Genomic DNA, 57,671 nt, shown 5'->3' on the forward strand with positions numbered 1-57,671 from the left:
ACAATTCACGGGTATGACCAGACGTAGTAGAGACGTAGCATTGCTACGTCTCTACAATGATTTGGCATCGAGCTACAAAAATGTATGCAAACATAATTCATGACCAAATTCAGCAACACCTAATTTGGAGTAGAAATAATTGTTGTTCCTCCAGCTTGGACAAGTCAAACAGGCATCTCCAGGAATTTTCGAGCAGCAGCAACGCCAGCCTCAACATCCCAGCCCGGAATCACCCTTTGCAGCATCTTAGGAGTTATTTGTACATCTGCTGACACCAAGGCGCGAAGTGCCTCATCACTGGGTGGCATCCCCTGTTTAAGCAACACGTCTTTTTCATAATGATTGTACGGCGGCACTAGCATAGGCTGGCAATAAGGCGATCGCACTCAGACCTAAAAACAAAACAGCAGCGAGGGTTTCTAACACCGCTACATGCTTGATAACAGTTGTTTGATACCACTCTCGTCGCGAAAGAATGAACCCAAACTTTAGCAGCACGATCCCAAAAGCGATCGCCGCTAGGCTCGGTAGCCACCCGACAAAGCACAAAGCTGCAATTATCAACACTGCAACCCCATGGTAGGCAAGGCCAATGGCCAGTGAGGGAGGTTTGGGTTTGCGCAGTTTGACAGTAAAAATTGCACTACTGAAAAACAGGGTGTTCAGGAGCCACAGCCCAAACAGGGAGATTGTTGCTGTTCCTGTAGTGGCGATCGCTGCTAGGGGAGCAGCCAAACACACAGCCGCAAAAGTAAGGAATTCATTCCAAATCGATTTTTGTTTGCGGTAGAACACAGCAACCCCATTCATTAGAAAAGCGGCGATCGCCCCCAAGTATAGCCACAGCAGCATGGGTGTTTGCAGGGCTAGATAAGCCCCAATGCTGCCCCATACCAGCAACCGAGGCTTCCAACTGTGGCGCTGTTTGATTTGAAGCGTCAAAGGATACTCGGCTTGGAATCCAGCAAAGGCACAAATAAATGCCAGGGTGGTTGCTAGTGTCCACCCTTGAGCCGCTGCCGCCCCTGTTAGAAACGAGACAATAAGTATGACATACACTCCATGCTCTGGGGAGAACGTGGGGCGATACCAAGGGATCTTATGGGAAATCGCCTCGACCTGTTTGTGTGGCAGTGGAGACGGAGTGGCTGAGTTTGGGGTCGCTGTCATGACACACCTCCTTTCAGTTTCAACGGACGAGCACGCTGAAAAATGCTGAATCTTTTAGGAAAATCCACCCACGCGAATTCCAGCACCCAAAATCACAAATAAGACGGATAACATTGTTATACCGACAATGTGATACGCCAGGGAATAGAGCGTTTCTTTGGTTAGGTTTGGAATGATGAAAAACCGAGCGTGCACAGCTAGAACCAACGTTGCTAACAGCAACCCTAGTTTGATGCCAATGTAGCGAGACAAAAAGGAATCAAACGTCCAAAAATTCTGCAAACCAGGGAAGTAAATCCAGGTTAACCACAAGCCAGTCATGATCTGGAGGAGTAGTGCGACTAGTCCAAAGCCCTCGAAGTGTTTCTCAAACTGGTGGATGCGATCGGGATCGCGGTTGCGTAGGGCTTGAGGCAACACTGTGACAGCAAGCACCAGATGTCCACCCGTCCAGACAGTGGCTCCCAAGGTATGCAGAATCACCAAAATTTTGAACAGCATAGGGATGGATGAAAGCAATCAAGCTTTAGTATGTTCGAGGGCGATCGCCCGTGGAAACAGCACATTATTTTCTTTTGTGCGATAAAAGTTGTGTCCGTCTTGAGAAAGTTGTTTCAGTCGTTTACCCAGATACTTCCAAGTTTTAGCACCTTCTTCAGCAGGACAACAAGTATCTCCACTTTGGCGCAATCCAGTACACAACAAAATATGTCGTTCATAACCACCTTGCCCATTAACGGCAATACCTCGTGATTTAGCCTTCTTTTGCAAGGGTTTTATATCCATAATGAGAGTACTCTAACGATGGTTGGAAATTGCGGTATACAATCTTACCGAACCTTGGCGATCGCAAAAGCGTTGGGTAGTCGAAAGAACATTTGGGTGGTTTAACCAATATCATTGTCTCAGCAAGGATTATGAGCGCCTACCTGAAATCAGTGAAGCTGCTATATATGCGAAGTTGTGCGGCGCTAGACAACCTATACGGCTTAACCAGAGCTTTTATACCGTCCGCTGCGCTGAGGTGTTAGACCGTTTACGGCGACTTGGGTTTAACCTCAAACTCCATTTTGGAACGGTAAAAACATACGTAAAATTCCATAAAAAAGTTGGTTTGTCCCAGAATCAGCGGCACATTCAGGCTTTTAGTCCAGGCAAAGGCCAGTTGAACTGGAGCGATATCTCCAACTTGAACCATCGCAGAGAATGGTGCGGCTGGTTGGTTGCCCAAATTTCCTGCCAGTTGAATGATGGGTCTGCTGTCGTCCCAGGTAGCCCCAAGCTGTAGACCCATTAACTCGCGAATATACTCCGAAACATCCTTTCTCTCAAACGGGCGACCATAAATCGTCGTAGCCGGAAAATACTCAGCGTAGAGTTGTACATTGGCTGCAATTTCAGCACCAAATACATGCGCGATAAATGCAAGCATCATATCCATCCCAGCCGAGACTCCACCGGAAGACCAAATATTACCATCATGAACAAATTTAAAGGTATCTATAAATTAAGTTTGAGATTGAATTTGATTCAGTAATTCATAAAAAGGTTGCCAATTGTCTGCTTGAGTAATTGGTTCCCAGATTGATTCAATCACAGGTCTTAAAATCACAACTTGAGGATTATAACGAACCAGAGTCTGAGATACTTTTTCTATTTCATCTGGCGTCAAATTCGTTAAAATTCTATGGTATATCCCTGACCAATTTAAAAATAATTCGGATCTGCCTAAGGATTGTCCAATTTCTGAGTTGCTGAGAATCACACTTGCATCATCTCTCCATTTGCTAGAAAAGCAAGAAGCCATATCTGCAAAAAAGTGATGATAACTAACTGGATAATGCTTTAAAAATTCAATAGTTGCTTTTAAAATTTCTTTGGCTTCTGGCTCAGACAGTTTTTCAAAACCTAATTTTTTCAACATGAAACAACGATATTCAGCTAAATAATAATCATCAAATTGTGCTAACCCAGCTTCCATATCTGTTTGAGGAATCACAGCTTTTAATGCTTCCTGGAGTGCTTCAAGGTTCCATTTACAAATCTCTGGTTGATTAATGTAACAATAGCGTTTGTAATAGTCAAAGTATGCCGCAGTGAAAAAAGGGTCGTAATTAGGAATAAAAGCATAGGGACCGTAATCAAAACTCTCCCCTGTAATTGACATGTTGTCAGTATTTAGGACTGCATGACAGAAACCAACCGCCATCCACTGTGCTACTAATTCTGCTGTCCGTTGAACTAATTCTGCATAAAATAAAGCATACTTATCTTGTTTCTCGTCTAAATGTTGATAGTATTCTTTAATTACATGATCTAATAGCTTTTTGCTCAAATCTGGACGGCGGAAATAGTGTAACCGTTCAAAAGTACCAAAGCGAATGTGTGATTTGCTCATCCGTACCATTACGGAAGAACGAGTAGGAGAAGGTTCATCACCCCGCCACAAGGATAAACCTGTTTCAATCATGCTGAGACAGCGGGAAGTACGTACACCCATTCTGTGTAACATTTCCGCTGCCAAAACTTCACGAACACCCCCTTTTAATGTCAGCATTCCATCACCACCACGGGAATAGGGTGTTCTACCAGAACCTTTTGTACCGAAATCGTAAAGTTCACCATCAATACCACGCACTTGTCCGTAGAGAAAACCTCTACCATCCCCTAATTGGGGATTGTATTCACCAAATTGGTAACCGTGGTATCGCAATGCTAATAAAGGCTTGCGTCCTGCAAATTTGCCAAAAGCAATGATGAAGTCTTCGTCTGTGACTGCTTGTGGATTTAACCCCAGCTTTGGTAACAATGCGTCATTGCGCCACCTTAGAATGTGTTGAGGAAATTCCGCAGCTGCAACTTCGTCGTAATAATCATCGCCTAAGGATTCTAAGGCGGGTTCGTATTTAAGACTGAGAAAAGGATTTTTAGAATTAGTGTTATGGGGAGTTTCAGCCAGAGTCATTATGAGTACAAGTTAGTTTACCTTCTCTCGATCATAGTCGGAGATGGGGGAGTGTGAGACAAGAAAAGGGAAGGAGGACAAATGACGATTGATAATTGACATTATCTAGCTTGCCAATTAGGATTAGTCAAACTTGTCAAAATATGATCTTGCCATTGCCCATCAATCAATAAGTAATTACGGGCGTATCCTTCTACGACAAATCCTAATCTTTTTAATAAATTCCCACTACGCTGATTATGAGGCATATAATTTGCCATAACGCGGTGCATATTCAGTTCTTTAAATATATATGCGATCGCAGCTTGCAAGGCTTCTGTCATATAACCTTTACCTTGTTCAGCTTCTGCAAGACCGTAGCCAAGGTTGCAGTATTGCGCTACTCCTCGGACAAAGTTACTAAAATTAATAGTTCCAATGATTTTTCTAGGGTTATCTCTTAAAAAGAGAAATAATCTTAAAGACAAATCATTCCTAAATTCATGGAAATTTAATTCTAGCTGTAACTGCCAATACTCTTCTGTGAAAAAACTGTCAGCCCAACGAGGATAAAAAGGAGTAAAATAGGTTTTATTTTCAGTAAAATACTGGATAATTTCAGGTATATCCTCTTGGGTAGCCATACGTAATAAAAGGCGTTGAGTGATAATTAAAGGTAGTTCAATTTCCATAATTTTTATAATCAACGCGATCTAGCTGAAAAACATTCTCTGCTGTTTAATACTTCTTTCATCCCAGCTGTGATTGGTGCAAAACCTTGATTAAATAAGGTCAAGTTGTTGTAACAGGCGTGTTTTAAAATAGCATTTTCTAAATTAGCCCCTCTTAAATCAGTACCACGTAAATCTGCATCAGTTAAATCAGCACCTTGGAAATTGGCATATCTCAAATCTAAGTTTTGGAGTTTAGCATTTGTAAGAGATGCTCCAAAAAATAATGGTAATTGTTTTTTGGATGAGGTTTTCAGTAAATTGATATCATACAAAAACATGACCACATAATGCCTGCTTTTTGGGTCTAACTCTTGTAATGTTGCCTGAGTCATAGCTCGAATCATTGCTGATTTTTCTGGCTTTGTTTGCGAATTATCTGTTAAAACTATGTTCCTAATTGTTTTAATATAATCAGATAAAATAACATGATGTTGGTAATCAACTGTTGATTCAGTTTTTGTATAAAATTGTTTAATTAAAAATATTTGCTGATTTAAAGTATTGCTGAGATTGCCAAGAATCAGTAACAGCCGTAACACTAATAGAATTAATGTTGTCAGGATTGCCCCTGATATCTCTTTTGGAAATTTGATAGTAGAGACGTAGCATTGCTACGTCTCTACAAAAATGTATGCACACATAATTCATGACCAAATTCAGCAACGCCGATGCTAAATTTTAATGTTTCGACAGTTCTATCAATATAACTACTTAAGGTAGAAGATGTGGTGGCAGAAACTTCATGTACTTTAACAATTTTATTAGCTTCTTTACTCATTGACTTAGTTAGTAAAAAGAAAATGTGATCTAGTTTACAAAATTTGAAGTAGGAGTAGCTCTCTTGTTAATTTAGCAGTGAAAATGAAAAAGCAACTTCAAATTTCAGCTTTGATTATTTACCTAGAAACAAAGATTTAATGCCAAGAACAATCAAATTATTCACTAGTTGATATCAACATCAAATTTATTGTTACAATTCTCATGGGATGTAGCTCAATTCTTGATAACCTGATTTCTGAGACAAAATCACAGATGCGATCGCTTAACGCCAAAAACACAGTGTCTGACGTAACCTAAATAAATCAGCAAATTGATCAAGAAGGTAGGCAAAGCCGTGGGAATACGCTACGATTGGCAAAAAGAAGAAATCCGGGCAATATACGATACACCCTTTTTAGAGCTGATTTACCAAGCAGCTAGTGTGCATCGCCAATATCACAACCCCAAACAAATTCAAGTTTGTAAGTTAATCTCTATTAAAACAGGAGCTTGTCCTGAAGATTGTAGCTACTGCGCCCAATCTTCTCGTTACAAAACAGAAGTTAAGCCACAAGCACTTTTAGACAAAGAAACAGTGGTTAATATCGCCCAGCAAGCAAAAAATAGCGGCGTCAGTCGCGTTTGCATGGGCGCAGCTTGGCGGGAAGTGCGGGATAATTCCCAATTTGACCAAGTATTAGATATGGTCAAAGAAGTAACAGCATTAGGACTAGAAGTATGCTGCACTCTGGGAATGCTGACAGAGAACCAAGCCAAGCGATTAGAAGCAGCAGGACTTTACGCCTACAATCATAACCTAGATACATCGCCAGAATACTATAGCACTATTATCACAACTAGAACTTATAGCGATCGCCTCAATACAATTAACAATGTCCGCCAAACCAACGTCACTGTTTGCTCAGGTGGTATTCTTGGCTTGGGCGAAAATGTCGAAGACCGCGTTTCCATGCTACACACTCTGGCAAACTTACATCCCCATCCAGAATCTGTACCAATTAACATTCTTTCCAAAGTTCAAGGCACACCCCTAGAAAATCAACCAGATGTCCCCATCTGGGATGTTGTGCGGATGATAGCCACTGCACGTTTAATTATGCCAGCTTCTGACGTGCGCTTGAGTGCAGGCAGAGCAAAACTTTCTCAAGTTGAACAGGCTTTATGCTTTCTAGCAGGGGCAAATTCTATCTTTTCCAGCGATGACGGACATATGTTGACCGTTACCACTCCTTGTCCTGGCTATGACGCAGATCAAGAAATGCTAAATTTGCTTGGTTTAGAAATGCGTCCGCCGTTTGTGAGTCAACAGAAGGTCGCAGCTTTATAGAGAGATGGGGTGATGGGGTGATGGAGAGTAGGGGGAGTATGAGGAGTAGGGGGAGAATACAAGTGTTTTTCCATCCCTCACACTCCTCACACCCCTCACACTCCCCTATCTTTTAAAGAATCTTCGCGGCACGCAGACCAAAAAGTAAACCGACAGCAATGCCAAAAAAGATAGCCAAGAAGACGACATAAGATACTACAGCTAACATTACGTTTCTCCACAATTGTTTACTCTGTAAGTCTATTGAATCATTTGTTAGTGGTTAGTGGTTGAAAATAGGGCAAGGGAATAGTTAACAGTGATCAGTGATCAGTGATCAGCTATCAGCTATCTATGCCTGATCACTGTTTACCAGATCAATAAAAAGCTAACGGTGAAGCTGCGGATGCAGGCTGAGGAAGAATAGCATGTGGGATTATATCTTAAGGATTAATGATTTCGGTTTTAGTTATAATCGCCAGCTATACAGTGAAGCGGCTGCTGCATTGCGGTAGAATATCCGACACGCGCTTGCAAAGGGGTTGGTGATGGCTTCCGTAATTAAAGTAAATCTACCGCAGCAGTTTTATGATATTGCGATCGCACCAGGTAGCCTAGATCAATTAGGCGAATTCATGACTAATTTACACTTAGGTAAAAAAGTCCTGCTAGTTTCTAACCCGGTTATCTTTCAATTGTATGGAGAAAGAGCGATCGCATCGCTAAAAGCTGCCAGTTTTGAAGTAGCAAGCTACATCCTGCCTGATGGCGAACACTATAAAACTTTAGCTTCAATAGAAAATTTATACAACACAGCCCTGGAAAATCGCTTAGAACGCTCCGCCACTATGGTAGCTTTGGGAGGCGGTGTCATTGGTGATATGACAGGTTTTGCGGCGGCGACGTGGCTAAGAGGTATTAATTTTATACAAGTGCCTACAACCCTCTTGGCAATGGTAGATGCAGCCATCGGTGGGAAAACAGGCGTCAATCATCCCCAAGGTAAAAACTTGATAGGGGCATTCCATCAACCACGATTAGTTTTAATTGACCCCGATGTGTTACAAACACTACCTACACGTGAGTTTCGCGCAGGTATGGCAGAAGTCATCAAGTATGGTGTAATTTGGGACGCCCAACTGTTTGCCGAGTTAGAAGCGAGTCAGCGTTTGGATGAGATGGGATACATTCAGTCAGAATTAATAGACTCTATATTAACTCGCTCCTGTCAAGCCAAAGCCGATGTCGTCAGTAAAGATGAAAAAGAAGCCGGACTACGGGCGATCCTCAACTACGGACACACCATCGGTCATGCAGTAGAAAGCTTAACTGGTTATACACAAGTACTGCATGGTGAAGCAGTTGCCATTGGCATGGTAGCAGCAGGGCAAATAGCTGTAGAGTTAGGGATGTGGACGCAACAAGAGACACAACGGCAAGATGCCTTAATAGAAAAAGCAGGTTTACCAACTAAATTACCTGCTGGGTTGGATATTGAAGCGATTATTCAAGCATTGCAGATTGATAAAAAAGTGAAAGCGGGTAAAGTCAGGTTTGTATTACCAACCCAAATTGGTGCAGTGACTGTAACAGATCAAGTACCAGCAGATATTATCCGACAGGTATTGGTACAAATGTAGGGAGTATCCCAAAAAGGAGGACAAGGGGGACAAGGAAGACAAGGAAGACAAGGGAGAGAATTTGTATCAAAAATTTTGTGAAATGGTGTAATTATGGTATGGTTTTACTCTCATAATGCTAGCAAAAGCACCGTATAAATTCCTGCACCCAGGACAAAAGCCCAAAAACGGCTTTTTCGCTCTTCTGGAAGCTCTTCCTTGAGGATGTTAAGTATTACTCCACCTGCAAGAAAGGCAAATAAAAGTGCGATCACGGCTTTGGAAACTTCGCTTCTCAGCCCTATTGCTCATCCTATGCTAACTATAGCCAAATACTACAAGGGGTAACTTCCAGAAAGCGCAACTTACCTGAAAATATATGGACTAGTGCCAGAGCGATCGCGCAATTTCCAGTCAGAAACACTAAGGTAGGATTAGACGGCGATTCCACAATTGCCAGTCAGAAATTAACGTAGAATATTCATAGACAAAGGGAATAAAACTAGTTTTTTACTAGTTAATTTGACAAATGTTGCCCTACTGGCACGTCTCCCTACAAGTGGTTTTTAGCCAGAGACTCTATCTACTGCTTTTGTGACAAATAATTGCCAAAATATTTCTCTCCCCTATTCTCTAAAAATCAGGAATTTAACAATCCCAAAATCAAAAATAGGGATCGCTCTCTACAAATTCTTCCGGATGCATTCATTAAGAAGACGGATAAAGAAATGGTAGATGCACCCGAGTTTGTAGCCTTCAGCCTCTGGCTGGGGGCTTTATTATAGCATGGTTAAACATATCAAAACTTCTGCCTTGGTACGGATTGAAAATTTTGGAACTTTGTTCATTTTTACCGGATGCTGTTGTTAGCATTATGGATATAGAAGAGGTAGATGCAACCTAATTGCTGCCCTCAGTACAGGACTGAGGGTTTTTTGTAAAATTCCTAGTTTGCAATTAAAAAATCAATTACCGATTTTTTGGCGTTGCTGAATTTGGTCATAAATTATGTGTGCATACATTTTTGTAGTTCGATGCCAAATCATTGACCAGACGTAGAGACGTAGCATTGCTACGTCTCTACTACGTCTGGTCATACCCGTGAATTGTAAATTCATATCTTGATTCAGCAACGCCGATTTTTTAGCTGAGAAACTGTGGCAGTAGGCTTGGAGCTATAAAAAAGACATAACCAATAAAGGCAAACAATAAAGTAGTTAAAATAGTAAATACATATCCAATACACATCAGTAAACCATCAGATTCTATTGTTGCTACTGCTAATAGTAAAATACCTATAGTTGGGATAGGGTTAGTAAGAGGAACTGGTGATATTAGCAACACTGCTAACCAAGAAATGCAAAATCCATTAAACCGCCAAATATAAGGATTATCAGCTATTTTAGACAAGCGAGGGCGAGCAATTTTTTCTATAATCCTAGTAACGCGTCGTAAATTTTGCAGTAGTATATTGGCAAAAGAACGAGGAAATTTATACCTAGCTATTTTTCGAGGCAACCAAGGCGATCGCCTACCCAAAACCATCTGCATGGATAAAATCAAGCAAGCACCACCAAAGGGTCCTGTTAAGCCTGGTGGCATAGGAAATAAAAAGGGTAAAACTAACAGTGCAATCACCAAATTAAAACCTCGTTCAGAAGTTTCTGCCAGGATATCTCCAAGGGACAATGGCTTTTCAGCTAATCGTTGTAACAGTAACTTGATATCTTGAGAAAATTTCAGATGCATTTGGTGTGAGGCAATGTGAGTTTTCACAATACCGACTCTTAATAAATAAAATAAACTTCATTAGTTACCAATACAAATATTCTGACATTATTTCCGAAAATCGTAGATTGATGGTTGTTGATTGTTGATTGCTTACTACTCCCCACACTTCCCTATCTCCCCACCTAGCGGGGAACAAAAACAGCTACAGCTTTGGGAATCACACGGAAATAAGCAGGAGTATAGGTGGTGATTTCACCATCCGTATTAATGGGACGAGGTTTGCGAGTATATATTTCAATTTCCTGAGCTTGAAGAGCGCGGACATTTCGGGCATTTATGTGTCGTCCTTGTCGCATTCTTGGCAATAAGGGAATAATTTCCCACCAGTGCCTAATCTCTAGACTGTACAAGTCCAATCTTTGATCATCGATCATCGCATCAGGAGCTACTGCCATACCACCACCATAGTAACGACCATTACCGATCGCAATTTGCACGGTTTTCACTTTAATTGATTGATCAGGTAAACGAATCTCTGCACTAAAAGGGCGAGATTCCCAAATAACTTTCACGGCGGTAAAAGCATAAGCGAATATTCCCCAACGACGCTTGACTTCTTTAGTTAATCGCTGGGTAATCTTCACACTCATCCCTAAACTGGCAACATTGAAAAAATATTTGCCATTAACTTCTCCTAAGTCAATGCGTTGTACTTTCCCATTGGCAATCACCTTGGTGGCTTCGGGCAAAGAATTGGGAATTTTTAAAGTCCTTGCGAGGTCATTAGCAGTTCCTAAAGGTAAGATTCCCAAAGGTAAATTAGTTTCTACCAAAGTATCTACCGCAGCGTTAAGAGTACCATCACCGCCACCAACAATTACCAAATCCACTTGATGTTGGTATCTCCTGATTACGTCTGAAAAGTGCTGAGGATTTTCTGCGGATGCTGCAATCAACTCAAATCCCTGTTCTACAAGACAACTCATCACCTCTGACAAACGTTTTTGCCCTTGGCGAGATTGACGATTTACTAACAGCAGTGCGCGCCGATTCATGGGTAGTACTTTTTATAGCTTATACGTAAAAATATTCCTATACTGTCTACACCTTGTTGAAGTTTGCTCTCAGACTGTGCAGGTATTTTTATGAAAAATGCGAATAATTCAGTTTTTATACGCCTATTATATAAGTTCTCTTGTTACTTTTCAGGATTAGTTTTATTTAGCTTAATGTTACTAATTATCAGTGCATTTGTACCTAGAAAATGGGGTAATTACTCACAAGACAATTGTGAGATGCAAATTTGTGTTTCTAATACAGGTATTCACACCAATATTATATTGCCAACAAAAAATAATATTTTTGATTGGCATAAATTTATATCTATCGGCCAAGTTGGTATAGATACGGCACAAGATTACAATTATATAAGTTTTGGTTGGGGAGACAGAGATTTTTATATGTTAACTCCTGCTTTATCTGATTTAAAATTTTCTACTACTTTTAAAGCACTATTTCTTCCTACTCCCTCTGTAATGTATGTTAAAGGGTATCTATCAATACCAAATTATTTAGATGTTAAATGTATCCAAATTAGCAGAAATGACTATTTACAACTAGTGGAGTATATTCAAGCTAGTTTTCAGCTAGATGCAAAGGGTGAAAAAGTTCGCTTGGGAAACGGTCACACTATCAATGCAGGCTTTTATGCAGCAGTTGACAGTTACTCGATCTTGCAAAATTGTAATTCTTGGACAGCAGCAGCTCTGAGAAAAGCTGACATTAATACTCCTCTTTGGGATGCATTTTCATCTGCTATTATGTTGCACCTTAGAGATAGTTGTAATTAACAAAGCAGAGGATTTGAATTATGAACTAGACTTATTAAAAGCGCGATCGCTTATATTCAGATACTGAATATAAATCAAATATATTGATTTATATTACTCAAAAAATAAATAGTAAAGATGGAAAAATTATTGATTTGAAATGTATTATTTTTTAGTTTCACCATTACTGAGATTATATTCAGTAAAAATCAATCAATGTCTATTTTAATCCATGAAATAAAAAGGTAAAAGAAAGAAGTAATTCATTAGTTTTACTTGCTTTCCTTTCACCTTGAAGTTGAGGTTAACCCTGATTGTGTTGGCAAAGTAGTGGAAAAACTACTTACTGAGAATTGTAATCACAAGTATCAAAGATGTTGCATCACTTTTTATCTATGGAAATGATTATATTTAACGAAAATTTAGATAAATTTTAGAAATAGAAGCTAGTGGTAACAAACTATAAAGACTCGGTGATTCTAAGAACTAATTTAATTAGAATAGCTTTTGTCAAGATCGTTAATCAAGCGATCGCATATACTAGAGCAAACGGCGAGCCTAACGCAGAGATTGATAGCGTTCTAGCGATTCCAATGCTTAAGCGTGAATACACAATCATATGTAGCTTTAGCTAACAGAATCGGTACAACAACTAAATTTAATACGAATTCATCCATCAGTTATACGGGTTAATCAGTAGAGTACCCCCATTAGTTAGAGGAGTAAGAAATTTTAAAAGAATAAGCTGGAGTAGGGAACATCCAAAACAAAGGAGGGACAAACTGTCAATCACAACCAATCGTCATCAGTTCACTAGAAACTGTTCTGATTAGTGCCTTTTCATTAAAAAAAGATATCGCAGACTTAAATAATGGAAGTGAATCCTTAAGCCTGCGGCGGCGGCAAAGCCGTACATTCTTTTTCGGTCAGGAGAAAGTGAAAACTATGGTGTTCAAAGACCGAGCTGCGGCAGGACAACTGTTAGCCGCACAACTAGCAGCTTATGCTAACCGAAAAGATGTAATCGTATTAGCACTACCACGAGGTGGTGTACCTGTTGCTTTTGAAGTTGCCCGCAAAATCAATGCCCCACTAGACGTTTTTCTTGTCCGCAAACTGGGCGTGCCTGGACATGAGGAGTTAGCGATGGGGGCAATTGCTTCTGGCGGGGTGCAGGTACTCAATGAAGCAGTAGTACAAATGTTAGGCTTATCCCAAAAAGTAATTGAGCGGGTTGCAACTCAAGAGCAACAAGAATTGAATAGACGCGAGCGTCTTTATCGAGATGACCGACCTTTCCCAGTTTTACATGAACGCACAGTGATTTTAGTGGATGATGGTCTAGCCACAGGTACAACAATGCGGGCTGCGATCGTAGCATTACGGCAACAGCAACCTGCTCGGCTTTTGGTTGCTGTGCCAGTCTCATCACCAGAGGCTTATCAGGAGATGCAAAAGTTAGTAGACGAAATCGTGTGTCCACAAACGCCCGATCCTTTTTATAGCGTTGGTCTTTGGTATCAAGACTTTCCACAGGTCAGTGATGAAGAAGTTTGCAATTTGCTCAAACGAGCTACTAATAACAATCAACACTCAACAGTTAGTAACTAAAGCGAACAGCATCCTAACTTCATATGCTTAGCTCTCGGATCAATTTGATGCCGTAATTCACATTGATGATACCAGGGGAGTAGAACCGCTAGACCGGATGGCTAAACAAGAAACAGGGGAAGTGCCAGAAACATTTCCTTCTGGCTTTTAGTGGAAAAAACTAATTAGAAACTATTAAACTTATGCATCTTCACAGTCCTGCGTTTTTGACAGGGAACAGCATTCCGTCCCAATACACTTGCGATGGTGACAATCTCTCTCCTCCTCTGAGTTGGGATAGTCCACCAAATGGTACTGTCAGTTTTGCTCTCATTATGGAAGACCCTGATGCACCCAAGGAAACATTTACTCACTGGGTTGTATATAATTTACCAGATCATATTGAGTATTTGCCGGAAGGTGTTGTCAATCATGCCACATTGCCTGGTGGTGGTGTGCAAGGGAAAAATGATTTTGGTCAATTGGGATTTGGTGGTCCTTGTCCACCTAGCGGTACCCATCGCTACTTCTTCAAACTCTATGCGCTGGATCAAATACTAGATTTGCCACCGGGAGCTAGCAAGGCAGACGTGATCGCAGCTATGGAAGGTCACGTCTTGGAGGCTGCTGAATTAATGGGACGCTACGCTCGACAGAGCTAGTTTCACCTTTAGCCCTATTGAGTAGGAGAGTAATAATGGCTACCATTGAACAATTGCAAGCATGGCATGAGTTGGCACAACAGTTGCGGGTTGATAGTATTCGTGCCACCACAGCAGCTGGATCGGGTCATCCCACTTCCTCTATGTCCGCCGCAGACCTGATGACAGTGCTGCTTGCCAAGTATCTCCGTTATGACTTCAACAATCCGCACAATCCCAACAACGACCACCTGGTTTTCTCCAAAGGCCATGCATCACCGCTATTGTACGCGATGTATCGCGCAGCAGGGGTAATTGACGATCGCGAATTGATGTCCCTCCGCAAGTTTGGCAGCCGCCTAGAAGGACATCCTACAACTGTACTGCCTTGGGTAGAAGTAGCAACGGGTTCACTGGGGCAGGGTTTACCGATTGCTGTTGGTATTGCTTTGGCTGGCGAATATTTAGACCAGCTACCTTACCACACTTGGGTTTTGTTAGGGGATAGTGAAATGGCGGAAGGTTCAATATGGGAGGCTTTTGAACACGCAAGTCATTACAAACTGGCAAATTTGATTGCGATCATTGATGTCAACCGCTTGGGGCAGCGAGGGCAAACCATGTTAGGTTGGAACACTCAGGTGTACTGCGATCGCGCCAGAGCTTTTGGCTGGAAAGCTATTGAAATCGACGGTCACAATTTAGAAGAGATTGATCAAGCATACTCAGCAGCCATACATAACCTTGACTATCCTACAGTCATTGTGGCTCGGACAAAGAAGGGCAAGGGTGTTGCACATTTAGAAGACCTTGGCGGTTGGCATGGTCAGGCATTGAAACCCGATGATGCTAAGGCAGCGATCGCCCAATTGGGTGGTGAACGTCACATCACTATTGCCGTCGAGAAGCCTGAGGAGCAGCCTCTAACAGCTACAACTGGGCAGCAAGCTCAAACTCTTCAACTTCCCATCTACCAAGAAGGTGATTTAGTGGCAACTCGTAAAGCGTACGGAGATGCCTTGAAAGCTTTAGGAGGATCTCGACCAGATGTGGTTGCTCTTGATGCGGAGGTAAGTAACTCTACTTATGCTGAAGATTTTGCCAAAGCTTACCCTGACCATTACTTTGAAATGTATATTGCTGAGCAGCAAATGGTTGCGGCAGCAGTGGGTTTGCAAGTGCGGCAGTATAAACCCTTTGCTTCTACTTTTGCAGCGTTCTTAAGTCGGGCTTACGATTTTATCCGTATGGCTGCCATCTCTCGCGCCAATATCAAACTTGTTGGTTCTCACGCAGGAGTTTCGATTGGTCAAGATGGTCCTTCCCAAATGGCACTGGAAGATTTGGCTGCTTTGCGGGCAGTGTGGAGTAGTACTGTACTCTACCCCTGCGATGCCAATCAAACTGCTAAACTTGTCGCTGAAATGGTAGATCGTGATGGCATTGTCTATCTGCGGACAACTCGGGAAAAGACGCCTGTTCTCTATGAAGTTGATGAAGACTTTCCCATTGGTGGCAGCAAGGTCATCCGCAGTTCCGATGACGATCAAGTAGCAGTCATTGCAGCAGGCATTACGGTACATGAAGCACTCAAAGCTTATGATCGCCTCAAGCAAGAAGGAATTACAGTGCGTGTCATCGATGCTTACTCAGTCAAGCCAATTGATGCTGCAACCCTGCATCAGGCTGCCCGTGATACTGCTGGCAAACTTGTCGTAGTAGAAGACCACTGGAGTGAGGGTGGACTGGGTGCTGCTGTCCTTGATGCTTTTGTGGGTATAGGTACTGCTCCAGCTTATGGTGAGTTGGGGCTGAATCTAGTGAAACTGGCAGTACGAGATATGCCGGGATCAGGCACTCCAGAAGAACTACTTCATGCAGCACAAATTGACGCAGATGCTATTGTCAAGGCAGTGCGATCGCTAGTCAAACAAGCAGCTTGGATGCCAACAGAGTAATAACATCGTTCAAAGTTTGAAACCAGGTTCTGCCTGGTTTTATTTCTAGTAGTTCACTCGCCCGCAAGTAATACCATTTCACTTTAATGACGCTACATTTAAATCACATGCACAGACTTGTTATGGCACGTCTTTACTAATTTCAGCTTGAGCCATTAAAGTGCCTACTACGAACTATGAATGAAATATGACTGTGATTAAGGGCAGTAAGGCTAATAGAAAACTGTGCCAGGAGAGCAAGTGAGATTCTGATGTGGGTTCGCTTTGTTCTAGCAAAGCTTCTATTCTCTGTTCTAAACGAGCTACGCTACTAGAACCCAATGCTGCACAGCAGATTTCTGAGGTCACAGGCGGAGTACTGATTACTAATACTAGTGATTCCGCTAGTAGTAAGGGATCTACTTGGGAAGCAGCATGAGCATCAGCACGTAGTTCGCGTAATATTAGTAGTTCTTGCCATAAAGCATCAGTATTTGGCAACCAAGCAGTACAGGAACGTACCCAACCCAGCCAAAAAAACCAGAATGTGTCTCGGTAATGATAATGGCCTTGCTCGTGTGCTAGAACTGTCTCTAAGTGAGCAGGTGAAAGAGTTTCTAGTAATCCTTGGCTGAGAACGAGCTCGGGTTGCCAAAAACCAATTTGCCCTGCAAATAATGCTCCTGTATCCAGTAGTCGGACTTGTCTACCCGCAAGGTTGACAATTGGACACTCACGTACGGATTTTACTGATCGCCACCCTTGCCATGCTAGTTTGATCCATAATGCTGCAAAAAAAGCAAGTAAAATTAATGCTAATACATAGCCAAACCAGCCTGCTTGCAAACCACCCATTTTACCTTGGGGTCCCATACACAGCAGGGCGATCGCTGTCATGATGATCAATAAGGGGGGAAAGATAAAGAAAAATAGGGTTCTTTGCCACCGTTGCTTCCAGGTAGCTTGGCAATCACTCCAAGAGTGTCTGAGCCCCCAAGAAATTGCTAAAGCCATCAAAATCATCAGCAGATGCATCACTATTCCTCCCTTGCTTGCCGTGCAGCTTGAATGCGTTTGGCGATCGCTTGTATTTTCTCACTAGCTGCTTCATCAAGACTATCTGCAAAAGCAGCAACAACATCGGGGTTGCCTACCGCTAAAAATCGCTGTAATTGTTCATGGGCTTTGATGACTTCGGCTTGTTGTTTTGTAAGCAACGGTCGCCAGTAAAATGCTCGTCCTTTTTTGTCGCAGACAAGCCAACCTTTTTCAGTTAAACGGCGCAACACAGTAGTTACAGAAGTATAAGCTAGTTCTCGATTCGGATCAGCCAGAATGCGATCGTGTACATCTTTGACTGTAGCGGAACCAAGTTCCCAGATGATATTCAAAATTTCTGCTTCTAACGGACCTAGAGATAGCTGTTTTGGGTGATAGTCAGGTAAAGGTGTCATATTGATTTGGTTAGTAGCTTAGTAGTTAGTGGTTGGTAGGGGTACAAAACCTTATGCTCTACTAATTGAGTGGTTTAAACAACAAACTACTTAATTAACAAATTACTTATCACTCCTATAACTTTATTTAATAGGAAGAACAAATACACTTTATTGGTATTTGTTCTTTTTTTAGATTACCGTTGATTTCACAACTAAATTGGCTGCCATTCTAACAAGAAGATTTTTTATGTAATCACATTTGTTAAAACCAGTGGTGAGAAACTACTACTATGGTTGGTGACATCCAACTGGGTAGAATGTGATATCGGCAGTCTCAAATCAGGTGTAACCCAGCGCGTGAAGCTATTCATTTACCATACTCCGGAATTAACTCCAGTGGATAAAGTGCCAGAATGCGCGATCGCAGTTGATGTGCTGCGAGCCACTTCTACAATGGCAACAGTTTTGGCTGCTGGTGGTGAAGCAGTCCAAGTCTTCAGCGATTTAGAGCAACTTATACAAGTCAGTCAATCTTGGCCCGCTGAAAAACGGCTACTAGCTGGAGAACGCGGCGGGGCGAAAGTTCCTGGCTTCGATTTAGGTAATTCTCCTCTCGACTGTACCCCAGACAGAGTAGAAGGAAGGCGGTTGTTTATTAGTACTACCAATGGTACTCGGACTTTACAAAGAGTCCAAAATGCTCAAACTGTAATTGCAGCAGCTTTTATTAATCGTGGTGCAGTGGTGAGATACCTTTTGGAGATGCAACCACAAACAGTATGGATTGTAGGTTCTGGCTGGGAAGGTAGTTTTTCTCTAGAAGATACCGCCTGTGCAGGTGCGATCGCTCATGCTGTTGTAGAGCAAACTGGCTTACCAACTGATGAAATTGCTGGTAACGATGAAGTTATTAATGCGATCGCTCTTTATTCTCAATGGCAAGATAATTTATTAGGACTATTTCACCACGCCAGTCACGGTAAACGTTTGTTACGTCTGGAATGTTATGAAGACCTGAAATATTGTTCTCAAGCCGATACTTTAGATGTTTTGCCTGTGCAGAAAGAACCAGGCGTTTTAAAAAGGTATTAAATTATTCGGTGAACAGTTACCAGTTAGCAGTTGATAACTGATAACTGATAACTGAACCTGCCTTTAATTAAGATTTTGGTTGTAACAGCGGATACACACCAACAGCAAGGCTAATAAATCCAATCACTATCCACCATGTATCACTTTGCTCAACCTGCAAATATGACTGTTTGTTATTTCTGACGAAGTTATTGATTTGGGATGCGATCGCTCGCTGCTGATTTTCATCGCTATAGCTTGTGAAGGAAGAAAATGGTACCTCACTGTTACTAGTTTGGATCACAACTTTTGAGGATTCGTTATCCTTAGGACTATAAAATCTAGCTCCCTGTAATTTATTAACTGGCAATTCTTTTTCTTCAGACCAAAGAAAACCCGAACGTGCTAGTTTACAAGATGCTTGCTGCTCAGTTCGACTACAAGTCAGCTTATTTGATTGTGCAAACGAAATTAAAATAATCCCCAGTATGATAAAACCGAGTCTCAGTTTCAATTTGACCTCCCAACATTTAAGTCAGTGATACCTCTATGCACAGAGAACACGTTGTTTACCAGTGGTAAACTAAAATTCCATAGCAATTTTCTAGAGAAAAATAAGTAGTTTTTCTCCAAGCAAATACTGTTCAGTGGTTAGCAATAACCACCGATAAAAAGTTTAATGAGATAGCTTATTAGCTATATTTTATGTTTTCAAATCTTTGTTGTCAGCCCGAAATTATACCATTTTGATGATCAATTGTAAGGTATTGCTAATATCATTCATTCACAAAATATTACAAGAGGCAAAATCCAGAAACTAAAAACTGGAAAGAAAATAAACTTTTATTTTTTCTTGCCAGTCTTTAAAACAAATACTCAATTCTTATAAGATTTCTCAGTATTTTTCCTGATGATCAAGAAAATTATGTCAAGTTGTTAATTATTATTCATTTTTATTCATATTCTTACATTTTAAAAAAGAATTTATTTTTTAAAAAAATTTTTCACTTAACAAATATGCCTGCAAATTAGTTAAGAATACAATCATCAGACTTAATTTATGAAAAATATCAGAAAATGTTAGTTGTTAAATAGCTAAATATATGTATTTCTTGTTTGCTCTAGTCTAATTCCTATCTGACGCCATTGCTAAACCAGCTAGATAGGCTGTTGTCCAAGCACTTTGAAAATTAAAGCCACCAGTTACACCATCGATATCTAAAATTTCTCCTGCAAAGTAAAGACCCCCAACCAACTTACTCTCCATTGTCTTAAAGTTGATTTCTTTGAGGTTGACACCTCCACAAGTTACAAACTCTTCTTTAAACGCTCCTTTACCATTAATCGAAGATTGAGTTTGTGTAAGTTCTTGCACTAATTGATTTAATGTTTTGTTTGATAATTCTGCCCAACGACTTTCAGAAGAAATTCCTACACAAAAAACAATGTATTGCCAGAGGCGGTGAGGTAAGTCAACAACGCGATGAGATGCGATTAAACGCTTAGGTGAATCGTTCTTAGCAGTTAACAAGTGTTGACGTACTTGTTCTTGTTTGAGGTACGGTAGCCAATTAATAACTAAAGTGGCTTGATAATTACTTGAGTGCAGCATTCTTGCACCCCAAGCAGACAATTTCAACACCGCTGGACCACTTAAACCCCAATGGGTAATCAGTAATGGGCCTGTTTGTTCCAGAGGGGGATATTCTGGTACAACTAGCCGTAATTTCACAGGATTAACACTTACCCCAGCTAATTCTGTCAGCTTTTTATTTTTAATATTGAAGGTAAATAAAGATGGGACTGGTGGTTCAATAGTATGTCCTAGTTGTTGAGCTATTTTATAGCCTATGGGATTGCTACCTGTTGCCAATAGTAGGCGATCGCATTGTAATTTCTCGCCCGACCTCAGAGTAATCTCGAAGTGAGAAAGTGGGGAATTTGCCCCTCCTAGCCTGGCTCCCACCACCGCAGTTCCTGTGCGTAGTTCCACCCCAGATGCTTTGGCTGCACTCATGAGGCAGTTGACGATAGTTTCTGAACTATCTGTAGTGGGAAACATTCTGCCATCAGCCTCAGTTTTTAACTTAACACCATGAGCCTGAAACCAGGTGATCGTATCTTGGGGTTGAAAGCGGGTAAAAGCGCCCAATAAAGCTTTGCCACCTCTGGGATAATTTTTTACCAACTCTTGGGGTTCAAAACAAGCATGAGTAACATTGCAGCGTCCACCACCAGAAATACGAACCTTTGCCAATGGTTGATGACTGGCTTCTAGTAAAATCACATGGGCGCGAGGATGAGCTTTAGCAGCAGTGATCGCGCCAAAAAAGCCAGCCGCGCCACCACCTATAACTACTATTTGCAATTTGTCATTTGTCATTAGTCAATTATCAATTTTTATTAGCTAGTGGTTAGTAGTTAGTGGTTACTCTTCCATCCCTCATACCCCCACCTCACTACTCTGGTTCAAAACCGTCTTTTTCTGTGCCACATACTGGGCATACCCAGTCTTCAGGTAAATCTGCAAAAGCTGTGCCTGCTGGTATGCCAGCATCTACATCACCTTCCGCTGGGTCATATACGTAACCACAGACTGTGCATACATACTTTTCCATTTTTCTGTTTTCTCAATTACATTTTTTATATTGTTTTCATATTAATTCTATTTACTCAAAGTAGTGGCTGTTTGATTTTTACCATAATCAGAGATTAGTTTATTGAGCAATGTAAACGTTTGAAAAATTACAAAATACGATTAATGAAGCATTGATTTCCGCAGAGATTTTTATGAGAGTTTGTAAGTCTGTTTGCTTTGATGATGATAGTTTTGATTAGCTCATCTTATTCTGAATTTAGTTCAAAAATTACGCAAATATACCATTTGTTATACCAAGTGTTTAATCTTATTCTGAATATTTAAGAGAGAAAAGAGTACACAACAGTGACCGCAAGGCCAAAGTTTCCGAATCTCATTCGTGAGTTGAGAAAAAGGCTAGGAATCTCACAGGAGCAACTAGCTCGTCAGTTGGGGGTTTCGTTTCAGACGGTCAACCCTTGGGAAAACGGTCGTGCTAATCCCTCACCAATGGGGATAAAGTTAGTTGAGCAACTGCTGATGGAAATGCCTACTCAAGATCAAGAATTATGGGAGCAGTATTTTTCAGACCAAGACCCGAACAGATGAGAGTTTGAGGAAGGAGTCATGCCAGGAAATGAGCGGGAAAAAATACGCCACCTGTTAGTTCTCCGAGACTTGCAAGGACGGCGAACTATTCCCTTGAAAGAGGCTACATATTCTCTGGGACGGGATGTCAGAAATGCGATCGTTCTTCGTTCTCGATCTGTCTCTAGACAGCACGCCATTTTATTACGGGTAACTCTGCCAGAGATAGAGCAGTATGGCTTTCGGATTATTGATGGCAGTTTTAAAGGCAAAAGGAGTACAAACGGGCTATTTGTGAATGGTATGAAATGCTTCTCTCATGATCTCAAGCATGGAGATGTGATTGAATTTGGCAATAATCAAGTGAAAGCCAAATACTATGCGATCTCAAATTTATCAGAGCAAGCTTTTTCGGAATCTTGTGTTGCTGAAGATATATCTGGCTTCCTATCGGAACAAGCGAGTCCTGTTAATCCCTTTGAAACTCTCATTGTCCCTACAGATGGTGTCGACGGTGCTAGTGAAGTTGCCCTTGCTCGGTTGGCTTCTTTCCCTGAATTGATTCCTAATCCAATTATTGAAGTCGATATAGAAGGAACAGTAACTTATCTTAATCCTGCTGCGGCTTTGAAATTTCCCGACATTAGAAAATTAGGTGTACAGCACACAATTTTGGCAGGACTTGCTAGTGCTGTTCAAAATCGCCAAGGGAATTCTTTTATTCGAGAAGTAGAAATTGGGGAAGAAGTATTTGAACAATCGGTTCACTATCTTCCAGAAAGCGATTTAATTAGAACTTTTATTGTCAGGGATATTACAGAGCAAAAGCAGGCTGAGATTGAATTACGCCAGCGCGATCGCCTACTCCAAGCAGTAGCAGAAGCCACTAATTCTTTACTCACAGAAATGAACTATGAAAAAGCCATTGATAAAGCATTAGCAGTTCTGGGTGAAGCTGCTCAAGTAGATCGAGTTTATTTGTTTGAGAACCATCCTCACCCTGTCACCGCAGAAATGGTAATGACGCTCCGATTTGAATGGAGAAGCGATTCTGTTCTGCCCGAAGGTAGTAGGCAAAGTCAATCCTATCAAGTCTCTGGGTTAGGCCATTGGTATACTGCCCTCTCTCAAGGAAAATCTATTCAGAGTTTGACTCAAGAATTAAGCGCTATTGACCAAGAAATTCTCCATCGTGAGGGCATTTTATCCCTATTACTTGTGCCTTTGCGTCTAGACGAAAATTTCTGGGGTGTCCTTGGTTTAGCAGATTGTTGTAAGCAGCGCCAGTGGTCGAGGCACGAAGAATCTACTCTCTTGACAATGGCTGCTAGTATCAGTGGCGCTCGACGGCGACAACAGGTGGAGGAAATGATCCGTTACCAGGCTCTCCACGATTTGCTAACGGGATTACCTAATCGCCTGTTATTTAAAGAGCAATTGACGAGAACATTACCGAATGCGGCTCGTAGAGAAGAGAGTTTAGCTGTAATGTTTCTAGATTTAGATCGATTCAAAACGATTAATGATACTCTGGGACATACGCTTGGTGATCAATTGCTACAAAGTGTTGCCCAAAGATTACGGGAATCCCTTAGAGCTGGTGATGTTGTTGCCCGTTGGGGAGGCGATGAATTCATCATCCTCTTGCCCCAAGTTAATTATGTGGAAGAGGTCGCCCAGGTAGCCCAAAGAATCCTGCAAGAACTAGAAAAAGCTTTTCATATAGAGGGACATGAACTTTATGTCAGTGCTAGCCTTGGCATTGCTCTGTTTGACGAGCATAGTCCTGATGTTGAAACTCTGATCCAACATGCAGATGTGGCTTTGTATCATGCCAAAGACGAGGGTAGGAATAATTTTCAATTTTATACAACTTCTATCAGTTCCAAAACTCCTGAAATATTGACTTTAGAAAGGAGCTTGCGCCATGCCTTAGAACGAGGAGAGTTTATAGTTCACTACCAACCCCGGGTAAATATTGACACAGGAAAAATTACTGGTATGGAAGCACTGCTGCGTTGGGAACATCCAGATATGGGATTAGTAGCTCCCAGTAAATTTATTCCCTTGGCAGAGGAAAGCGGATTAATTATCCCTATTGGAGAATGGGTGTTGCGGACAGCTTGTAGGCAGAATAAGACTTGGCAGGATGAAGGATTACCTGCTATTACTATGGCTGTCAATCTTTCTCTCAAGCAATTCCGCCAACCAGGACTGGTGGAGACAGTGGCTAAGATTTTGGATGAGACGGGTTTAAAAGCACGTTTCTTGGAATTAGAAATTACAGAAACAACTGCTATTGAAGATTTGGAATTTACCAGAACTGTGTTGCAACAGTTAGAGGAGATGGGAGTTCACCTTTCTATTGATGATTTTGGCACGGGTCATTCTTCTCTATCACGTCTACAGCTATTACCACTCCACAATTTAAAAATAGATGGTTCCTTCGTTCGTGATTTGACGAAGGATGTGAAAGTGGCTCACATCGTCAAGGCGATTGTTGGCTTGGGGAGAAGTTTGGGGTTGAGGCTGACTGCTGAAGGAGTAGAAAAGCAAGAAGAACTGGAATTTTTAAAATCTATCAACTGCGAGGATGTTCAAGGCTTCCTCTTTTACCGTCCGCTTTCTGCTCAAAAAGCAACAGAAATTCTTTGGGACGAAGGAGTGAAGGAGGCTGTGGGGAATGATGCAGTTTTACTATGAGTTTTATATATCTGACGCAAAGACAAGGAGCAGGTTGTGTGGGATGGTGGACAAATAAATGCCCACACAACTACGATACAAGTACGACTAAGCCTACCCCAGATTCGCCAGGGATGCATCCAACCACCTGTCAAAGTTCTGTTTCTGTGTGGCAGAGGGATTAACTACAGGTTGCACGTGGTATTTGCTTGCAGGTGGAGAAGCCAAGGTGACAGGGTAAATGCGAAGTTCATCTTGATGGAAAACCGCAATTTGGATAATGTCTTGGGGTTGGTAATCTTTCAGGCGATCGCTTAATTGATTTGCTGTCACCTTGATCCCATCGATTGCCAACAGTTCATCACCAGGATCAATCCCAGCCAATTGGGCTGGGGAGTCGGCTTCGACGAATTTAATTATGTCCCGTCCATTTTCGCTACCTACTCTCACACCTAAGTAAGGTTCTGTTTCTGTCTGTGCTACCAATTGCAAGCCAAAAGGTTCTAGGTACTGATTGAAAGGTAATTCTTCAGTACCATCTATGTAGCGTTGAAAGAAATCAGATAAATCGACTCCTGCTACAGATGCTATTACTTCTTGCAACTGTTCTGAAGTATAACCAATTTCGTTTTTGCCAAATTTGTGCCACATTTGCAGCATGACATCATCAAGCGATCGCTTGTTGTTATGCCGAGAACGAATCAGCAAATCTAGCAATAACGATACCATTTCTCCTTTCAAATAATAGGATATTTGAGAATTACCACTGTTGGCATCCTGACGGTACAGTTTAATCCAAGCATCAAAACTAGATTCAGACAGGGGTTGCACTTTTCGCCCTGGAGTTGTCAGATACCTGGTAATTTCTTTACCCCAATTATTCAAAAATGATTTGACATCGTAAATGCCAGCCCGTAAAGGAATTAGTAAATCGTAGTAACTAGTTGTTCCCTCACAGAACCACAAACAAGAGGTATAGTTTTCTTGGTCGTAATCAAAAACTTCCAGTTCCTTAGGACGAATGCGCTTGACATTCCACAAATGGAAAAATTCATGGGCTACCAATTGCATGAAGCGATCATATTTTTCGCGATCGCGAAATCCAAACCGCTGATAAATCAACGAGCAACTGTTTTTATGCTCTAAACCCCCATAAGCTTGGGCGAATAAATGCACCAGAAACACATATCTTTCATAAGGCAAGCCACCAAACATTTGTGCTTCGACTTCAATAATTTTGCTGATATCAGCAATCATCTGCTGCACTTGGCAATTACCACGTCCCCAGATAGCTAGTTCGTGGGGTTTATCTAGTACCTGAAAGTGATAGAGCTGATGAGAACCAATCTCAAAAGGACTATCTACAAGGGTGTCGAAATCCAAAGCACAAAAAGTGTTGGCTTGTCCCGGGACAGGTGGTAGTGCTGTAGTTACCCGCCATTCTGACCGTGGTGTCACAATAGTCACAAAAATTGGTTGCTTGTCAAATTTTGGTAGTCTAAAAAACAGCGCCGCACCATTAAAATAACCGTGCGTAGAATCTAAATGATTTGTCCGTACGGTAAGTTCATTAGCAAAAATGCGGTATTTTATAGTAACTTCTGATACATCGTTTGTTTCTACCTGCCAATGATTTTTACTAATTTTTCGCCAATTTAAGGGTTTATTATTGCTGAAAGCAGTAAATCCCTGTAGATGCTTAGCATACTCCCGCACTAAGTAGGAACCAGGAGTCCAAACTGGTAATTTTAAATCAAGAATGGAAAAAGGGTAGCCCACAAGGTGTAAGGTCACCTCAAACAGATGGTTTTCTGGTTGAGGCATTGCCACTTGGTAATGAATGGTTGGTAATTTTTTTTGAAGGCGCGTATCGGTACAAGGTGCTATTGTTTCATTCATCTGAACTTAAGAGTAAACATTACGGAATAATGAGTCAAAAGATTAATTTAACTCATAACTCCTAACTCATAACTCTTGTATGAACAAACAGTCAGAATGATCTGAAAGTATTAAACTTTGCCAGCCAAGTTCATCAATTGGCGAAAGTTGACGAGATGAACCACTTGATTAGTATTGTCAATTTTTATCCAACCTTTTTCGTCTAATTTTTCCATAATTTTAGTGGTTTCTTCAACCCCAATTTCTGTAACATCTGCTAGATCTTTGAAAGAGATGTTAAAAATTTCTCTGCCTTTGCTTGATTCTTCACTATAGCTTTCGCCCAAGCTGACAAGAGTGTGAGCTAGTTTAACCGCTGGCGGAGCAGAGCGCATTTGCAAGCGTACGTTCGCGTGTCGCAGTCGCCGCACCATTAATTGCAGCATTCGGTGGTGTAACTGCGGGTCTTTAAATAATATATGAATAAATCTTTCTCTAGAGATACTCAGTAATTTTACTGTTGAAAGAGCAATTACATCGGTTGAGCGAGGAGATTCATCCAAAATTGCCATTTCTCCAAAAAAATCGCCTCTACCTAAAATTGCCAAAGCAACAGAATCTTCCCCTATAGTGCGTCGGACTTTTACCCAACCAGAAACTACAAAGTAAACTGCATTACCCCAGGCATCTTCCATCAAAACAGCTCGTCCGGCTGGGTATTCGTGTTCAACAGCAACCGAAAGCAACCATTCCAGAGTTTGTGGATTGGCTGTACTCATTAAAGGGAAAAGTTCACTAAAAACCTCTGTATGCATGAAATGCAAGAATAATTGTTGTTAGTATAAGGAGGCGGAAGGCAGAGGAGCCACTGCGGTGGACGGGTTTCCCGGCGTAAAGCACGTGGCGTGGCAGAAGGATTAAAATTAATACTTCATCTTTCACACCTCACACTTCACCCTTCACACTTCATAAGCTTTTCAACCGTAATTTTACTGTGTACAAAATAGATCTATAACCGCAACTATCTAGTTAATCGATCTAGAGTTTTATTACAGCACAAAGATTATGTGATCGAAATCAGCGGTTTTACCTAAAAGGAGAGGTGGGGGATGGGGCAATGGGGAACTCACCGGCTCCTGGTGGGGATTAGGGGCAGTGGGGAGATAGGGAGATGGGGAGTGTAGGAATAACCATTAACCACTAACTACTAACAAATAACCACTAATAAGCAACAACCAACAATCAACCACTAACCACTAACTACTAACAATTGACAATTGACCAAAATTCATTTTGTGGGTGGTTCAGAGGTTTCAATTGTAAGTCTTTTTATATGCTGATCTAAATTTTGTAACAGGTTGTTGAGGGCATTGAAAGTTTCTAGCTGACTAGAGTTAACGTTGCGGTTAACTAAAAGTCTCTCTTGTAATTCATGCAATTTATAGCTGAGTTGCTGGGAAATGCCTAAAGCATCACGACTAAGGCGTGTTAACTGTTGTTGTTGATAAAACTTTAACGCTGCTCCTCGCAGTACCTGAAGGGTTGCCTCTTCACCGTACATGCCTGGCATGACTCGCAAGCGCAATAACAAACGGTCTTGTTGATACAGGCATTCTCTTTCAACTTGTTTGGGTTCTGCAAGTGTGATTACAGGCAGAGAACCAAATCGTTTTAATTCATTCATTACTCCCTGAAACACCGATAAAGGTACTTTCTCTAATACAGATTGCAAAACTCCATTTTCACTCCATAGAATTCTGCCTGTGTAAGGGAGTCTTTCTAAGTACAGCCGACCGATTCCCCCTGCTAAAACCCTACCTAATAATTCTTCTAGTAATTTTTTTGGTGGTAAGGTTAACAGTATCTCTACAGGAGAGAATTCTGTTGCTACTGGAACTGATAATACAGGTAAGTTGCCTGTAGTTGCTAAGCTAACATTATGATTCCCTGGTTCTGTTTGTTTTGCTTCTGTGGTGTTGGGATTGGTAACAACCATGGGATGAGAGTGAGGAGTATTTTGACTTACAGTTTCTGGCTGTGGGTTAGCAGAAGCATCTAATTGGAGGACGGTGTTTTCAGTTTGATTCGGAGTTGAGTTTGTTGGTTGGTGATTAGAGTCTTGTTGAGTCGCTGAGGGGGATGTATTTTTGTAGTTTAGGTAGGCTGAAAGTATTTTACGGTGGATATCGCCTGTAATCGGTTCAGATACTAATGTACATTTTATGTAAGACAATATACGACGAACGTAATCTAACGCTGCACTATCTTCTTGATTGACCATGCCCAATAACAAGCTGTTGTCTTCCATTTTTAGTGGTACAACTTGATGATAAAGGCAGGCTTCAAAGGATAGAAAGCTTTCAATCAGCTGGAATACTTGCTCGCGTTCTATTCCTTGCTCCCATAATATGTGTGTGTCAGATGGCACTTCTTGCTGATTGCTAGCTTCGGTATCAATTGCTTTGTCCTTTGAAGACAACATAGACTTAGATTACTTGATATTTCTATATATCCTATTCTGCCCAGAATTTTTTTGGTAGTAAACAAATCATGACGTTTAGATAAATAAAAGTTAAATTAACTACAAAATAAGCAAATGCTTAATTTTGAATTTAACGTCGTAAATAGCTAGCAGTTGCTAGTTGTTTGTTACTTGTGTTAGGAGCAACTAACCCTCCTGTTTTGTAGTTGCTCATAGGAAATTTCGTTGTGGTGCAAGTAACAACCAAAAATACTGCATACCCTACTCCCCTACTCTTCGCTTCTCAAAGTCTGGGCGCTCAGGTAGACTTTAGTCCATTCACCCATTGCTTGCTGGGTTTTGAGTTTTAATTTTTGGGCTACTTCTTCTATACTGTTGCCTGCTCGTCGTAGTTCTAGAACTTGTCTTTGAGTTGGGGTCAATTTTTCATGCAATTGCTGAAGTTGACTTGGTGTCAGCCCCAGATTATGCTCTTTCAATGATGTTTGTAGCCAAGATTCAACCAGTTCTGGTTTGTCTTTGAGGGCGAAAACACGCACAGCATGGTAGCTAACTTTTTCTCGCAGTCTATAAATGACATTGATCGGCTTGCCTAATTTTTTGGCGATCGCATCTTGGGATTGACCTTGTAAGTACAACCGCAACCAATCTACTGCTTCTTGTCCGAGATTTTCTAGTAAGTAATTTTCAAATTCATCCTTGACTGATTGTCGCAGTGTCTGTTGTTCTTCTTGTTCTTGGGCTTGTTGATATTCGGCGATCGCTTGGGTGTCTACTAAGTTGACTCGATTATCGCTATCGTCGCTAAGGATCTCTTCTGAGACTAGCCTTACCATGTCGCTACCAGGTACTTGAGTTAAGCCACCACGTTGGGTACGACGTAAATAATTTACAAATCTGTAAACTAGCAGGGGTTGATTGCGTACTGGCCGTAAGCAATATTCTTCTACACTGGCAAACAGCAGCGCGTTCCGTAAACGGGGATCGGTGGTAAATTCCGAAATCAAAGCCATTTGTTGCTGCATATAGTTGTCGCTTTGCAACAATTCTTGAATGACTTCTTGTAAGACATCCAAAACTGAACGTTGGCGATCGCGACTTAGAGCAACCCATGTCTGAATTCTATTTCGTAATGTTACTAGACTGCCCAAGCGAGCCAGTAAATTTTTATAAGCAGCTTCTCTTGATTTGCCTAAGTAGCGTTGATTCAAAATCTTCCAGCGATATTCCATCGCTTGCTTAGCAATATCTAATTGTTTTGGATCTTCAAATCGCTCTTGATTGCTGCCTAGCAGCCAGCGAACGATACTTTCTTTATTCGCTATGGTTTGTCCTGGACACTCATTTTCTAGCCGCTTGTGCCAGAACTGTGCCACCTTATCCGCCTCAGAAGCCATAGTGAGATTGCGCTCCTCGAAACCCTGTTTTAAAGTTTGCTGCATCACAACCTCCATTTTTCACCTCACTCAAGTTTTTGACTGGCAGTTGCTCCCAATTGCATGATGTCCTGGTGGAACATCTACGTGATTCTACTTTTATTACGTTTTGACTCACGGGTTTTATGCAGTTACTTCTGCTTTCTCATGATATTTTCATGTTCATCTTCCCGAAAATCATGTTTTTTTGAGCAATTTCCCCAATTAAACCAAATATTTAATTTTGTAAACTAAATTAGTTCTTCTACTCAGACAGATAAAAAATTATCAAAGGTTGATATTTAGCCTTTTTTACCATTGTCAGACTATGAAATTGCTCTCAACTTCTAGACGTCGTTTCCACGCTTTTAGTTTCACTTCTGTGAAGTATGCCCTAGTGTTTCTGAGTATTAGAAATTTTACTTTACCAAAAACCCGTAAGTTAATGTATTTTTAGTAACCATAATTCAGTACAATTACACAGATATAGCCAAAGCAGCTTTTGTTAATCACTCAAGATACAAGATTATTCTGAAAAAGTGACAAAAAGTTTTACAGTACTCTCTAGGGTACTTTTAATTGAGGGGGCAAAACTTAAAATCACTGAATGTCTTTATAAAAACTTTGAACTTTTGTAGCGAAGATAGAGAAGGATATTCATAAACTATACATTTGGTCAACAGTAAAACCAAAATTTATAGAATCTTGAATTGTAGAGTCTTGATTCTAGGTGCTGAACTGTCAAACAATCTGTCATTTGTTGTAAAAATCAACAAACTGTCAAAATGGACAAAAAGTTGATGAACTAGCAAAGACCCTCAGAGCGGAGAACCGCTTTCTGAGGATAAATTATAGAAGTGCGAAGAAGTATTTGCCTTTGCGCTGACCTGTGATAAGCGCTTTGTATTTACTGCACTACTGGCTTCGGCACTGATTAACGATTATTAGGTCTAGATACAATTGGATTTTCCACAGCCTGCCTATACTGTTCGACTTCTTCTGTATAGCCAATTGGCAAAACAGCTTCCACGTTTTCGTGGGGGCGAGGAATAATGACCCAGGTTTCTAGGACACCACCGTAAACATTCTCTACAGCTTCTACACCTGCTGCAACAGCCGTTTTTACCTCTTGTATATCACCTCGCACGTTCACAGTGAAGCGAGCGCTACCAGCTCTTATATACCCTACGAGGGTGACTCGACCTGCTTTCACCATCGCATCTGCCGCAGCTAGTACGGCAGGAAAACCCTTAGTTTCAATTGATCCAACTGCCTGTAGTGGCATTGGTTGTCTCCTATATCAGTAAAAGTTATGTGGCGCTACCAATTAATTGTACGAAGGTTGCTACATATTTTATAGAGTTAAATCTATCATCTTTATTATTCCCGGAAGCAAGTACACAAGATGATTTGACAACCAAATTTAGAAAATGCGAAATGGCTCTGATTTTTTAGTGAAATGTATAGGTAGAACAGATTCTACATTCTCTGGTGGGTTGGGAACAATATAATGGGTGATCAGTTGACCGCCATCACCATGAGCTTGGTTGCAGGCTTCTATACCTGCCGCAACTGCTCTTTTGACTTCAGCAACCTGTCCTCGCACAGCGACTAAAAAACGAGCGCTTTCTGCTAAACCGTAGTATACAAGGGTAACTTCAGCAGTTTTGACCATTGCGTCTGCTGCTGCTAATACAGGGGGAAAACCTAAAGTTTCTATAACTCCAACTGCTAGTGGCATGGCTTGACTCTCCAAAAAGTTAGGGCAAATGTGATATTTATTCTACGATGCGCGGGGAGTGTGGGGAGGTGGGGAGAAAACAATTCAAAATTCACGTATTAGGAAGAGAGTAGAGGGGTGTGAGGAGTGTGAGGAGTGTGAGGAGTGTGTAGACGGGCTTTGGGCGGCTTTCCGTAAGGGTGGAGTAAACGACTAACCACTAACTACTAACTACCAACCATCGACAATCAACAACCAACTAACTACTAACTACCCCGAAACAGATAGGATCAATACTGTGAGAATCCAAACCTCTAAAAATTCACAGGGGAAAACGCTTTATGAATTTGCTTCAACTCCAAAATTGGCTAGACAATACTTCCTTTGCCGTCCTTTTTACCACAATGCTGATTTATTGGAGTGGGGCGGCTTTTCCCAACTTGCCCTACTTGCCAGCATTAGGAACCGCAGGAATGGCGATCGCGAATTTGTGTATTGCCACAATGTTAGGGGCGCGATGGCTAGAGGCTGGTTATTTCCCTCTCAGCAATTTGTATGAATCTCTGTTTTTCCTCGCTTGGGGAATCACTACCATCCATTTGATTGCAGAAAACAACAGCCGCAGTCGTTTGGTGGGAGTTGTTACCGCCCCTGTTGCCATGAGTATTACTGCTTTTGCTACCCTCACACTACCATCCCAAATGCAAGTAGCAGAACCTTTAGTACCTGCATTGAAATCAAATTGGTTGATGATGCACGTTAGCGTCATGATGTTAAGTTATGCCGCTTTAATGGTAGGTTCATTGTTGGCGATCACTTTTTTAATTGTCACTCGTGGGCAGGAGATTCAACTCCAGGGTAGTTCTGTCGGGACTGGTGGCTATCGCAGCAACGGCTACCGCTTGCAAAAAGCAGGTGAATTAATTTCTCAATCATCAGCAATGATTGCAGACAATAATGGTAATGGTGTTGCCCGTTATGAATCCACCAACAATGGTAAAATCGCCCTTTTGGATACCGTATTAGCACCTACAATTCAAAGTCCAAAATCCGACACCCAAGATTCTCAACCTCTTTCTCCCCAACGTCTTAGCCTGGCTGAAACCCTAGATAACATCAGCTATCGGATCATTGGACTCGGATTTCCTCTGCTGACAATTGGTATTATTGCTGGTGCAGTTTGGGCTAACGAAGCTTGGGGTTCTTACTGGAGTTGGGATCCCAAGGAAACTTGGGCGCTAATTACCTGGTTAGTATTTGCAGCATACCTCCACGCCCGTATTACTCGTGGTTGGCAAGGACGTCGCCCAGCTATTTTAGCTGCTAGTGGTTTTGTCGTTGTCTGGGTTTGCTATTTGGGTGTGAATTTGTTGGGTAAGGGTTTACACTCTTATGGCTGGTTCTTTTAGAAATCTCGCCCTTCACCCCCTCTTTATGAAGGTTGCGATATTAAATTTTTTCACTAACTGCAAAAGACGCACTGCTAGAAAATTAAAGAGTTCGTAAATCATCCTTGCTCAGGATGGATAATTTGAAATTAACTGCAATCTCCTGGGAACTATAAATTTAGTTCTAGGAGATTGATTATGAATGATAAGTGGGAAGCGTTAAATCCAGAAGATGATGTTTTGTATTTTCGTCAACCTCTGTTTGAAGATTCAAATCACACCCAGTTATTATTTGAACTAATAAATAAAATTAAGACTGCCTCATGTGAAGGTGTTTCACTAAGAGCATTTTTTGAAGAGGGATTAGATTGTCACGTTCTAATCCCTGGTAAAAAGTGGCGAGAAGGTAAAATTAGATTATGTGTAGAATTTTGTTCTGATGATTCGGAAAAATTAGATAAGAATCAGCAAGAATTAGACACAGACAACTATCGTCAATTTAAAGACTTTACGTATTATAAAGAGTTTAATAACTAATGTTTTATATTTTTGATTAAACGCACCAGGGGCCCAAAGTTAGTAATGAAGGGACACAGAGTTTTTTTGAGGATAATTCGTGCTGCAAAATTCAAAATATGATAATTTTTTTGATGGTACAAGCCCTCAAATAAATCTTGTGGAACCAATCCAAAATCCAAAATCTCAAATCCAAAATCGGGTGACATGGACTCCCCTACATGCAAAAATCCATCGCACTATCCGATCACGTCACCTGTTTGAACGTAAGGAGCATTTGCTAGTTGCAGTTTCTGGTGGACAAGATTCTCTTTGTTTAATTAAATTATTGTTAGATTTACAACCCAAATGGGAATGGAAGTTAGGTATTGCCCACTGTGATCATCGCTGGCGGAATGACTCACAGGCTAATGCCCAGCACATAGAAAATTTGGCTAAAAATTGGGGTATATCTTTTTACTTGCAAACTGTAGAGACGCGAGATCTCGCGTCTCTACAAAGTGAGGCTGCTGCACGGGAATGGCGGTATCAAGTTTTGAGTGCGATCGCCCAGGAGCATAATTATAAATATGTAGTTACAGGTCACACAGCAAGCGATCGGGCAGAAACATTACTTTATAACTTAATTCGTGGTGCTGGTGCTGATGGTCTGCAAGCTTTGACTTGGAAACGTTCACTTGTTGATGGCATTATACTGGTGCGTCCACTTTTAGAAATTACCCGTACAGAAACTGGACTATTTTGCCAAGATTTGCAACTGCCTATCTGGGAAGATTTTACAAATCAAGATTTAAAGTACGCCCGTAACCGGATTCGTCAAGAGATTATACCATATTTGTCAGAAAATTTCAACCCAAAAGTAGAATCAGCTTTAGCTCAAACAGCAGAACTACTGCAAGCGGAAGTGGAGTATTTAGAAAAAGCTGCCCAAGCTTTGCGAGAAGAGGCGATGGTAGGAAGAACAATTATCCCATCAGAAACTCCCGACCAACTTCTCAGACTCAATCGTCGTGTATTACAGAAAGCCCCAATTGCTCTACAAAGACGTGTAATGCGGCAAGTTTTACAACAAATCCTTCCTGTAGCTCCGACATTTGACCAAATCGAAAAACTCACAGCTTTAATTACAGCACCAAATAAATCGCAAACTGATCCATTTCCCAGTGGTGCGACAGCGATAGTAGAAAGTGATTGGATCACGATTAAATCTTAAACAATTGTGAATTTATAAAAGTCGATAATGCACAACGACGCGAGTGTTAAGTTATCCATTACAAACAGCTAACTATTGACTGATTCCCAATTACAGCCGCCAACGGATAATCCATCTGTGTCTATCTGTGTTTATCTGTGTGGGGAGGTGGTCGATTTCCAAAACATGATTTTGGTCAAGGCTTAACTCACATTAGCCATAATTCATAATTTTTCATATTGCTGACAATTGTGGTTGAGAAATTAAACTCAAGATAACCTGACGCATCTGGTTAATAGCCTGGAGTTGAGAATCACCAATTTGTTGAACTTCCGCTAAAGATTCAGAAACACCTTGTAGTTTTTGTCGCAACCCATCCAAGGAATCTTGAATTGGTTGTAAAGCTTGTTGATATAAATTTAGCTGACCTTGGGATTGGGCAGTTGTTGTTCGCAAAGACAGCAAACTTTGCTCCATTGTTTGCAGTTCCTCGCGTTTCATCACCTGTTCTTGAGTTTGGTGCTCAATATCTGCTTGTATCTGATTAATACTAGCTTGTACCTGCTCAATCTCTGTTTCTAGATTTTGTAGGGTTTCTGACAGTTGTTGTCGTTGTTTTTGGATTTGTTCGAGTACCGGATTTAAATCCAATTTTTCATCTTCATTCGCGACGGTTTGTCCTTGTCGCCGCAGTAGTACTATTTTGTGCTGCTTGAGCAGTGCTTGACGCTCAAGTAAATGGCGACGTTGTCCTACCAAAGTTTCATTTAGCATTTGGTAGTGGTCTTTTTCATCAGCTAGTTCAGCTTCTAATTGACTCCGTTCACTTGCCGATGCTTGATTTATTTTTTGTTGGATTTCTTCTATAGCTTCTTGTTTATATTTCAGTTCTTGTTCTTGATCGTTGACAAAGCTAGAGTCTATGTTTAATTTTTCTTGCAAGTCTTGTACTATTTTTTGCAGTTCTTCTAGAGGCATTTTTTCCAAAGTTTCCAAATCAAACTCTGGAGAGGAAATAACATCACTAGAATTTGTAGCTAAAGAGTAAATTTGTTGGTATAACTGTTCCTGATATTGCAGTTGCTCTTTCAGTATCCGAACATACTCCTGTTTGCTATGGAGAGTAGTTGTGTTCACCTGCAACTGAGCTATTTGTTCTTCTAGAGAATTTTGAGTTTGCTGCCATTCATTTTGGCGTTCCGAGAAAAGTTGCGACAAACGTTCAATTTCAGCCTGTTGTTCCTCAGTTAATATTCTTTGTTGTTCTAGTTGTTGCCAGTGGGGATTGAGCAAAGCTTGCTGTTTTTCCACCATTTCAAATGCTAGATGCAGATTTTCCCGCACTATTTCTGTCGGAGCAACACTACTAGAAAGCTGATCCAGTAACTCTTGTAATACCCGACTTTGTTCTTCATCCATCACAGTCGGTGGCTGCAACTGTGCTTGATGTTCTTCTAGGCGACGCTGTTCACCCCGTAAATGCTCCCAAGCCCCTTCCAGTTCTTGGCGGTTACGCTCTATTTCTTGTTGCAACCTTTCGATATCAGCACGAGAAGTTTCAACTTCTTGTTTTTCTGCATCTAAGCGTTGAAACTCATCCTCCATTTGTTGCAGTTGTTCTAAGCGCGTTTCCATTTCTATTTCGCGGCGGTTAAGTTCCTGTGCTTGAAATGTCAGCGACTCTTTCCACTGATCAATTTCTTCTTCTTTCAGTTTAAATTTTTCTAATTGGCGAGAAAAATTCTGCAAAATGTTTACCAGCGGTCGTCCCGCTTCTTGAATTCGCTGTACTTGACGCTGAGGATTCAATTCTACGAGTACGAGCGCACCATCATTTAATTTACTGGCTTCTTCAACTGCAATGACTTCTTCTGACCCAGTACTCCAACTCTGGTCTGTCCGTTGACAAGCCAGAAGTTTCAGTTCCGTTTTGCCACCACCACCAAGTAAACCGCCTTTTTGTTTTTGTACTTCTGCTAAATACAGCACACCTTTAATCCTTTTGATGCACTTAATAAATTTGTTTTTGGTTATACATGAGATAATTACGTTAACCTGCCTTGTTTAACCCAAGTCGGAGGTAAACAAGACAGGCAAAATTTATGTATACACAAGAAATATCACGTCTGGTTATTCAGACAACCAAATTGTTGTTTCTTCAATATTTTGTACTGTTGTGAGTTATGATGACTACCGTGTTATCACTCACTTAATCTAGGTATATTAAAAAATATTAAACTTTATTGGTTAGTAGTTGGTGGTTGTTGGTTGATGGTTAGTAGTTATTTTTCTTCCTTGTTTCCCATGTCTTTCTTGTCTCCCCCTTTCCAGTTGCCAAAAAAGGAGTGCCTTTTCACTAAATGCAGGGAAATTTATATGAGATAGATATCCGCAGTATCCTGCAATTAATAGAGTTGGGGCAGCGTACTGGACAACTATTTGTAGAAGCCCATAGCTTTCACAAAAGTCCCCAACTTGGGAGAAATCACACTGGCAAGAATTTATCTTGGTTCGTATTTTTTCTGAACGGTGAGATTGTTTATGCAACCGATAGTGATAATAGTTTGTTGCGCCTGAGTGATTATTTACGTCATTATCAAGTCAAGGTACAGGTGACAGAAAAAGAACGAGCCTGCTTAGAAGCCTTGAATGCACCGGAATACGCGTATTTGTGGACACTATTAGAGCAGAACATCATTGATCCAATCCAGGCTCGCAGTATTATTCATAACTTAGTACAGGAGACTCTCTTTGACCTGCTGAATTTACAGCAGGGTAGCTTCGTTTTTGCAGTGGGTTCTGCACTGACACCACAATTAACAACTTTAGAAATCACACCTTTACTGAGCAAAATCGTGAAGCAGGTGCAACAGTGGAAACAACTGTACCCTTACATTCAATCTCCCGAACAGTTTCCCATACTCACTGATATAGTCAATCTACGCTCTTCACTACCAGCAGTGACAGTTAATAAACTACAGCATTGGGCTAGTGGTCAAACATCCCTACGCCAATTAGCTCGTTATCTCAATCGCAATATTGTAACTGTCGCTAAAGCTATATACCCGTATGTTCAACAGGGCTGGGTGCATTTAGTAGACTCAGACACAACTGAATTATTAACAAATCAACAAGATAAAACACTTAGCTTACAAGAAAACCACAAGCAACGCATATTGTGTATTGATGATACACTCAGCATCTGTACACATATAGAGACGATTTTGCAAACCCAAGGTTATGAAGCGATCGCCATAACTAATCCCCTAGAAGCACTCACTCGGGTTTTTCAATTCCAACCCGATTTAATTTTTTGTGATATTGCCATGCCAGAGTTGACTGGATACGAGATTTGTGAAATGCTGCGACACTCCCAAGCGTTTCGGAATATACCTGTTATTATGCTTACCGCTAAGGAAGGCTTTTTTGATCGAGTCAGAGCCACAATGGTGGGAGCTACCGATTATTTAACCAAGCCATTTGGGCATACTGAATTAGTAATACTCGTAGAGAGATATTTAAACTACAGTAGAGGTGAAGTAATAAAACAAACACAACACTTGTTGATTTGATAAAAGATAGAGTAAAAAATAATATCTACAGAACCAGCCAGCCAAAGAAAAACCTCATTACCTAGTAAAAGTGAAAAACAGATTTATTTTATACAGTAAATGCTTACGGGGAAGTCAGGGCATGTTCCCAGTAGGGACGTCTACATCAGGAGGTAGATAGGGGCATTTATGAGTACAGTTCTGATTGTGGAAGACAGTATCGCACAAAGGGAGATGATCACAGACCTCCTGAAAGCAAGTGGCTTAACAGTAACCCATGCCACTGATGGAGTAGAAGCGTTGGAAGCAATTCAAATAGCTCCTCCTGATTTAGTGGTATTAGATATTGTCATGCCCCGAATGAATGGCTACGAAGTTTGCCGCCGACTAAAGTCCGACCCCAAAACCCAAAATGTCCCCGTCGTCATGTGTTCTTCCAAAGGAGAAGAATTTGATCGTTATTGGGGGATGAAACAAGGTGCAGACGCCTACATAGCCAAACCATTCCAACCAACTGAGTTGGTGGGAACAGTCAAACAACTACTGCGAGGATAAGGATGAGCAGAACATGGTTAACAAACCGGACTTTTTAGGAGGCAGTGGACAAGATCACTTTCGTCCTGAATTACAAGTAGAAAGTCCTGAAGGTGAGTTACATTTGCGGTTTTTTATTCCTTCGCGTCAGGAGTTTGCACTACCAGCAACTGGTATTCGCGAAGTCATCGAACTGAGTCCTGATCGAATCACCCCAATCCCTAATGCTTCTCCTTTACTTTTGGGTACTCTAAATTTACGAGGTCGAGTCATCTGGGTGGCTGATTTGGGTCAATTTCTGGGAGAAGCAACAGCATTAAACACAGACCGCGCCGAAATTTCGGTGATCGCCATAGAAGAGCAAGACACAATTGTGGGCTTAGCAGTAGAAGAAATTGGCGGTATGCATTGGCTAGACACACAGCATCTTATGGCACCAACAAATGTACCGGATACTATGGCTCCTTTTTTGCGGGGAGAGTGGTTACTAGATACTCAAAACAAACAGTATCTCCGACTACTAGATCAAACAGCAATTTTACGTAGTGCGCGTTGGGCAGGATGAAATAGGGAGGCAATACATGGCAGCGAGTATAGAAAATTACGTGCAGACATACCAACAGGCTCTAACAGCCTACGCGCAACAAGACTACCAAGGAGCAGCCACCCTGATTGACGAGGTGGTGCAAAATCTACCCAATGACCCCAATACCCATTTGTTGCGTGGTCATGTCTACTATGTTTTACAGCAGTATGATGTGGCGAAAGCAGAATATCAAAAAGTATTAGAATTAACTCAAGACCCAGAAATCACTGTTTTTGCCGAAAGTGGTCTGGATAACATCAATCAATATCAACAGGAATTAAATGCTTTTGTTGATGAGGATGATAACTCTCAGCAATCTTCACAAGAAGCTTCTATTTTTGCAGCAGCAAAACCAGCAGAACAAGAATTAGAAAAGTTAGAAATTTTAGGAGACTTAGATAGTAATAGCTTTGACTTCAATGCGATCGCAAGTCACGAAGAATCACCAAAAGATATAGACAACCCATTTGGACTATCTACAGATAGTAGCTTTGATTCAGGTGTAGACTCATGTGAAACTTTCTACGATAATCCTTTTGCCTCATCTCAAGCAGAAGCGGGGCCAACTTCACAAGCCAATATCTGGGAAGGAGCAGAGTTAGAATTACCTGCTTTTTTACAAGATGATCTTTCATCCTCTACGGAAAAAACAGAAATTAATGGCAATTTAGAAAGAAGTGATTCAAGTAATACTCACCAAAATTTAGAGAAAAATCAGCCAAACATTCGTGATCCAGATTTTGCCAAAATTACTTTAACACCTAATCATAGATTTAATAGTCAGGAAAATGATTCTGCTGAGCAAATCTCACAAAAATATAGTGACGATAGTTTACAGAACATCAACACAAGGAATTTTGACCAAGAAACTTTACTGGTAGAAGAAACAGGAACAGATATTGAAATCACAGAAATTAATAGTGTGGAATACAAAAGTAAAGAAAAATTTTCCTCAACAGCTTCTTTCAACAGCACTTTTACCATAGAAGACAAACAACTAAACTCTAATTTCCCTATAAACCAAAACCAGAACTTTGATGAGGACAGTTTTGATCTAGAGGCATTTGAATCAGCTTTTGGTTCGCAGTCATTCTCGGAAAACGAACATGAGAATACTAACGGTAAATTAAATGGCCAGGTTTCTCAAGGTAGCAACATTGAGTTTTTAGATGACTTTGATGAATTTGACGATCTGGGAAATATTCAAGCAGAATTTGATTTTGTGACTAATTCTGGTTTCGGTGACTCGCAACTAAATTCTGGCTCACTGACATCAAACAGCAGGAGTTTTAGTCAAGCCTTTGAAAATTCTGGGATTGCTGAAAAAAGCAAGGAAACTGCGGATAACTCCACACAAAGCGATCGCGATGATGAATTGTTTAGTATCACTGGTTCCCAAGAAGCAGTCCCAGTCTTTACCCAAACAGACGTTACTAACATCGAACCCCAAGTCAGCGTTGAACAAGGGATTCTCGCACCCCTAGAAAATGCCCCACTAGCCAAAAAGCAATGGATAGTTGCTGGCTGCGTGGGTGTAGTTTCCGCAGTGGTTGTAGCTGTAGTTAGTTTCGCTGCGACGACAGTTTCTCCACCCCAACAACGGGAGTCTGTACGCAATACTGGCTGGGCAATGTCATTAGCAGCAGGGCTTGTCAGTTTTGTAACTACGGGTATCATGGGCAATCTCACTCTCAAGCAAATCCGTCGCACAACCAAAGATTTGCAAAACCAATTTGATGCAGTACGCAAAGGTAATCTCAGCGTCCAAGCTACCGTCTACTCAGAAGATGAGCTAGGACAGTTAGCTGCTGGCTTCAATGAAATGACACGGGTAATATTTACAACTACTCACGAAGCCACACGTAAAGCCCAGGAACAGGAAGAAGCCAAAGAGAACTTGCAACGGCAAGTGATTCGTCTCTTGGACGACGTGGAAGGAGCCGCTAGGGGAGATTTGACTGTCCAAGCCGAGGTGACAGCCGACGTTTTAGGAGCAGTTGCTGATGCTTTTAACTTAACAATTCAAAACCTGCGGGATATCGTCCAACAGGTAAAAGTCGCAGCGCGGGAAGTAACCAAAGGTGCAACTAACTCAGAAACCTTTGCCAGAGCATTATCTAGCGATGCTTTACGCCAAGCCGAAGAGTTAGCAGTCACCCTCAATTCGGTACAAGTAATGACCGATTCTATCCAAAGGGTAGCAGAAGCAGCAAGGGAAGCAGAAACAGTTGCCCGAGAAGCCAGTGCGATCGCTCTCAAAGGAGGGGAAGCGGTTGAAAATACCGTAGCGGGGATTTTAGAAATTCGGGAAACCGTCGCTGAAACCACCCGCAAAGTGAAGCGGCTAGCAGAATCATCCCAAGAAATTTCTAAAATTGTGGCGTTGATTTCGCAAATTGCTTCTAGAACCAACTTGCTAGCTCTCAACGCCAGTATTGAAGCAGCCAGAGCCGGAGAAGCAGGACGGGGTTTTGCGATCGTTGCGGATGAGGTACGCCAGCTAGCTGATAAATCAGCCAAGTCTCTGAAAGAAATTGAACAAATAGTCATGCAAATTCAGAGCGAAACAGGCTCAGTGATGACAGCGATGGAAGAAGGTACGCAGCAGGTAATTCAAGGTACAAAACTGGCAGAAGAAGCCAAGCGATCGCTAGAAAATATTATTCAAGTAGCAAATCGCATTGATATTCTCGTACGTTCCATCACTTCCGATACCGTCGAACAAACAGAAACTTCGCGCGCTGTCGCTCAAGTTATGCAATCTGTAGAACTCACAGCCCAAGAAACATCCCAGGAAGCACAACGGGTTTCCGGCGCACTGCAAAACTTGGTAGGCGTTTCCCGTGATTTAATCGCCTCCGTAGAAAGATTCCGAGTAGAAACAACTGAAACTAGATAAAAAGGATGAAGTATGAAGTATGAAGTATGAAGTATGAAGTGTTAATCATCCTTCATCATCCATCCTTAATATTCTATGTTTTTCATTCTTTATCCTTTATCCTTCATCCTTGACTATGCTGCCAGAACAACAACAGCGCATTCTCGGTTACTTTATTGAAGAAGCAAAAGAACATCTGACCACAATCGAGCAGGGGTTGCTGAATCTGCAAAGTACGATTAAAGACCCAGAAATGCTCAATGAAGTCTTCCGGGCGGCTCACTCCATCAAAGGAGGAGCGGCGATGCTTGGTCTGAGTAGCATTCAGCGCACTGCTCACCGCTTGGAAGACTGTTTTAAAGTCTTAAAAGAGTACCCGGTGCAGGTTGATCAAAAACTGGAGTCTTTGTTTCTGGGTGTATCTGATACCCTGAAAGCGCTGTTAGAAAATTTAACTGGGCCATTTGGTCTGACAGAAGAAACTGCCAGTCATATCATGTCAGAAGCAGAACCCGTGTTTGGGTGGCTCAACGAACATCTGGATTTGCTGGTCAAACAAGGAAATACGGGAGTAACAGCCGCAGATACCGATCGCTGGCAACAACGTCAAAACTTCGTATTACAAAAACTCCGGGAAATGTTGCAACTATTTAAGCAATCAGCAACACCCGAAACGCGACAGAGTTTGCAAGCATGCTGTCGGCAATTAGTCGAACTTGGGGAACAATTAAATTGTGCGTCTTGGTGTAATTTGTGTCAAGCCGCAGGTCAAGCGATCGCTAATCAAGAAAATAGCTATTTGACATTAGCAAAAATCGTTATTACAGATATCAAGCAAGCTTTAGAATTAGTCCTAACAGGTAGAGAAGCTGAAATCATTGTCAGTCAGCAACTAGGAGCATTAATTCCACCTCAAATAGAACTATTAGAGATCACAACTGATTTGCAGGAAGAGGCTGACATAGAAACAGTTCCATCAACAGCAGCAGAGGAAACTGTGTTCGCCACACCTGTTGAAAATGCCAGTACTGAAGACAGTGACACATCAACTACAGATAATTTAACTGAGTTAAAAACTTCATCAGAATCAATAGAAATTAAACAAGAAGATAGTATCAAAAGCCTATCAGAAGTTTCTGAACCACTGGGTATTAATATAGATAATTTAGTTGAATTTACAACACAATCAGAATCATTAGAATTTGCCCAAAATAGTATCAGTAGTCTATTAGATTTATCTGAACAAATTCAGGAACACAAAGATGATTTTGATGAATTTGTCATCCAACCTCCAGCACAAGATTTAGAATTAGAAAATACTATTACTAGTCTATCTGAACTATCAAATGCTTTTGAGACAGAGAATGAAGAAAACGAAGATTTAGATATTGATAGTTTAGAAATCAATGGGCCAGAAGTGGGAATAGCAGAGTTGAATACTCTTGCCCAATTATTTGAAAGTGAAACTCCTGACTTTAATGAAACTTGGGATATTCAAGAAGAAATTATCGAGCCAGATACCGCAAATGATGAAATTGCAGCCCAGAGCAATGATAGCCGAACTAAGGATACTAGCAAAGATTTAGCAGAATTATTATCTTTGCAAGGAAACACAAATATTTATGATAGCCATACAAGTAACGCCAAAGAAGAATTAACTCTCGTACAACTGTTTGGCGATAAATTTTTAGAAGAAAATTTAGAATCAAATATAGATAGCTCAGCAAAGCCTACACTTAATGAAAATATTCAAAATCAACAAACACTATCTATAATTCAACCGATTGGGATAGAATCATCTCAGACTTTGGACAATAAACCTGAGGATTTATTTGCAGAATCTGAAAATCAGAATTTAGTTGAAGAAGCTAGTTTAGAAATTACACAACCAACAGAAGAAAACTGGAATTTAGATAGTCTATTTACTGAAACACAAGAAGATCATAGTCCGACTATTAGCATTGATGCACCAGGATTTGATGATTTATTTGATCACCTCAGCACTACAAAGGCAGAGTTTTCTCCAGCTACAGAAGATGTAGGTTTATGGACACAGATAGAGACAGAAAAAGCAGGGTTAGATTTAGAATTTTCTGGTGAACAAGACGCAGCCAAAGCTTTAGAAGAAATTTTGTTTGCAGCCGCAGCTGATGATATTTTTAGCGATCATCAACAGCTAATACCAGAGTCTGTGACAAATTTTGAACTGCAAGATTTAGATTTAGGTTTTCCACAGGAATTAATTCTCTCAACAGATGCTAGCGATGATGATTTCTTTGCGGAATTAATGGCAAATGAATCTCAGAATTCACATCCTGTTGATAAAAAGTTGTCTCCTCAAGAAATTCGTAATATTTCGCAATCACCAGAAGCTCTAGAATTCACTCCGGAATTTACTAATTTTCCCGCAGAAATACAAACTTTAGATTTACCTAATCTAAGTAATGAGCAAGAAAATGACTGGTTAGATGCAATCAACCTAGGAGAGGGTAGCAACGAAAATCTGGAAGTTTTATTTAATGATTTGCAAATTGATAGTATAGATAATCCTTTTGTCTTCCCACAACAAAATATAGCGGATGATGGATCATCTACAACAGATTCAGCAGATGTAAGCATTGTCAATATAAGTACATCTACCGTATTACAGGCATATTCAGAAATGAATTTGCTAAATAATTTGGTAGATGAAAATCAAGACACTATAGCAAAATCTAGTGAATCACCGTTAAATTTCCACCCCGAAGAAATTAACCAGAAAGATGACCAAAATTACTCGCAACAGGGAATCACAGATTCTGAATTACTAATACAAGATCCCAGCATTGAGCATGAGGAAATAATTGCAGATTCTGGAGACACGGGGCAACATCAAGAGGCATTTTTGGTTGCTAATTCAATTGAAGAAACAGAATTAGAAGTAGATGCTTTTGCAGAAGATGAATTTGCTGATTTGGATGATTTACTTAAACAAGAAATATCATCAGAGGCTCATACTTCCAAAATTCCAGATAGCGAATTTGCTGCCTTAGAAGAAATGCTAGCTTGGGATCAAGATGAAGAGGTGGTAGTGGCTGAACAATCTACTCCAGTTTATTCTACAAAAGATAGCAGAAACCAAACTTTATCCCCAGAGATTGAGAATGAATTTAAAGAATTAGAAGGGATGGTAGGGGGAGCAGTCACACCCAGTACAGTCAATTTATCGGGTGGACGCAACTCTGGTTGGAATGCTTCCAGATTTGAGCAGTTAATGAAAGTACCTGTCAAACATCTGGATGATCTGAGTAATTTGGTTGGGGAGTTGGTAGTTAACCGCAATACCCTAGAGCAGGATCAGGAACGTTTGCGCCAGTCATTAGATAATCTACTGCATCAGGTACAACAACTCTCGGATGTGGGAGCAAGAATGCAGGAATTGTATGAGCGATCGCTATTAGAAGCATCTTTGTTAGCTAGTCGCAAAAACAGCAATTTTAGTCATTCGGATACAGATAGGGGTTTTAGCGAACTAGAAATGGATCGCTTTACACCTTTCCACACCCTATCCCAAGAAATGATTGAACTGATCGTGCGAGTGCGGGAGTCTGCGAGTGATATTGATTTTGTCACCGAAGAAACCGAACGTGTCGCACGACAATTTCGCCAGGTAACAGGACAACTACAAGAAGGACTGACAAGAGCGCGAATGGAGCCTTTTTCCCAGGCTACCGATTTATTACCGCGAGGTGTGCGCGACAACTCAATCAAGTATGGTAAGCAAGTAGAGTTAGTCATTCAAGGTCGAGACACCTTGATTGACAAAATGATTTTAGAACACCTCAAAACACCCTTAACGCATTTGCTCAACAATGCGATCGCTCACGGAATTGAAACGCCAGAGGAACGCCAAGCAAAAGGCAAATCTGCTGTGGGAACCATTACCGTTTGTGCTTTTCATCAAGGTAATCAAACTGTCATTTCCGTTAGTGATGACGGCGCTGGGATTAATTCAAATGGGGTGAAAGCAAAGGCGATCAAAGTCGGTTTAATCACTCCCACCGAAGCCCAAACAATCTCCCGCGCTGAGGTTTATGATCTATTGTTTCAACCAGGTTTTAGCACCAAAGACCAAGCTGATGATTTAGCTGGTCGTGGTGTCGGTTTAGACGTAGTTCGGACAAAAATAAGTGAAATCCGAGGCGTAATTTCTGTTGATTCTGAGATTGACAAAGGTACTACCTTCACTATTCGTCTACCATTAACCCTCAGTATTTGCAAGGCTTTGTGCTGTGTTTCTGATAAAGCCAGAATTGCCTTTCCCATGGATGGTGTAGAAGATACCCTAGATATACCCGTAAAAAATATTCAAGAGGGTGATGCAGGTGAACAACTCATTCCTTGGCGGGATAGAACGCTGCCATTCAAACCTTTAAAAGAACTTTTAACTTTCAATCGTCAACTCAGCCGGGGTAATGTTTATGGCGGTAATCGAGACGATGATATGATTTCCGTAGTTGTAGTGCGATCAGCAAATACCCTAGTCGCCTTACAGGTTGACCAGGTGCTGAGCGAACAAGAAATAGTGATTAAACAATTTGAAGGTCCCGCCCCCAAACCAATTGGCGTAGCTGGTGCTACCGTCTTGGGTGATGGTCGAATTATGCCGATTGCTGATGTCCTAGAAATTATCGATATCTTCCAAGGAAGAACTTCTAAACAAAATACAGTCAGCATTTTGAGTCAAAAAGCAGTTCCGCATCAGCCAGATACAACTGCAACTACTGTTGATCCAACAGTACTAATTGTCGATGACTCAATTACGGTTCGAGAGTTACTTTCTTTAACCTTTAATAAAGCGGGTTATCGAGTAGAACAGGCACGTGATGGACAAGAAGCGTGGGATAAACTTCGTTCCGGTTTGCCTTGTGACCTCGTATTCTGTGACATTGAAATGCCGCGTTGCGATGGTCTAGAATTACTTTCTCGCATTCAAAAAGACCCAAGCCTCAATCATTTGCCGATTGCTATGCTCACCTCCCGAGGTGCAGACAAGCATCGACAGATGGCTATCAGCTTGGGAGCAAGTGGTTACTTCACCAAACCCTATCTGGAAGAAGCGCTACTAGAAGCAGCATCGCGGATGCTTAAAGGTGAGAAACTAGTGGCTAGTTAGCTTGAAAAAGTAGATATTTTTCTTCCTAGCGGCGGAAACTTGATTGCTGCATTGTCTAACACCAGTATCCAATCATTACCTCGTCCTTTAGTTGGCGGTTGGACGCTGGAAAGATGTTACAGTCGTGGCAATGAGGAAGAGATATCCTAAGATTGCCAAAGGTTCAAATTTAGGGTAAGCACCAGTAAGTAACAAACCATAAACCAGTCCAAGCGATCGCATGATAAGTATGGGAAACCGCAAAAGATAATCCTAAATAACGACGATTTTGCAACAGCCATATTCAGCTTGATTTTTTGAGGAGTATGTTGATAAGCTGAGTTCAGAAATGGTTGAAAAATATACTCAAGAAGCAATTAATTTAATTTTGGCAGGAGTGAGAGTTGAGATGGAAGATGAGGGAGTGCGGGGAGAATAATTTAATGACAATTGACTGTTGACCAATGAGCAAAACCATCGTTGTTAAAATCGGCACTTCTAGTCTGACTCAACCAGAAACTGGACAATTAGCAATTTCCACCATTGCAATCTTGGCGGAAACTCTGTCACATCTGCGGCGACAGGGACATCAGGTAATTTTGGTTTCTTCTGGTGCTGTGGGAGTGGGTTGTGCGCGCTTGGGTTTAACAGAAAGACCGAAAGCGATCGCCCTCAAACAAGCAGTAGCAGCAGTTGGACAAGGGCGGTTGATCCGCGTCTATGATGATTTATTTACCACTCTGCAACAACCAATTGCTCAAGTATTACTGACTCGCAGTGACTTGGTACAACGCAGCCGCTATCTTAATATTTATAACACTTTCAAGGAATTGCTGGAACTAGGTGTGATTCCTGTGGTGAACGAAAATGATACTGTAGCAGTGGAGGAACTAAAATTTGGTGACAATGACACTCTTTCGGCTTTAGTTGCTAGCTTAGTACATGCAGATTGGCTATTTTTGCTCACTGATGTAGATCGACTTTATTCTGCCGATCCTCGTTTTGTACCTGATGCCCAACCAATTGCTTTAGTAAGTAGTATCAAAGAATTAGAAGAACTACAAGTGCAAACAGGTACTCAAGGTTCCCAATGGGGTACAGGTGGCATGGTAACAAAAATTTCGGCAGCGCGAATTGCCACTGCTGCTGGTGTTCGTACCGTAATTACCGAAGGTAAGTGCCCTCAAAATATTGAAAAAATTTTACAAGGAGAGCCAATTGGGACTCATTTTGAACCCCATTTAGAACCAACATCTGCCCGTAAACGCTGGATCGCCTATGGTCTAGTTCCTTCTGGAAAATTGTATTTAGACGAAGGTGCTGTAGTTGCAATTTCCCAAGCTGGCAAATCTCTATTAGCTGCTGGTATTACTGCTTTAGCAGGTGAATTTGATGCTCAAGATGCTGTTCTTTTGTGTGACTCTAAAGGTAATGAAATTGCAAGAGGAATTGTCAATTACAGCAAAGCAGAATTACAACAGATTTGCGGGCGTCACTCCAGCGAAATTCCGGTAATTTTAGGATATGAAGGTGCAGAAACTGTAGTTCACCGGGATAATTTGGTTTTGACTTAGTAACAACCTGGAACTCTGCTATCTGGTGCGCCAAATCTTGCGTACCTAAAAAATATCATAGCTTTTTCAACTTTCAACGCAGAGGTACGCAGAGTTAGCGCTAAGGTACGCAGAGTGTAACGGGATTTTTTCGCTGGGAATTTATGAAATTTTGTACTTGGATTATGCTTAACCTATGCAACTCTTATAATTAATACCACGGTATTTAAGTTGAAAACATTGTTGATTTGTGGTATTTTTAACTTGGTGAATTTTGTAAGGAATTCCTCGGTAATTACCTTTTTGACTATCGTCTAATACTGGTAATTGAGTAGCCTGAGATTGATAACGAATGCCACGATAAGATAAATGCATATTTCCTCTAGAAATTAGCGAATTTTTGAATAGTTGCTATATAACTAATCAAGCTCTTCTGAGGCTTTTACGAAAAAAAATTATGAATTTATGTAAACTAATAGAGGAGTTCATTTATCAACTGATAGCTATCTTACCTTGTCAGCAACTTCCGTCGCAGTTGATCCAAAGCACTGCAAGCGCTGAGGTGACGAATTAAAGACCTACTCCGTCCTGTACCCCAACGATATTCAAAACTCTCCACTTCGCCGTTTGGTTTTGCCAGACCAATGTAAACTAAACCTACTGGCTTAGTCTCAGTCCCACCAGTCGGCCCAGCAATACCAGTAATACTCAGTCCCCAACTAGTGCCAAGACGCGATCGCACTCCCAATGCCATTTGCTCTGCAACTGTAGCACTAACCGCCCCACATTTTGCTAAATCTTCGGCGTTGACACCTAAGAGATTGATTTTGACTGAGTTATCATAAGAAATTACTCCACCCCAAAAGTAATCAGAACTACCAGAAGTTTCTGTTAACATCTGTCCTAGTCCGCCGCCAGTGCAGGATTCTGCTACAGAGAGGGTTTCTTTATCTGTACGCAATAACTCACCAACTACGGAAGCAAGGGTGTCGTCATCAGCACCGTAATAATCCAGTCCTGCAATATCTTGGAGTTGCTTGTGTACAGGCGCAATCAATTCCTGTGCTGCGGCTTCGGTAGCAGCTTTTGCTGAAATCCGTAATTTGACTTCTCCCTTGCTAGCGTAAGGGGCTACGGTGGGATTGGTTAAATTAAGATAAGCAGCGACTTTTTCTGCTAAAGCAGATTCAGGAATACCCCAAAACTTTAACATGCGGCTGTAAATAGTTTCTTTACCCCAACCAAGGTTGCGCAAGTATGGTACTGCGGTTTCTTCCCACATCCGTTGCATTTCGCTTGGTACACCAGGGAAGGTAAATATTGTTAATCCCGGTTGGGGTTGCCAGATGATACCTGGTGCTGTACCAGTAGGATTAGGTAATATTTCTGCGCCTTTAGGTATCAAAGCTTGTTTGCGGTTGCTGGGTGTCATTTGCCGACCGCGCTGAGCGTATTTACGGGCAATATCTTCGATAATTTCAGGACGTTCTACTAAAGGAGTGTTAAAAAAATCGGCTATAGTTTCACAGGTAAGGTCATCTGGTGTCGGGCCAAGACCGCCTGTAAAAATTAATATTTCTGCCCTTTGACTAGCTATTTCAATAACATGCTTGAGTCTTTCGGGGTTATCTCCTACGACTGTTTGGTAGTAGTGAGGAATCCCTAATTTTGCTAATTGAATTGCCAAATATTGAGCATTGCTGTTAAGGATATTTCCCAACAGCATTTCAGTACCAACACAAATAATTTCTGCACTCATGAGAGGGATTAGGGATTGAGAACTAGGGATTGGGGATTAGGAGGACAAGGGGGACAAGGAAGACAGGGAAGAATTTCTCCCTTTTCCCCATCCCGATCCCCGATCCCCTATTTTAGGCTAATGCTGGTACGGGAATTACCAAGTGCGGGTACAAGGGGAAGCGCTCGCACAGTGCTACTACCCGTCGCCGACAATCAACAGCAACACTTTCGGAATCTGGATTTAACAAGCGATCGGCAATAATATTACCAATGTCTGTAAAGTCTGCTACTTCTAGACCTCGTGTGGTCATGGCTGGAGAACCCAATCTCAAGCCACTGGTAACAAATGGTGACTCTGGATCGAAGGGAACTGTATTTTTATTAGTGGTGACATTTACATTACTTAGATACTGTTCCGCTTGTTTTCCAGTCATGCTTATACTACGTAAATCTATGAGCATGACATGATTATCTGTACCATTAGATACTAGTTTCAAGCCACGATTTTGGAGTTGCGTTGCCAATGCGCGGGCGTTGTCAATCACTTGAGCAGAATAAGTTTTAAATTCTGGTTTTAGCGCTTCTCCAAAAGCCACCGCCTTAGCAGCAATTACGTGTTCTAATGGTCCACCTTGAGTACCAGGGAAAACAGCTTTATCTAGTTTTTTACCCAATTCTGGGTCACGGGTCATAATTAAACCACCTCTGGGTCCCCGCAAGGTTTTGTGGGTTGTTGTTGTTACTACATCACAATAAGGGATGGGGTTGGGGTGTAAGCCCGTAGCAACCAAACCAGCGATATGGGCAATATCTGCTAGTAAGTATGCACCAACTTCATCAGCAATACTGCGGAACTTTTCAAAATCGATGACACGGGGATAGGCAGAATAACCACAAATCAAGAGCTTAGGACGCTCCCTTAGCGCCAGCTCTCGAACTTGGTCATAGTCTAGTTGTTCTGTTTCTTGACTAACACCGTAATGAACAACCTTAAACCATTTGCCCGACACATTCACCGGTGAACCATGGGTGAGGTGTCCGCCGTGAGACAAGTCCATCCCCATGATTGTGTCTCCTGGTTCTAGGAGACTCAGAAACACAGCAAAATTTGCCTGTGCGCCAGAGTGGGGTTGTACGTTTGCATGAGCAGCACTAAACAGTTGTTTAGCACGATCAATTGCAATTTGCTCTATTTGATCTATGAATTCACAACCGCCATAGTAACGTTTACCAGGCAAACCTTCAGCATATTTATTTGTCAGTACTGAACCCTGCGCAGCTAGTACAGCCGCAGAGGTAAAGTTTTCGCTTGCAATCAACTCCAAATGATCACGTTGACGCTGTAGTTCTTTGTTGATCAAATCCGCAACAGCAGGATCACAGGAGGTCAAAAAATCTGAATTGGTCAGAGTCACTTTTAGCTATCCTTAATGGCAATTTGTATCTAAGTTGGTTGTTGGTTGTTGGTTGTTGGTTGTTAGTTGTTGACCACTAACTACTATCTACTAACCACTCACCACGAGTAACATGTTTATTTACGCCAACCTATTTATCAAGTATGAACCATTGCTGGTATTTATTGGTTCTCATGAATTTATGTATTAGTTTTTACTACAAAAAAGATTATCCAACATACAATAAACTTAAAACCTACTAAAACTAGTTTTCTTGGATTGTTATCAACTGCATATTTTCAAATTGGTTTGGAAACTGAGCAATAGATTTCTGAGCGATTTAACAGATAAGTTAGCTCGCAAGTGTAGGAGATCGATTGTTAAGTACAACTGCTACTAAACTTAGAATCTACAATCCGAAATATCAACCTTAGAGGAAATACAGGGAACTATTGAGGAGTTACAGGAGGGATTGGATGCTAGTAATTTTAATGGAAGATCAGATCCTTGCCCCTCAGCAAGTTTGTCAGTCTTGTTTGCTCGCTGATAGTAGTGGTCAACCTCGTTGGCGCCAAGGTCAGCTACACTGTGGTCATACAGTTAGTAAAATGTCTGAGCGTCAACCAGTTCAGTATGAGTGTATGATGGGTTTCCGCATAGTTAATATTGAATAAAGCTAATTTAGTGGAAATAATCAACAGATCAACTGCGTTATTCTAGGTTCATGTGACTATTGAATTTTAACCATAGGAGAGCGCAGTATGACTTGGCGTGGGTCTACAACAGTTAAAGACAGGATTTTTGCTTGCTTGCCTTATTTGCTTCCTGTTGTTGAAGTTTTTGCATTTGGTCAATTTTTTCTGACCCAGTTTCCACCCGTGCAATATTTATTTTTGCCCTTGCTGCCATTATTGAGAATTTACTATGGCGTTCGCTATGCTGGATTGATTATTTTCTTTGCTTTATTTATCTTTGTGGTGCGAAACGAAAAAATCAGTCATTTTATTCGTTTCAACACTATGCAGGCAATTCTACTGGACATTGTAGTTTTCTTGTTTGGTATCCTAACTGATGTTGTTGGACTGCTTCCAGCTGGAGGTTTTGCTGTCCAGACCTTATACACTACTGTTTTTCTAGGCATAGTGGCAGCATGTGTATATTCTATGATCCAGTCGCTGTTAGGGCGTTACGCAGAAATTCCCGCCATTTCTGATGCAGTATACATGCAACTGCCACGCTAGGTATCAACTACCGCTACTGTGTTTTCCAGGCGACCAATGCCTTCGATTTCTATACGGACGCGATCGCCTACATTCAGAGGACCAACTCCCACAGGTGTACCTGTTAGTACAATATCCCCCGGTAATAGTGTCATGATCTGACTGATGTAGGACACAAGGTAGTCTGGAGGAAAAACCATTTGATCTATAGTGGCAGATTGTACAGGAGTCGGCTCTTCATTTAAGAAAGTCTGTAATCTGGCTCCTGGGCTTAATTCCCGGACAATCCATGGGCCAAGGGGACAGAATGTATCAAAACCTTTTGCTCGTGTCCATTGACTATCTTTTTTTTGTAAGTCCCGCGCCGTGACATCATTGGCGATTGTGTAACCCCAAATTTTCATTTGGGCTTCTTTAGGTGTGCAATTAAAAGCGCGATCGCCAATAACTAGTGCCAGTTCTCCTTCATAGTCTACTCGTTGTGACTGTGGTGGATAATGAATTTTTCCTAACGAAGCAATTACAGATGTGGGCGGTTTGAGAAAAATCAGTGGTTCAGCAGGCACCTCAGTTCTCATTTCCGCCGCATGTTCCGCATAATTTTTGCCGACAGCTATGATTTTTGAAGGCGCACAGGGAGCTAAAATTTCATAATCATCTGGCTCTAAAATCAAATCCGTAGGTTGACCTTGTAACCAGGGTGGAGCATCCAGCACCTGCACTTTCATGGAAAGTTGTAGCAAACCATAGTAAATCTGCCCTTCTGGATTTTGAACTCGCACAAAGCGCTGCGCCATAACCTTGATGAATACCTCTATTTGTAATCAAATCGCTTCTCGAGTCAATTGTCTACAGTCCAAAGTCTATAAACTCATGACTAACTTTACCAGTATCAGAAGTGGTGTGCCGAATCACCTAATTATCTAATTAGCAAGGGCAAACATAAAGTGGGTTGAAGCTGTATGCAGTTCCAGCTTGCTCATTTTGGCAATGCATGTCAACTGAACACCAACTAGGTATAAGCAGTTGAACCCAAAAGACGCGTGGACAGGAGATGGTTTTTCCTGGAGTAGGGCTTCTCGCACGCAAAATCCAAAATTGTTACTACTCACCTCCTTGTTGAATCATATTTTAATTTCAGTCTTAAAAACGCTACACTCAGAAATTGTGTAAAACTCCTAAATATTGACAAATGGGATTTCACACTGTACAACTTTCCTGTATGATCATAATTCCTTGTTGCTGTATATATAAATAGGTTTTTGTATAAATTTTTACAATTGATTCCTATTGACATCAGCAGCCACATAGTCCAAAAGGAGATCAAAACCATGCAAACAGTTTATGAAACAATGTACATCCTGCGTCCTGATTTAGGGGATGAACAGGTAGAGCAAATTATTTCTAAGTATGAGAACTTGTTGCGGGAACAAGGAGCTGACAACATCCAAAGTCAGAATCGAGGCAAGCGTCGCTTAGCTTATGAAATTAAAAAGCAAAGAGATGGCATCTATATCCAACTCAACTATACTGGTCCAGGCAAAGTGATTGCGGTGCTAGAACGCGCCATGCGTCTGAGCGAGGAAGTGATTCGCTACCTAACAATTAACCAACAAGTAAAAGAGCCAAAAGCTTCTACAGAAGCAGCATAGTTAGATAGTAGTTAGTGGTTAGTAGTTAGTGTTAACAACTAACTACTAACCGCTAACTACTAAAAATTTATATTTCAAAAAAGTAAAAAAAAATCGTTTTTCCACTTGCCAATTTCTCCGGGAATGCTAAATTAACTAGTACTTGGAAGTACTAGCTAAAAGCAGTACAACCGCGTTTATACCTAAAAGGGGAAAGATTATTCACCGGAGCTAGTTGCCACTGTGAGCCAAACTGATCACTCCAATATTCAAGCTCTCTCTACAGAAGTATCGAAGTTGCGTCAAGAATTGCAACTTCGCGATCAATTAGTGCAACAGCTGTCTCAAGAACTGTTCCGACTGGTGAAGGGTAACACTAACTTTATGCCCCAGCCAGATATGTCTGAGCGTTATCATAGTCAGCTTCAAACTTTGCGAGAACAACTACAAGCAGTTGAACAACAAGTAACTTTTTATCAAGAACAAATTGCAACTCGAGACGCCGAAATTTATCAGTTGCGTCAGTCGGTGCAAGAACTAACCGATCGCAGCCGGATGTTAGAGCAAGTAGTACAGGAGTTACCACAAATTTATCGTCGTAAGTTTGAAGAGCGTATGGCTCCTGTCAGAGAAAAAGTAGCAATGCTACAACGAGAAAATCGCCGGTTACAGGCTGAGTTGCAAAGTGTGAGTTATCGTTTGGCGCTGAAAACTCGTACCACTTCTCACAGTGGTATAGATTTACCAAATTTCCCGCCGATGGCATCCGACGCAAGCAATATTTCTACTGTGCAAAATGCCTAAATTTTTATTTTGGCTACGTCAGCATGTGGCAGGGGAGCTTTTATGATTTACTAGTACTCACAGCCAAAACACCAATTATTTAGAGAATCAACTGCTCTAGCCAAAAAGATTATAGGAAAATTTGTTCCCACGCTAGCTATTTCGGGTAGTTTATGAAGTGCGAAAGCCAATACTGCAAAGCCACTGCTTGACCGTGCCAATTTTAGATTTTGGATTTTGGATTTTGGATTAAGGTTTTTCGGTTCATACCCCGTTGTAACAAGGGTTGTACAAATCTCAATTCCCAAATCTAAAATCTTCAAGCTGCATTTCCTTATCGGTGCAGTCAATCTAGAATTTTAAATCGCCAATCTAAAATCGAAAATTGATTGACCTAACCATTAGTTTTCATTTGTGAAATGCCACTTTTAACATATCGGCTGCAAACTACTTTTGTTCACAAAACCAGATTTTCCTCTGGATTGTGAACAATTTCAAATACTGAATCCAGTTGAGTGAGTTCCAAAACTAACCTCACAGGTGTTTGTACATTGCACAGCACCAGACGACAACCATTTTGTCGTGCAGCCTTAAAACCATTAACTAAAGCTACTAAGCCGGAACTATCCATAAAATCCACCTCAGCTAAGTCAATTACCCAGAGTTGATCACGTTTAGGTAATATTTCAGCCATCTTTTTGCTTAAAGCCACACCACCCTCTAAGTCCATGCGTCCTTGAGGCTTAAACAGGATAATTTGGCGTTCTGATATGAGAGTCATAAATTTTTTTGGGGTAATTGAATCGATAAAAAACAAAAAACAGGCATAAAAACTGCTTTACATACAACCGTAAAAATACTGGTTTATCCTAAAAGCTGGTAACTTACAGTAGTACGGTTGAGACGAATATTTTCAGTATTCATGCCGTATAATTTGTCTTAACTTTCCCCAATATAGGCATAAGCATCTGAGAATTTCAGTAGTATCCGTATCTTTTACAAAATTTTTATATTTATCCCAGATGTTTATAAATTTTTAATAAAAAATTTTGCTTAATATTCAGTAGGTGTACCGATGTGGTATATAGTTAATCTGCATAAATTGTGTCAATTTGCGTTAAAACTGATACTAAATATATTCTTAGGTAAAGGATAAATATTCCAAAAACTCCGACTAATTAATGAGTTGAAGCAGACTCTTTCAAAAAATGTCGTCGTTACTTTGTAGCATTTCTACTCTGTGATTTAGTTAACATTTGGATATTATATGCGTCTAAACTGATGATTTTGATAAGGTTTTTTTTAAGTTCTTACAGGTACTTGACCAACTATCCCTTGATGCTGCAAGAAAGCGGATTTATCCGTGGAATAAATCGAAAATCCAAAATCCGGCGGATTGATCGGTAGGGTCAATCCAAACAAAATTGTCTGACTTTGGTT

The 57,671-nt window shown here is 41.1% G+C and carries 52 protein-coding genes and 1 pseudogene; 23 read left to right on the forward strand and 30 right to left on the reverse strand.

Annotated features, from left to right (window positions below):
* Positions 1–164: 164 nt before the first annotated feature.
* Genes NIES592_RS25150 through NIES592_RS12545 form a run of 4 tightly spaced genes read right to left on the reverse strand, consistent with a single transcriptional unit; the run spans position 165 to position 1,956 of the window.
* Positions 165–326: a hypothetical protein gene (locus tag NIES592_RS25150; RefSeq protein ID WP_180967156.1), complete on the reverse strand. Its 162-nt coding sequence runs from the start codon at positions 324–326 to the stop codon at positions 165–167.
* 7 nt (positions 327–333) lie between these two features.
* Positions 334–1,170, reverse strand: coding sequence for a YwiC-like family protein (locus tag NIES592_RS12535; RefSeq protein WP_084552299.1), 837 nt, complete (start codon positions 1,168–1,170; stop codon positions 334–336).
* 54 nt (positions 1,171–1,224) lie between these two features.
* The gene (locus NIES592_RS12540) at positions 1,225–1,671 is read right to left on the reverse strand and encodes a CopD family protein (protein WP_073555914.1); all 447 of its coding nucleotides are present in this window, start codon (positions 1,669–1,671) and stop codon (positions 1,225–1,227) included.
* Positions 1,672–1,689: 18 nt separating this feature from the next.
* The gene (locus NIES592_RS12545; RefSeq protein WP_062247464.1) at positions 1,690–1,956 is read right to left on the reverse strand and encodes a hypothetical protein; all 267 of its coding nucleotides are present in this window, start codon (positions 1,954–1,956) and stop codon (positions 1,690–1,692) included.
* 67 nt (positions 1,957–2,023) lie between these two features.
* Between NIES592_RS12545 and NIES592_RS12550 the strand changes: the two are divergent.
* Positions 2,024–2,128 (forward strand): annotated as a pseudogene (locus NIES592_RS12550) (transposase); the annotation flags it as partial.
* Between the two features lie 78 nt (positions 2,129–2,206).
* Here the strand turns inward: NIES592_RS12550 and NIES592_RS25890 are convergent.
* The 4 genes from NIES592_RS25890 to NIES592_RS12575 form a co-directional block, all read right to left on the reverse strand.
* Positions 2,207–2,605: a hypothetical protein gene (locus tag NIES592_RS25890; RefSeq protein ID WP_256678127.1), complete on the reverse strand. Its 399-nt coding sequence runs from the start codon at positions 2,603–2,605 to the stop codon at positions 2,207–2,209.
* 72 nt (positions 2,606–2,677) lie between these two features.
* On the reverse strand, positions 2,678–4,135 hold the full coding sequence (locus NIES592_RS12565; protein ID WP_073555915.1) for a protein adenylyltransferase SelO: 1,458 nt from the start codon (positions 4,133–4,135) through the stop codon (positions 2,678–2,680).
* Positions 4,136–4,236: 101 nt separating this feature from the next.
* Positions 4,237–4,806 (reverse strand): ribosomal protein S5-alanine N-acetyltransferase, encoded by a 570-nt coding sequence (rimJ, locus tag NIES592_RS12570; RefSeq protein WP_073555916.1) that lies wholly within the window; start codon positions 4,804–4,806, stop codon positions 4,237–4,239.
* 11 nt (positions 4,807–4,817) lie between these two features.
* Positions 4,818–5,387 (reverse strand): pentapeptide repeat-containing protein, encoded by a 570-nt coding sequence (locus NIES592_RS12575; RefSeq protein WP_073555917.1) that lies wholly within the window; start codon positions 5,385–5,387, stop codon positions 4,818–4,820.
* Positions 5,388–5,962: 575 nt separating this feature from the next.
* Between NIES592_RS12575 and bioB the strand changes: the two genes are divergently transcribed.
* Positions 5,963–6,955: a biotin synthase BioB gene (gene bioB, locus NIES592_RS12580; protein WP_062247457.1), complete on the forward strand. Its 993-nt coding sequence runs from the start codon at positions 5,963–5,965 to the stop codon at positions 6,953–6,955.
* 112 nt (positions 6,956–7,067) lie between these two features.
* Here the strand turns inward: bioB and petL are convergent, their stop codons facing one another.
* Positions 7,068–7,163, reverse strand: a complete 96-nt coding sequence (gene petL / locus NIES592_RS12585; protein ID WP_009457099.1) for a cytochrome b6-f complex subunit PetL — start codon at positions 7,161–7,163, stop codon at positions 7,068–7,070.
* Positions 7,164–7,482: 319 nt separating this feature from the next.
* Between petL and aroB the strand changes: the two genes are divergently transcribed.
* Entirely contained in the window at positions 7,483–8,574 is a 1,092-nt protein-coding gene (aroB, locus tag NIES592_RS12590) for a 3-dehydroquinate synthase (protein WP_073555918.1), read from the forward strand.
* 110 nt (positions 8,575–8,684) lie between these two features.
* Here the strand turns inward: aroB and NIES592_RS25160 are convergent, their stop codons facing one another.
* The 4 genes from NIES592_RS25160 to NIES592_RS12600 form a co-directional block, all read right to left on the reverse strand.
* Positions 8,685–8,828, reverse strand: coding sequence for a hypothetical protein (locus tag NIES592_RS25160; protein ID WP_178379540.1), 144 nt, complete (start codon positions 8,826–8,828; stop codon positions 8,685–8,687).
* A 690-nt stretch (positions 8,829–9,518) separates the two neighbouring features.
* On the reverse strand, positions 9,519–9,671 hold the full coding sequence (locus tag NIES592_RS25165; RefSeq protein WP_178379541.1) for a hypothetical protein: 153 nt from the start codon (positions 9,669–9,671) through the stop codon (positions 9,519–9,521).
* Positions 9,672–9,696: 25 nt separating this feature from the next.
* Positions 9,697–10,302, reverse strand: coding sequence for an exopolysaccharide biosynthesis protein (locus NIES592_RS12595; RefSeq protein WP_062250640.1), 606 nt, complete (start codon positions 10,300–10,302; stop codon positions 9,697–9,699).
* A gap of 164 nt (positions 10,303–10,466) precedes the next feature.
* On the reverse strand, positions 10,467–11,339 hold the full coding sequence (locus NIES592_RS12600) for a lipid kinase (protein ID WP_073555919.1): 873 nt from the start codon (positions 11,337–11,339) through the stop codon (positions 10,467–10,469).
* A 90-nt stretch (positions 11,340–11,429) separates the two neighbouring features.
* On the opposite strand from NIES592_RS12600, the gene NIES592_RS12605 reads away from it, so the two are divergent.
* The 4 genes from NIES592_RS12605 (at position 11,430) to NIES592_RS12625 (ending at position 16,302) form a co-directional block, all read left to right on the forward strand.
* Positions 11,430–12,134, forward strand: coding sequence for a TIGR02117 family protein (locus NIES592_RS12605; RefSeq protein WP_062247451.1), 705 nt, complete (start codon positions 11,430–11,432; stop codon positions 12,132–12,134).
* A 924-nt stretch (positions 12,135–13,058) separates the two neighbouring features.
* Positions 13,059–13,724, forward strand: a complete 666-nt coding sequence (locus NIES592_RS12610) for a phosphoribosyltransferase (RefSeq protein ID WP_073555920.1) — start codon at positions 13,059–13,061, stop codon at positions 13,722–13,724.
* Between the two features lie 182 nt (positions 13,725–13,906).
* Positions 13,907–14,365: a YbhB/YbcL family Raf kinase inhibitor-like protein gene (locus NIES592_RS12620; RefSeq protein WP_073555921.1), complete on the forward strand. Its 459-nt coding sequence runs from the start codon at positions 13,907–13,909 to the stop codon at positions 14,363–14,365.
* Between the two features lie 35 nt (positions 14,366–14,400).
* Positions 14,401–16,302: a transketolase gene (locus NIES592_RS12625; RefSeq protein ID WP_073555922.1), complete on the forward strand. Its 1,902-nt coding sequence runs from the start codon at positions 14,401–14,403 to the stop codon at positions 16,300–16,302.
* Positions 16,303–16,476: 174 nt separating this feature from the next.
* Here NIES592_RS12625 and NIES592_RS12630 read toward each other — a convergent pair whose 3' ends face one another.
* Together NIES592_RS12630 and NIES592_RS12635 are read right to left on the reverse strand one after the other, a co-directional pair.
* A complete protein-coding gene (locus tag NIES592_RS12630; protein WP_073555923.1) occupies positions 16,477–17,316 on the reverse strand; it encodes a M56 family metallopeptidase in 840 nt (279 codons plus the stop codon).
* Between the two features lie 2 nt (positions 17,317–17,318).
* Positions 17,319–17,735: a BlaI/MecI/CopY family transcriptional regulator gene (locus NIES592_RS12635; RefSeq protein ID WP_062247440.1), complete on the reverse strand. Its 417-nt coding sequence runs from the start codon at positions 17,733–17,735 to the stop codon at positions 17,319–17,321.
* A 339-nt stretch (positions 17,736–18,074) separates the two neighbouring features.
* Between NIES592_RS12635 and NIES592_RS12640 the strand changes: the two genes are divergently transcribed.
* A complete protein-coding gene (locus NIES592_RS12640) occupies positions 18,075–18,809 on the forward strand; it encodes a 2-phosphosulfolactate phosphatase family protein (protein ID WP_073556059.1) in 735 nt (244 codons plus the stop codon).
* A 67-nt stretch (positions 18,810–18,876) separates the two neighbouring features.
* Here the strand turns inward: NIES592_RS12640 and NIES592_RS12645 are convergent, their stop codons facing one another.
* From NIES592_RS12645 to rd, 3 genes are all read right to left on the reverse strand, one after another.
* A complete protein-coding gene (locus tag NIES592_RS12645; protein WP_009454460.1) occupies positions 18,877–19,302 on the reverse strand; it encodes a hypothetical protein in 426 nt (141 codons plus the stop codon).
* A gap of 612 nt (positions 19,303–19,914) precedes the next feature.
* Positions 19,915–21,171, reverse strand: a complete 1,257-nt coding sequence (locus NIES592_RS12650) for an NAD(P)/FAD-dependent oxidoreductase (protein WP_073555924.1) — start codon at positions 21,169–21,171, stop codon at positions 19,915–19,917.
* A gap of 76 nt (positions 21,172–21,247) precedes the next feature.
* Positions 21,248–21,406: a rubredoxin gene (rd, locus tag NIES592_RS12655; protein WP_073555925.1), complete on the reverse strand. Its 159-nt coding sequence runs from the start codon at positions 21,404–21,406 to the stop codon at positions 21,248–21,250.
* A 326-nt stretch (positions 21,407–21,732) separates the two neighbouring features.
* Between rd and NIES592_RS12660 the strand changes: the two genes are divergently transcribed.
* On the forward strand, positions 21,733–21,975 hold the full coding sequence (locus tag NIES592_RS12660) for a helix-turn-helix domain-containing protein (protein WP_062247434.1): 243 nt from the start codon (positions 21,733–21,735) through the stop codon (positions 21,973–21,975).
* An 18-nt stretch (positions 21,976–21,993) separates the two neighbouring features.
* On the forward strand, positions 21,994–24,657 hold the full coding sequence (locus NIES592_RS12665) for an EAL domain-containing protein (protein WP_073555926.1): 2,664 nt from the start codon (positions 21,994–21,996) through the stop codon (positions 24,655–24,657).
* A 93-nt stretch (positions 24,658–24,750) separates the two neighbouring features.
* Here NIES592_RS12665 and NIES592_RS12670 read toward each other — a convergent pair whose 3' ends face one another.
* The 6 genes from NIES592_RS12670 to NIES592_RS12695 all read right to left on the reverse strand — a co-directional run bounded on the left by NIES592_RS12670 (position 24,751) and on the right by NIES592_RS12695 (position 32,152).
* On the reverse strand, positions 24,751–26,535 hold the full coding sequence (locus NIES592_RS12670; RefSeq protein ID WP_073555927.1) for a M61 family metallopeptidase: 1,785 nt from the start codon (positions 26,533–26,535) through the stop codon (positions 24,751–24,753).
* A gap of 110 nt (positions 26,536–26,645) precedes the next feature.
* Entirely contained in the window at positions 26,646–27,329 is a 684-nt protein-coding gene (locus tag NIES592_RS12675; RefSeq protein ID WP_062247428.1) for a Crp/Fnr family transcriptional regulator, read from the reverse strand.
* Between the two features lie 473 nt (positions 27,330–27,802).
* Positions 27,803–28,996 (reverse strand): pilus assembly protein PilB, encoded by a 1,194-nt coding sequence (locus NIES592_RS12680; protein WP_073555928.1) that lies wholly within the window; start codon positions 28,994–28,996, stop codon positions 27,803–27,805.
* Between the two features lie 269 nt (positions 28,997–29,265).
* Complete coding sequence (locus NIES592_RS12685) at positions 29,266–30,450, reverse strand: HetZ-related protein 2 (RefSeq protein WP_073555929.1); 1,185 nt, start codon at positions 30,448–30,450, stop codon at positions 29,266–29,268.
* Between the two features lie 895 nt (positions 30,451–31,345).
* Positions 31,346–31,696 carry a carbon dioxide-concentrating mechanism protein CcmK gene (locus NIES592_RS12690; protein WP_062247423.1) on the reverse strand — a complete coding sequence of 117 codons (351 nt, stop codon included), beginning with the start codon at positions 31,694–31,696 and terminating at the stop codon, positions 31,346–31,348.
* A gap of 138 nt (positions 31,697–31,834) precedes the next feature.
* Complete coding sequence (locus NIES592_RS12695; RefSeq protein WP_073555930.1) at positions 31,835–32,152, reverse strand: carbon dioxide-concentrating mechanism protein CcmK; 318 nt, start codon at positions 32,150–32,152, stop codon at positions 31,835–31,837.
* A gap of 320 nt (positions 32,153–32,472) precedes the next feature.
* On the opposite strand from NIES592_RS12695, the gene ccsB reads away from it, so the two are divergent.
* The 3 genes from ccsB (at position 32,473) to tilS (ending at position 35,248) form a co-directional block, all read left to right on the forward strand.
* Positions 32,473–33,540 (forward strand): c-type cytochrome biogenesis protein CcsB, encoded by a 1,068-nt coding sequence (gene ccsB / locus NIES592_RS12700; RefSeq protein ID WP_073555931.1) that lies wholly within the window; start codon positions 32,473–32,475, stop codon positions 33,538–33,540.
* A 177-nt stretch (positions 33,541–33,717) separates the two neighbouring features.
* Positions 33,718–34,056, forward strand: coding sequence for a KGK domain-containing protein (locus NIES592_RS12705; protein ID WP_062247421.1), 339 nt, complete (start codon positions 33,718–33,720; stop codon positions 34,054–34,056).
* 181 nt (positions 34,057–34,237) lie between these two features.
* The gene (gene tilS, locus NIES592_RS12715) at positions 34,238–35,248 is read left to right on the forward strand and encodes a tRNA lysidine(34) synthetase TilS (RefSeq protein ID WP_073555932.1); all 1,011 of its coding nucleotides are present in this window, start codon (positions 34,238–34,240) and stop codon (positions 35,246–35,248) included.
* 213 nt (positions 35,249–35,461) lie between these two features.
* Here the strand turns inward: tilS and hmpF are convergent, their stop codons facing one another.
* On the reverse strand, positions 35,462–37,216 hold the full coding sequence (hmpF, locus tag NIES592_RS12720) for a pilus motility taxis protein HmpF (RefSeq protein WP_073555933.1): 1,755 nt from the start codon (positions 37,214–37,216) through the stop codon (positions 35,462–35,464).
* Positions 37,217–37,587: 371 nt separating this feature from the next.
* On the opposite strand from hmpF, the gene NIES592_RS12725 reads away from it, so the two are divergent.
* The 6 genes from NIES592_RS12725 (at position 37,588) to proB (ending at position 49,484) form a co-directional block, all read left to right on the forward strand.
* Positions 37,588–38,799, forward strand: a complete 1,212-nt coding sequence (locus tag NIES592_RS12725; protein WP_073555934.1) for a response regulator — start codon at positions 37,588–37,590, stop codon at positions 38,797–38,799.
* Between the two features lie 168 nt (positions 38,800–38,967).
* Positions 38,968–39,333 carry a response regulator transcription factor gene (locus tag NIES592_RS12730; protein WP_009454479.1) on the forward strand — a complete coding sequence of 122 codons (366 nt, stop codon included), beginning with the start codon at positions 38,968–38,970 and terminating at the stop codon, positions 39,331–39,333.
* A gap of 13 nt (positions 39,334–39,346) precedes the next feature.
* Entirely contained in the window at positions 39,347–39,877 is a 531-nt protein-coding gene (locus tag NIES592_RS12735) for a chemotaxis protein CheW (RefSeq protein ID WP_062247417.1), read from the forward strand.
* Positions 39,878–39,893: 16 nt separating this feature from the next.
* Positions 39,894–42,797, forward strand: coding sequence for a methyl-accepting chemotaxis protein (locus NIES592_RS12740; RefSeq protein ID WP_073555935.1), 2,904 nt, complete (start codon positions 39,894–39,896; stop codon positions 42,795–42,797).
* A 115-nt stretch (positions 42,798–42,912) separates the two neighbouring features.
* Entirely contained in the window at positions 42,913–47,931 is a 5,019-nt protein-coding gene (locus tag NIES592_RS12745) for a response regulator (protein WP_073555936.1), read from the forward strand.
* Positions 47,932–48,374: 443 nt separating this feature from the next.
* The gene (gene proB, locus NIES592_RS12760) at positions 48,375–49,484 is read left to right on the forward strand and encodes a glutamate 5-kinase (RefSeq protein WP_062247412.1); all 1,110 of its coding nucleotides are present in this window, start codon (positions 48,375–48,377) and stop codon (positions 49,482–49,484) included.
* 168 nt (positions 49,485–49,652) lie between these two features.
* Here proB and NIES592_RS12765 read toward each other — a convergent pair whose 3' ends face one another.
* From NIES592_RS12765 to glyA, 3 genes are all read right to left on the reverse strand, one after another.
* Positions 49,653–49,838 (reverse strand): DUF4278 domain-containing protein, encoded by a 186-nt coding sequence (locus tag NIES592_RS12765; protein ID WP_062247409.1) that lies wholly within the window; start codon positions 49,836–49,838, stop codon positions 49,653–49,655.
* 133 nt (positions 49,839–49,971) lie between these two features.
* On the reverse strand, positions 49,972–51,222 hold the full coding sequence (locus NIES592_RS12770) for a competence/damage-inducible protein A (protein ID WP_073555937.1): 1,251 nt from the start codon (positions 51,220–51,222) through the stop codon (positions 49,972–49,974).
* 112 nt (positions 51,223–51,334) lie between these two features.
* Positions 51,335–52,618: a serine hydroxymethyltransferase gene (gene glyA, locus NIES592_RS12775; RefSeq protein WP_073555938.1), complete on the reverse strand. Its 1,284-nt coding sequence runs from the start codon at positions 52,616–52,618 to the stop codon at positions 51,335–51,337.
* A gap of 455 nt (positions 52,619–53,073) precedes the next feature.
* Here glyA and NIES592_RS12780 point away from each other — a divergent pair, with 455 nt between their 5' ends.
* Together NIES592_RS12780 and NIES592_RS12785 are read left to right on the forward strand one after the other, a co-directional pair.
* Positions 53,074–53,271: a hypothetical protein gene (locus NIES592_RS12780; protein ID WP_062247403.1), complete on the forward strand. Its 198-nt coding sequence runs from the start codon at positions 53,074–53,076 to the stop codon at positions 53,269–53,271.
* Positions 53,272–53,358: 87 nt separating this feature from the next.
* Positions 53,359–53,838, forward strand: coding sequence for a Tic20 family protein (locus tag NIES592_RS12785; RefSeq protein ID WP_062247401.1), 480 nt, complete (start codon positions 53,359–53,361; stop codon positions 53,836–53,838).
* Here the strand turns inward: NIES592_RS12785 and NIES592_RS12790 are convergent.
* Positions 53,835–54,614, reverse strand: a complete 780-nt coding sequence (locus NIES592_RS12790) for a fumarylacetoacetate hydrolase family protein (RefSeq protein ID WP_073555939.1) — start codon at positions 54,612–54,614, stop codon at positions 53,835–53,837. The genes NIES592_RS12785 and NIES592_RS12790 overlap by 4 nt on opposite strands.
* Positions 54,615–55,148: 534 nt before the next feature.
* Between NIES592_RS12790 and rpsF the strand changes: the two genes are divergently transcribed.
* Both rpsF and NIES592_RS12800 read left to right on the forward strand, forming a co-directional pair.
* Positions 55,149–55,469, forward strand: a complete 321-nt coding sequence (rpsF, locus tag NIES592_RS12795; RefSeq protein ID WP_009454503.1) for a 30S ribosomal protein S6 — start codon at positions 55,149–55,151, stop codon at positions 55,467–55,469.
* 222 nt (positions 55,470–55,691) lie between these two features.
* Positions 55,692–56,252, forward strand: a complete 561-nt coding sequence (locus NIES592_RS12800; RefSeq protein ID WP_062247397.1) for an Npun_F5560 family protein — start codon at positions 55,692–55,694, stop codon at positions 56,250–56,252.
* Between the two features lie 436 nt (positions 56,253–56,688).
* Here the strand turns inward: NIES592_RS12800 and NIES592_RS12810 are convergent, their stop codons facing one another.
* Entirely contained in the window at positions 56,689–57,012 is a 324-nt protein-coding gene (locus NIES592_RS12810; RefSeq protein ID WP_062250634.1) for an STAS domain-containing protein, read from the reverse strand.
* Between the last annotated feature and the right edge of the window lie 659 nt (positions 57,013–57,671).

It is taken from the genome of Fischerella major NIES-592 (assembly GCF_001904645.1).
GTDB classification, from domain to species: Bacteria; Cyanobacteriota; Cyanobacteriia; order Cyanobacteriales; family Nostocaceae; genus Fischerella; species Fischerella thermalis.

Bases quoted from the DNA above. Each gene is read 5' to 3' on its own strand.
- NIES592_RS12535 (WP_084552299.1), bottom strand. From the start codon at position 1,170: ATGACAGCGACCCCAAACTCAGCCACTCCGTCTCCACTGCCACACAAA.
- NIES592_RS12540 (WP_073555914.1), bottom strand. From the start codon at position 1,671: ATGCTGTTCAAAATTTTGGTGATTCTGCATACCTTGGGAGCCACTGTC.
- NIES592_RS12545 (WP_062247464.1), bottom strand. From the start codon at position 1,956: ATGGATATAAAACCCTTGCAAAAGAAGGCTAAATCACGAGGTATTGCC.
- NIES592_RS25890 (WP_256678127.1), bottom strand. From the start codon at position 2,605: ATGATGCTTGCATTTATCGCGCATGTATTTGGTGCTGAAATTGCAGCC.
- NIES592_RS12565 (WP_073555915.1), bottom strand. From the start codon at position 4,135: ATGACTCTGGCTGAAACTCCCCATAACACTAATTCTAAAAATCCTTTT.
- rimJ (WP_073555916.1), bottom strand. From the start codon at position 4,806: ATGGAAATTGAACTACCTTTAATTATCACTCAACGCCTTTTATTACGT.
- petL (WP_009457099.1), bottom strand. From the start codon at position 7,163: ATGTTAGCTGTAGTATCTTATGTCGTCTTCTTGGCTATCTTTTTTGGC.
- aroB (WP_073555918.1), top strand. From the start codon at position 7,483: ATGGCTTCCGTAATTAAAGTAAATCTACCGCAGCAGTTTTATGATATT.
- NIES592_RS25165 (WP_178379541.1), bottom strand. From the start codon at position 9,671: ATGAATTTACAATTCACGGGTATGACCAGACGTAGTAGAGACGTAGCA.
- NIES592_RS12595 (WP_062250640.1), bottom strand. From the start codon at position 10,302: ATGCATCTGAAATTTTCTCAAGATATCAAGTTACTGTTACAACGATTA.
- NIES592_RS12600 (WP_073555919.1), bottom strand. From the start codon at position 11,339: ATGAATCGGCGCGCACTGCTGTTAGTAAATCGTCAATCTCGCCAAGGG.
- NIES592_RS12605 (WP_062247451.1), top strand. From the start codon at position 11,430: ATGAAAAATGCGAATAATTCAGTTTTTATACGCCTATTATATAAGTTC.
- NIES592_RS12610 (WP_073555920.1), top strand. From the start codon at position 13,059: ATGGTGTTCAAAGACCGAGCTGCGGCAGGACAACTGTTAGCCGCACAA.
- NIES592_RS12620 (WP_073555921.1), top strand. From the start codon at position 13,907: ATGCATCTTCACAGTCCTGCGTTTTTGACAGGGAACAGCATTCCGTCC.
- NIES592_RS12625 (WP_073555922.1), top strand. From the start codon at position 14,401: ATGGCTACCATTGAACAATTGCAAGCATGGCATGAGTTGGCACAACAG.
- NIES592_RS12630 (WP_073555923.1), bottom strand. From the start codon at position 17,316: ATGCATCTGCTGATGATTTTGATGGCTTTAGCAATTTCTTGGGGGCTC.
- NIES592_RS12635 (WP_062247440.1), bottom strand. From the start codon at position 17,735: ATGACACCTTTACCTGACTATCACCCAAAACAGCTATCTCTAGGTCCG.
- NIES592_RS12650 (WP_073555924.1), bottom strand. From the start codon at position 21,171: ATGACAAATGACAAATTGCAAATAGTAGTTATAGGTGGTGGCGCGGCT.
- rd (WP_073555925.1), bottom strand. From the start codon at position 21,406: ATGGAAAAGTATGTATGCACAGTCTGTGGTTACGTATATGACCCAGCG.
- NIES592_RS12665 (WP_073555926.1), top strand. From the start codon at position 21,994: ATGCCAGGAAATGAGCGGGAAAAAATACGCCACCTGTTAGTTCTCCGA.
- NIES592_RS12670 (WP_073555927.1), bottom strand. From the start codon at position 26,535: ATGAATGAAACAATAGCACCTTGTACCGATACGCGCCTTCAAAAAAAA.
- NIES592_RS12675 (WP_062247428.1), bottom strand. From the start codon at position 27,329: ATGCATACAGAGGTTTTTAGTGAACTTTTCCCTTTAATGAGTACAGCC.
- NIES592_RS12680 (WP_073555928.1), bottom strand. From the start codon at position 28,996: ATGTTGTCTTCAAAGGACAAAGCAATTGATACCGAAGCTAGCAATCAG.
- NIES592_RS12685 (WP_073555929.1), bottom strand. From the start codon at position 30,450: ATGGAGGTTGTGATGCAGCAAACTTTAAAACAGGGTTTCGAGGAGCGC.
- NIES592_RS12690 (WP_062247423.1), bottom strand. From the start codon at position 31,696: ATGCCACTACAGGCAGTTGGATCAATTGAAACTAAGGGTTTTCCTGCC.
- NIES592_RS12695 (WP_073555930.1), bottom strand. From the start codon at position 32,152: ATGCCACTAGCAGTTGGAGTTATAGAAACTTTAGGTTTTCCCCCTGTA.
- ccsB (WP_073555931.1), top strand. From the start codon at position 32,473: ATGAATTTGCTTCAACTCCAAAATTGGCTAGACAATACTTCCTTTGCC.
- NIES592_RS12705 (WP_062247421.1), top strand. From the start codon at position 33,718: ATGAATGATAAGTGGGAAGCGTTAAATCCAGAAGATGATGTTTTGTAT.
- NIES592_RS12725 (WP_073555934.1), top strand. From the start codon at position 37,588: ATGCAGGGAAATTTATATGAGATAGATATCCGCAGTATCCTGCAATTA.
- NIES592_RS12730 (WP_009454479.1), top strand. From the start codon at position 38,968: ATGAGTACAGTTCTGATTGTGGAAGACAGTATCGCACAAAGGGAGATG.
- NIES592_RS12735 (WP_062247417.1), top strand. From the start codon at position 39,347: ATGGTTAACAAACCGGACTTTTTAGGAGGCAGTGGACAAGATCACTTT.
- NIES592_RS12740 (WP_073555935.1), top strand. From the start codon at position 39,894: ATGGCAGCGAGTATAGAAAATTACGTGCAGACATACCAACAGGCTCTA.
- NIES592_RS12745 (WP_073555936.1), top strand. From the start codon at position 42,913: ATGCTGCCAGAACAACAACAGCGCATTCTCGGTTACTTTATTGAAGAA.
- proB (WP_062247412.1), top strand. From the start codon at position 48,375: ATGAGCAAAACCATCGTTGTTAAAATCGGCACTTCTAGTCTGACTCAA.
- NIES592_RS12765 (WP_062247409.1), bottom strand. From the start codon at position 49,838: ATGCATTTATCTTATCGTGGCATTCGTTATCAATCTCAGGCTACTCAA.
- NIES592_RS12770 (WP_073555937.1), bottom strand. From the start codon at position 51,222: ATGAGTGCAGAAATTATTTGTGTTGGTACTGAAATGCTGTTGGGAAAT.
- NIES592_RS12780 (WP_062247403.1), top strand. From the start codon at position 53,074: ATGCTAGTAATTTTAATGGAAGATCAGATCCTTGCCCCTCAGCAAGTT.
- NIES592_RS12785 (WP_062247401.1), top strand. From the start codon at position 53,359: ATGACTTGGCGTGGGTCTACAACAGTTAAAGACAGGATTTTTGCTTGC.
- NIES592_RS12790 (WP_073555939.1), bottom strand. From the start codon at position 54,614: ATGGCGCAGCGCTTTGTGCGAGTTCAAAATCCAGAAGGGCAGATTTAC.
- rpsF (WP_009454503.1), top strand. From the start codon at position 55,149: ATGCAAACAGTTTATGAAACAATGTACATCCTGCGTCCTGATTTAGGG.
- NIES592_RS12810 (WP_062250634.1), bottom strand. From the start codon at position 57,012: ATGACTCTCATATCAGAACGCCAAATTATCCTGTTTAAGCCTCAAGGA.